The 56,903-nt window shown below is 76.0% G+C and carries 51 protein-coding genes and 1 pseudogene (1 of these 52 running past the window's edge); 27 read left to right on the forward strand and 25 right to left on the reverse strand.

Annotated features, from left to right (window positions below; all coding sequences use genetic code 11):
- Positions 1-415 (reverse strand): annotated as a pseudogene (locus GJV82_RS07675) (hypothetical protein); the annotation flags it as partial.
- A gap of 389 nt (positions 416-804) precedes the next feature.
- Here GJV82_RS07675 and GJV82_RS07680 point away from each other — a divergent pair.
- Positions 805-3,819, forward strand: coding sequence for an esterase-like activity of phytase family protein (locus GJV82_RS07680; RefSeq protein WP_155098827.1), 3,015 nt, complete (start codon positions 805-807; stop codon positions 3,817-3,819).
- Positions 3,820-3,868: 49 nt separating this feature from the next.
- On the opposite strand, the gene GJV82_RS07685 is transcribed toward GJV82_RS07680, so the two are convergent.
- The 3 genes from GJV82_RS07685 to GJV82_RS07695 all read right to left on the reverse strand — a co-directional run bounded on the left by GJV82_RS07685 (position 3,869) and on the right by GJV82_RS07695 (position 6,013).
- Complete coding sequence (locus tag GJV82_RS07685) at positions 3,869-4,087, reverse strand: PspC domain-containing protein (RefSeq protein WP_024841370.1); 219 nt, start codon at positions 4,085-4,087, stop codon at positions 3,869-3,871.
- Positions 4,088-4,187: 100 nt separating this feature from the next.
- Positions 4,188-4,700: an O-acetyl-ADP-ribose deacetylase gene (locus tag GJV82_RS07690; protein ID WP_155098828.1), complete on the reverse strand. Its 513-nt coding sequence runs from the start codon at positions 4,698-4,700 to the stop codon at positions 4,188-4,190.
- Positions 4,701-4,804: 104 nt separating this feature from the next.
- Entirely contained in the window at positions 4,805-6,013 is a 1,209-nt protein-coding gene (locus GJV82_RS07695) for a beta-ketoacyl-[acyl-carrier-protein] synthase family protein (RefSeq protein WP_115941421.1), read from the reverse strand.
- A 214-nt stretch (positions 6,014-6,227) separates the two neighbouring features.
- On the opposite strand from GJV82_RS07695, the gene GJV82_RS07700 reads away from it, so the two are divergent.
- A complete protein-coding gene (locus GJV82_RS07700; protein ID WP_115941420.1) occupies positions 6,228-7,139 on the forward strand; it encodes an endo alpha-1,4 polygalactosaminidase in 912 nt (303 codons plus the stop codon).
- Between the two features lie 76 nt (positions 7,140-7,215).
- Here GJV82_RS07700 and hrpA read toward each other — a convergent pair whose 3' ends face one another.
- The 4 genes from hrpA to GJV82_RS07720 all read right to left on the reverse strand — a co-directional run bounded on the left by hrpA (position 7,216) and on the right by GJV82_RS07720 (position 14,262).
- The gene (gene hrpA / locus GJV82_RS07705; RefSeq protein WP_404812943.1) at positions 7,216-12,051 is read right to left on the reverse strand and encodes an ATP-dependent RNA helicase HrpA; all 4,836 of its coding nucleotides are present in this window, start codon (positions 12,049-12,051) and stop codon (positions 7,216-7,218) included.
- Between the two features lie 238 nt (positions 12,052-12,289).
- The gene (locus GJV82_RS07710) at positions 12,290-12,436 is read right to left on the reverse strand and encodes a hypothetical protein (RefSeq protein WP_155098830.1); all 147 of its coding nucleotides are present in this window, start codon (positions 12,434-12,436) and stop codon (positions 12,290-12,292) included.
- 137 nt (positions 12,437-12,573) lie between these two features.
- A complete protein-coding gene (locus GJV82_RS07715) occupies positions 12,574-13,137 on the reverse strand; it encodes a GNAT family N-acetyltransferase (RefSeq protein ID WP_318657407.1) in 564 nt (187 codons plus the stop codon).
- 174 nt (positions 13,138-13,311) lie between these two features.
- Complete coding sequence (locus GJV82_RS07720; protein ID WP_115941418.1) at positions 13,312-14,262, reverse strand: helix-turn-helix transcriptional regulator; 951 nt, start codon at positions 14,260-14,262, stop codon at positions 13,312-13,314.
- Positions 14,263-14,549: 287 nt separating this feature from the next.
- On the opposite strand from GJV82_RS07720, the gene GJV82_RS07725 reads away from it, so the two are divergent.
- From GJV82_RS07725 to GJV82_RS07735, 3 genes are all read left to right on the forward strand, one after another.
- The gene (locus GJV82_RS07725) at positions 14,550-15,521 is read left to right on the forward strand and encodes an epoxide hydrolase family protein (RefSeq protein WP_318657408.1); all 972 of its coding nucleotides are present in this window, start codon (positions 14,550-14,552) and stop codon (positions 15,519-15,521) included.
- Positions 15,522-15,631: 110 nt separating this feature from the next.
- The gene (locus GJV82_RS07730) at positions 15,632-16,537 is read left to right on the forward strand and encodes a siderophore-interacting protein (RefSeq protein WP_196217205.1); all 906 of its coding nucleotides are present in this window, start codon (positions 15,632-15,634) and stop codon (positions 16,535-16,537) included.
- Between the two features lie 80 nt (positions 16,538-16,617).
- Positions 16,618-17,670, forward strand: a complete 1,053-nt coding sequence (locus GJV82_RS07735) for an NAD-dependent epimerase/dehydratase family protein (RefSeq protein ID WP_024841360.1) — start codon at positions 16,618-16,620, stop codon at positions 17,668-17,670.
- A 157-nt stretch (positions 17,671-17,827) separates the two neighbouring features.
- Here the strand turns inward: GJV82_RS07735 and GJV82_RS07740 are convergent, their stop codons facing one another.
- The 7 genes from GJV82_RS07740 to GJV82_RS07770 form a co-directional block, all read right to left on the reverse strand.
- Entirely contained in the window at positions 17,828-18,928 is a 1,101-nt protein-coding gene (locus GJV82_RS07740; RefSeq protein WP_115941415.1) for an LLM class flavin-dependent oxidoreductase, read from the reverse strand.
- Positions 18,929-19,170: 242 nt separating this feature from the next.
- A complete protein-coding gene (locus GJV82_RS07745) occupies positions 19,171-19,470 on the reverse strand; it encodes a hypothetical protein (RefSeq protein WP_024841358.1) in 300 nt (99 codons plus the stop codon).
- Between the two features lie 190 nt (positions 19,471-19,660).
- Positions 19,661-20,161, reverse strand: a complete 501-nt coding sequence (locus tag GJV82_RS07750; RefSeq protein WP_155098832.1) for a hypothetical protein — start codon at positions 20,159-20,161, stop codon at positions 19,661-19,663.
- 124 nt (positions 20,162-20,285) lie between these two features.
- On the reverse strand, positions 20,286-21,158 hold the full coding sequence (locus GJV82_RS07755) for a metal ABC transporter permease (protein ID WP_115941414.1): 873 nt from the start codon (positions 21,156-21,158) through the stop codon (positions 20,286-20,288).
- Entirely contained in the window at positions 21,155-21,919 is a 765-nt protein-coding gene (locus GJV82_RS07760; protein ID WP_115941413.1) for a metal ABC transporter ATP-binding protein, read from the reverse strand. The genes GJV82_RS07755 and GJV82_RS07760 overlap by 4 nt, the downstream gene beginning before the upstream one ends.
- On the reverse strand, positions 21,916-22,884 hold the full coding sequence (locus GJV82_RS07765) for a metal ABC transporter solute-binding protein, Zn/Mn family (RefSeq protein WP_024841354.1): 969 nt from the start codon (positions 22,882-22,884) through the stop codon (positions 21,916-21,918). The genes GJV82_RS07760 and GJV82_RS07765 overlap by 4 nt, the downstream gene beginning before the upstream one ends.
- A gap of 141 nt (positions 22,885-23,025) precedes the next feature.
- Positions 23,026-23,796 carry an IclR family transcriptional regulator gene (locus tag GJV82_RS07770; protein WP_034604818.1) on the reverse strand — a complete coding sequence of 257 codons (771 nt, stop codon included), beginning with the start codon at positions 23,794-23,796 and terminating at the stop codon, positions 23,026-23,028.
- Between GJV82_RS07770 and GJV82_RS07775 the strand changes: the two genes are divergently transcribed.
- The gene (locus tag GJV82_RS07775; protein ID WP_051471793.1) at positions 23,795-24,355 is read left to right on the forward strand and encodes a helix-turn-helix transcriptional regulator; all 561 of its coding nucleotides are present in this window, start codon (positions 23,795-23,797) and stop codon (positions 24,353-24,355) included. The genes GJV82_RS07770 and GJV82_RS07775 overlap by 2 nt on opposite strands.
- Positions 24,356-24,365: 10 nt before the next feature.
- Positions 24,366-24,776, forward strand: coding sequence for a VOC family protein (locus GJV82_RS07780; protein ID WP_024841351.1), 411 nt, complete (start codon positions 24,366-24,368; stop codon positions 24,774-24,776).
- 10 nt (positions 24,777-24,786) lie between these two features.
- Here the strand turns inward: GJV82_RS07780 and GJV82_RS07785 are convergent, their stop codons facing one another.
- The gene (locus GJV82_RS07785; protein ID WP_162290542.1) at positions 24,787-25,707 is read right to left on the reverse strand and encodes a LysR family transcriptional regulator; all 921 of its coding nucleotides are present in this window, start codon (positions 25,705-25,707) and stop codon (positions 24,787-24,789) included.
- 132 nt (positions 25,708-25,839) lie between these two features.
- Between GJV82_RS07785 and GJV82_RS07790 the strand changes: the two genes are divergently transcribed.
- From GJV82_RS07790 to GJV82_RS07815, 6 genes are all read left to right on the forward strand, one after another.
- Positions 25,840-26,130: a hypothetical protein gene (locus GJV82_RS07790; protein WP_115941410.1), complete on the forward strand. Its 291-nt coding sequence runs from the start codon at positions 25,840-25,842 to the stop codon at positions 26,128-26,130.
- Positions 26,131-26,241: 111 nt separating this feature from the next.
- A complete protein-coding gene (locus GJV82_RS07795) occupies positions 26,242-26,715 on the forward strand; it encodes a nitroreductase family deazaflavin-dependent oxidoreductase (protein ID WP_115941409.1) in 474 nt (157 codons plus the stop codon).
- 179 nt (positions 26,716-26,894) lie between these two features.
- Positions 26,895-29,279 carry an ATP-binding cassette domain-containing protein gene (locus GJV82_RS07800; protein ID WP_155098834.1) on the forward strand — a complete coding sequence of 795 codons (2,385 nt, stop codon included), beginning with the start codon at positions 26,895-26,897 and terminating at the stop codon, positions 29,277-29,279.
- A 146-nt stretch (positions 29,280-29,425) separates the two neighbouring features.
- A complete protein-coding gene (gene hutH, locus GJV82_RS07805) occupies positions 29,426-31,063 on the forward strand; it encodes a histidine ammonia-lyase (protein ID WP_155098835.1) in 1,638 nt (545 codons plus the stop codon).
- A gap of 35 nt (positions 31,064-31,098) precedes the next feature.
- Positions 31,099-32,799 (forward strand): urocanate hydratase, encoded by a 1,701-nt coding sequence (gene hutU / locus GJV82_RS07810; RefSeq protein WP_155098836.1) that lies wholly within the window; start codon positions 31,099-31,101, stop codon positions 32,797-32,799.
- 1 nt (position 32,800) lies between these two features.
- Positions 32,801-34,153: an amidohydrolase family protein gene (locus GJV82_RS07815; RefSeq protein ID WP_318657409.1), complete on the forward strand. Its 1,353-nt coding sequence runs from the start codon at positions 32,801-32,803 to the stop codon at positions 34,151-34,153.
- A gap of 80 nt (positions 34,154-34,233) precedes the next feature.
- Here GJV82_RS07815 and GJV82_RS07820 read toward each other — a convergent pair whose 3' ends face one another.
- The 3 genes from GJV82_RS07820 to GJV82_RS07830 are packed head-to-tail and all read right to left on the reverse strand — an operon-like array spanning position 34,234 to position 36,408.
- A complete protein-coding gene (locus tag GJV82_RS07820) occupies positions 34,234-35,319 on the reverse strand; it encodes an arginase family protein (protein WP_404812944.1) in 1,086 nt (361 codons plus the stop codon).
- Between the two features lie 37 nt (positions 35,320-35,356).
- Positions 35,357-35,734, reverse strand: coding sequence for a DUF1304 family protein (locus tag GJV82_RS07825; RefSeq protein ID WP_024841342.1), 378 nt, complete (start codon positions 35,732-35,734; stop codon positions 35,357-35,359).
- Positions 35,731-36,408 (reverse strand): maleylpyruvate isomerase family mycothiol-dependent enzyme, encoded by a 678-nt coding sequence (locus GJV82_RS07830; protein ID WP_225873194.1) that lies wholly within the window; start codon positions 36,406-36,408, stop codon positions 35,731-35,733. The genes GJV82_RS07825 and GJV82_RS07830 overlap by 4 nt, the downstream gene beginning before the upstream one ends.
- Before the next feature lie 92 nt (positions 36,409-36,500).
- On the opposite strand from GJV82_RS07830, the gene GJV82_RS07835 reads away from it, so the two are divergent.
- Positions 36,501-36,941, forward strand: coding sequence for a MarR family winged helix-turn-helix transcriptional regulator (locus GJV82_RS07835; RefSeq protein ID WP_024841340.1), 441 nt, complete (start codon positions 36,501-36,503; stop codon positions 36,939-36,941).
- A gap of 6 nt (positions 36,942-36,947) precedes the next feature.
- Here GJV82_RS07835 and GJV82_RS07840 read toward each other — a convergent pair whose 3' ends face one another.
- On the reverse strand, positions 36,948-37,847 hold the full coding sequence (locus tag GJV82_RS07840) for a universal stress protein (protein WP_143314308.1): 900 nt from the start codon (positions 37,845-37,847) through the stop codon (positions 36,948-36,950).
- Between the two features lie 211 nt (positions 37,848-38,058).
- On the opposite strand from GJV82_RS07840, the gene GJV82_RS07845 reads away from it, so the two are divergent.
- Together GJV82_RS07845 and GJV82_RS07850 are read left to right on the forward strand one after the other, a co-directional pair.
- On the forward strand, positions 38,059-38,796 hold the full coding sequence (locus tag GJV82_RS07845; RefSeq protein WP_024841338.1) for a response regulator: 738 nt from the start codon (positions 38,059-38,061) through the stop codon (positions 38,794-38,796).
- Between the two features lie 142 nt (positions 38,797-38,938).
- Entirely contained in the window at positions 38,939-39,412 is a 474-nt protein-coding gene (locus tag GJV82_RS07850) for a pyridoxamine 5'-phosphate oxidase family protein (protein WP_024841337.1), read from the forward strand.
- Between the two features lie 15 nt (positions 39,413-39,427).
- Here the strand turns inward: GJV82_RS07850 and GJV82_RS07855 are convergent, their stop codons facing one another.
- The gene (locus GJV82_RS07855; protein ID WP_318657410.1) at positions 39,428-40,603 is read right to left on the reverse strand and encodes a GAF domain-containing sensor histidine kinase; all 1,176 of its coding nucleotides are present in this window, start codon (positions 40,601-40,603) and stop codon (positions 39,428-39,430) included.
- Positions 40,604-40,803: 200 nt separating this feature from the next.
- Between GJV82_RS07855 and GJV82_RS07860 the strand changes: the two genes are divergently transcribed.
- On the forward strand, positions 40,804-41,673 hold the full coding sequence (locus GJV82_RS07860) for a tetratricopeptide repeat protein (protein WP_155098837.1): 870 nt from the start codon (positions 40,804-40,806) through the stop codon (positions 41,671-41,673).
- A 236-nt stretch (positions 41,674-41,909) separates the two neighbouring features.
- Here GJV82_RS07860 and GJV82_RS07865 read toward each other — a convergent pair whose 3' ends face one another.
- Both GJV82_RS07865 and GJV82_RS07870 read right to left on the reverse strand, forming a co-directional pair.
- Entirely contained in the window at positions 41,910-42,482 is a 573-nt protein-coding gene (locus GJV82_RS07865) for a hypothetical protein (protein ID WP_024841334.1), read from the reverse strand.
- Positions 42,483-42,613: 131 nt separating this feature from the next.
- Entirely contained in the window at positions 42,614-43,132 is a 519-nt protein-coding gene (locus tag GJV82_RS07870; RefSeq protein ID WP_155098838.1) for a hypothetical protein, read from the reverse strand.
- Positions 43,133-43,331: 199 nt separating this feature from the next.
- Here GJV82_RS07870 and GJV82_RS07875 point away from each other — a divergent pair, with 199 nt between their 5' ends.
- From GJV82_RS07875 to GJV82_RS07910, 8 genes are all read left to right on the forward strand, one after another.
- Positions 43,332-45,455, forward strand: coding sequence for a D-alanyl-D-alanine carboxypeptidase family protein (locus GJV82_RS07875; protein WP_155098839.1), 2,124 nt, complete (start codon positions 43,332-43,334; stop codon positions 45,453-45,455).
- Positions 45,456-45,643: 188 nt separating this feature from the next.
- Positions 45,644-47,377, forward strand: coding sequence for an ABC-F family ATP-binding cassette domain-containing protein (locus GJV82_RS07880; protein ID WP_318657411.1), 1,734 nt, complete (start codon positions 45,644-45,646; stop codon positions 47,375-47,377).
- Positions 47,378-47,469: 92 nt separating this feature from the next.
- Complete coding sequence (locus GJV82_RS20715; protein WP_312028503.1) at positions 47,470-47,997, forward strand: DUF2087 domain-containing protein; 528 nt, start codon at positions 47,470-47,472, stop codon at positions 47,995-47,997.
- 48 nt (positions 47,998-48,045) lie between these two features.
- The gene (locus tag GJV82_RS07890; RefSeq protein WP_155098841.1) at positions 48,046-48,567 is read left to right on the forward strand and encodes an aminoacyl-tRNA deacylase; all 522 of its coding nucleotides are present in this window, start codon (positions 48,046-48,048) and stop codon (positions 48,565-48,567) included.
- 274 nt (positions 48,568-48,841) lie between these two features.
- Positions 48,842-49,216: an STAS domain-containing protein gene (locus GJV82_RS07895; RefSeq protein ID WP_318657412.1), complete on the forward strand. Its 375-nt coding sequence runs from the start codon at positions 48,842-48,844 to the stop codon at positions 49,214-49,216.
- 63 nt (positions 49,217-49,279) lie between these two features.
- Positions 49,280-50,530: an exonuclease SbcCD subunit D gene (locus tag GJV82_RS07900; protein WP_155098842.1), complete on the forward strand. Its 1,251-nt coding sequence runs from the start codon at positions 49,280-49,282 to the stop codon at positions 50,528-50,530.
- A complete protein-coding gene (locus GJV82_RS07905; protein ID WP_155098843.1) occupies positions 50,530-53,748 on the forward strand; it encodes an AAA family ATPase in 3,219 nt (1,072 codons plus the stop codon). Before GJV82_RS07900 ends, GJV82_RS07905 begins: the two co-directional genes overlap by 1 nt.
- A gap of 74 nt (positions 53,749-53,822) precedes the next feature.
- Positions 53,823-54,491: a class I SAM-dependent methyltransferase gene (locus GJV82_RS07910; RefSeq protein ID WP_155098844.1), complete on the forward strand. Its 669-nt coding sequence runs from the start codon at positions 53,823-53,825 to the stop codon at positions 54,489-54,491.
- Here the strand turns inward: GJV82_RS07910 and GJV82_RS07915 are convergent.
- Complete coding sequence (locus GJV82_RS07915; protein WP_155098845.1) at positions 54,445-55,128, reverse strand: TetR family transcriptional regulator; 684 nt, start codon at positions 55,126-55,128, stop codon at positions 54,445-54,447. The two genes, GJV82_RS07910 and GJV82_RS07915, sit on opposite strands and share 47 nt — an antisense overlap.
- 83 nt (positions 55,129-55,211) lie before the next feature.
- Here GJV82_RS07915 and GJV82_RS07920 point away from each other — a divergent pair, with 83 nt between their 5' ends.
- A complete protein-coding gene (locus GJV82_RS07920) occupies positions 55,212-55,640 on the forward strand; it encodes a VOC family protein (protein ID WP_318657413.1) in 429 nt (142 codons plus the stop codon).
- 216 nt (positions 55,641-55,856) lie between these two features.
- Positions 55,857-56,030 carry a hypothetical protein gene (locus tag GJV82_RS07925; RefSeq protein ID WP_155098846.1) on the forward strand — a complete coding sequence of 58 codons (174 nt, stop codon included), beginning with the start codon at positions 55,857-55,859 and terminating at the stop codon, positions 56,028-56,030.
- A 36-nt stretch (positions 56,031-56,066) separates the two neighbouring features.
- Here the strand turns inward: GJV82_RS07925 and GJV82_RS07930 are convergent, their stop codons facing one another.
- Positions 56,067-56,903, reverse strand: partial view of a uracil-DNA glycosylase gene (locus GJV82_RS07930; RefSeq protein ID WP_318657414.1) — the 3' portion only. Its footprint extends 36 nt past the window's final position; the window shows 837 of its 873 coding nt (coding positions 37-873); the start codon falls outside the window, past its right edge — the gene reads right to left on this strand; its stop codon occupies positions 56,067-56,069.

Here is a 56,903-nt window from a genome sequence, read left to right on the forward strand (position 1 = left end):
CGCCCGTGCCGGCGGCGAGCCGGGCCGCTCCCGCGTTGAGCTCGTCCGCGCCGGCGGCGAGCTCGGTCGCCCCGTCGAGCGCGGTGGCGCCGCCGGTCGCGAGCTGTGCCGCGCCGTCGGACGCCTTCTGCGCCCCGGCGACGAGGTCGCCCGCGCCCGCCTCCAGGTCGCCGGCGCCGTCGGCGAGGCGCTGCGCCCCGGCCTGCGCCTCGGCGGTGCCGTCGGCGAGGGTCGCGGCGCCGTCGGAGAGCTGCGTCGCGCCGTCGTCGAGGCGGGTCGCGCCGTCGGCGACCTTGCCGTTGTACACGAGCAGGAACGCGACGAGGCCGGCGACCGCGAGGGCGAGCACGGCGAGCGCGACGGACGTGAGGACCGTGTGCGTGCGGGAGGGTCGGGGTGAGGCGTGCTGCGTCATCTGTCGTCCTTCCTCACGCCCCGCGTCGTCGCGGGACGTTCGGCACGAGGGGAGATCGGGAGAAGAGGCGTTCACCTGCCCGGCGCTGCGCCGGGCCGCGCCCGCCATCGTTGGTGGGACGTGGAGTAGCAGGTAAATCTCCGTCGACGCTAGCAACCGTCGCGGCGTCCAGGACACCGAGTACTAGGTAATTCCGTCGTCACAATTCGGTCACGGGGCCGAAGTATCAAGTACTCCGCGCGGCGAGCCGTCGCCCGGGGCAATCGGCAGGCCGTGACGGTGCCACGAGCTCCGAGAGTTCACCCGCCCGTCACGCGACGGCCGGGAGGACGTCGACCCGCCGCCACCGCGCCGCACGACTCTCTGCTCGACCCTGTCGAAGGAGAGCCATGTCATCGATCCCCGAGCGGACCCGGGGGAGCGTGCCGGAGCGCCCCGCCCGCCGCACGCGTCCCGTCGCGCTCGTCGCCGGCGCGACGCTCGCCCTGGGCCTGCCCGTCGCCGCGGCCGTCCCGCCGCCCGCAGGAGCCGCGCCCACGGCGCCCGCGGCGACCGCTCCGGTCGTCCTGACCGCCCCGGCACCGGACGAGACGTTCCACCGTCTCGCGACGTACCCGGTGTTCCACAACCGCCCCGACGGCGAGGACCCCGCCGCCGAGACGGTCGCCGAGATCTCCGCGGTGAGCGAGGACGGGCGGACCGTCGTCCACACCGACGCCCTCGCGCGCCGCATCGGCTTCCTCGACATCACCGACCCGAGCGCGCCGCGCGGCCTCGGCACGCTGAGCCTCGCCGAGCTCGGGTCCGACCACGACGAGCCGACGTCGGTCGCGGTCGTCGGCAGCCACGTGCTCGTCGTCGTGGACACGTCGGTGAGCCTCACCGCGCCGAGCGGCCGCCTCGACGTCGTCGACCTCGCGACGCGCGAGCGCGTGCGGTCGCTCGACCTCGGCGGCCAGCCCGACTCGATCGCCGTCACGCCCGACGGCGCGCACGCCGTCGTCGCGATCGAGAACCAGCGCGACGAGGACGCGACGCCCACGGGTGGCGACGAGGGCGACCTCCCCCAGCTCCCGGGCGGGTTCCTGCAGGTCCTCGACCTGCCGGGCGACGACCCGACCGCCTGGTCGACCCGCGCCGTCCCGTTCCTCGACGACGCCGGCTCGCCGCTCCCGGTCGTCGAGGCCGCCGGTCTCGACACCCCGCAGGACCCGGAGCCCGAGTACGTCGCGATCAACCCCGCGGGCACGAAGGTCGCGGTGACGCTCCAGGAGAACAACGGCGTCGCCGTCGTCGACATCGCGTCGGGCGAGGTCGAGACCGTCTTCTCCGCGGGCTCGGTCGCCGTCTCCGGGATCGACGTGGCGAAGGACGGCGTGATCGACCAGTCCGGCTCCATCCCCGCGACGCCGCGCGAGCCGGACGCGATCGCCTGGCTCGACGACGCGCACGTCGCGACCGCGAACGAGGGCGACTGGAAGGGCGGCACGCGCGGCTGGTCGGTGTTCGACGCCGCGTCGGGCGAGGTCGTGTGGGACGCGGGTGCCGAGCTCGAGCGCCTCGCCGTGCGCGTGGGCCTGCACACCGAGGACCGCGCGGGCAAGAAGGGTGTCGAGCCCGAGGGCCTGGCCGTCGCGACGCTCGGCGGGACGCGCTACGCGTTCGTCGGCTCGGAGCGCTCGAACTTCGTCGCGGTGTACGACGTGACCGACGTGACCGCCCCGCGGTTCGTCCAGGTGCTCGCGACGACCAACGGCCCCGAGGGGCTGCTCGTCGTGCCGGAGCGCGACCTGCTCGTCGTCTCCAGCGAGGAGGACGACGCCGCGGCGGGCGTGCGCTCGGCCGTCACCGTGTTCGGGCGCGGCGAGCGGTGGGCCGGCGGCGCGGGGACGCCCCGGTTCCCGAGCGTCGTCTCCGCGGACGCGATGCAGGGCCCCCGGGCCGGCGCCCCGATCGGGTGGGGCGCGCTCGGCGCGCTGAGCGCCGACCCGGCCGACCCCCGGCGCCTGTGGACGGCGACCGACTCGGCGTACGCCACGACGCAGCTCCTGTCGCTCGACGTGAGCGGCTACGGCGCGGGCTCCCCGGCCGTCATCGACAGGTCCGTCACCCTCACGCGCGACGGCGACCCCGTGGGCCTCGACGTCGAGGGCGTCGCCGCGCGACCGGAGGGCGGCTTCTGGCTCGGCGTCGAGGGCGCGAAGGGCGCGGACAACGCGGTCGTGCGCGTCGACGCCACGGGCGCCGTCGCCGAGTCCGTCGCCCTGCCCGAGGACGTCGCCGCGGGCCTCGGCAAGCAGGGCGTCGAGGGCGTCGCGGTCGCTCCGGCGGGCCCGACCGCCGACCAGGGCGCGGGCGAGCAGGTGTGGGTCGCGCTCCAACGCGGCCTGACCACGGACGAGGGCGGCACGGCGGGCACCGCGCGGCTCGGCCGCTACGACGTCGCCACGCGCACGTGGGACTGGTTCGCCTACCCGCTCGAGCGCACCACGACCGACGGTGACTGGATGGGCCTCAGCGAGGTGACCGTCGTCGACCACGACACGCTCGCCGTCGTCGAGCGCGACAAGCTCAACGGCCCCGCCGCCGCGGTGAAGCGCGTCTACGCCGTCGACGTGCCCGACGTCGCCGTCGGGGCCGCGTCCGTGACCCCGGTCGCGGTCACCAAGACGCTCGCGCACGACGTCCTGCCCGACCTGCGGGCGACGCACGGCTGGACGCAGGAGAAGCTCGAGGGCCTGACGGTGGGCGGCGACGGCACCGTGTGGGCGATCACCGACAACGACGGCCTCGACGACGCCACGGGCGAGACCGTGCTCCTGAGCCTCGGGGCGGCGTCCGACGTGTTCGACGGCCACCTCGACGGCGACAGCCCGGGCGGCCCCGGCGAGCCCGGCGAGACGCCCGGCGCGGGCGAGCAGCCGCCCTCGACCCCGCGGCACACGGTCGGCGCCGACGACCTCACCGACGCGAACCACGGCGGCGTCACGCTCACCCCGGCACGCGTCCGCGCGGGCGAGCGGGTCACCGCGACGGCCGAGGGCTTCGCCCCCGGCGAGTGGGTGACGGCGACGCTGTTCTCGACCCCGGCCGACCTCGGCACGCACCGCGCCGACGCGTCCGGCGTGCTCACCGCGACCGTGACCGTCCCCGCCGACGTCGCGGTGGGCGAGCACCGGTTCGCGCTCGTCGGCCAGGTGGACGGCCGCGTGCTGTGGACCGAGCTCGAGGTCCTCGCCCCGGACGGCGCGGTGCCCGGGGCCGACGGCGCGGCGCCCGGCCGACCGGGCGGACTCGCCACGACCGGCGCGCACGTCGGCGCGTTCGTCGGCCTCGCGGTCGTGCTCGTCGCCGGCGGCGTGACGATCGTCGTCGCGCGGCGGCGGATGCGCGCGTCGAGGTAGGTCCGCGGTCCGCGGCCTCGCGGGGCGCGCGGGCGGTCGCCCGGGCGGGTCAGTCGCGGTCGTTCGGCATGAGGGCCCACAGGACGAGGTAGGCGATGACCTGGGGGCCCGGGAGCAGGATCGAGACCGCGGCGACGACGCGCACGACGGTCGGGTCCCACCCGAAGCGGCGGGCGATCCCGGCGCACACGCCCGCGATCATCCGGCCGTGACGGGGCCGGGACAGGGTCGGCCGGAAGGAGGCTGCGGAGGCGTCTGAGGTGCTCATACCTCGACGGTACGAGCGGGTACGTCGCAGCGGTATCGGGTGGTCCCCCGAGCCGACCCTGATCCTGCGGCCCACCACCCTGAGCCGCCGGGTCCCCGCCTCAGCGGGCGAGCGCGGCCTCGAACGCGGCGAGCGCGCGCGGGGAGGCGAGGGCGAACGTCACGGACGTCGGACCGGTCGCCGTCGAGGTGCGGACCGCCTCGACGGCGACGCGCGCGACGTCGTCCACGTCCCAGCCGTAGACGCCCGCGCTGATCGCCGGGAAGGCGACGGTCAGCGCGCCGAGGCCGGCGGCGACGTCGAGCGAGCGCGCGAAGCAGGACGCGAGGAGTGCGGGGTCGGTCTGGCCGCGGTGGCGGTTCGGGCCGACGGTGTGGACCACCCAGCGGGCCGGGAGGTCGTACGCGCCGGTCGCGACGGCGTCGCCCACGGGCAGGCCGTCGGGGAGGGTCGTGCGCCGCAGCTCGCGGCACTCCTCCAGCAGCCGCGGCCCGGCCGCGGCGTGGATCGCCCCGTCCACGCCCCCGCCCCCGAGGAGGGCGGAGTTCGCGGCGTTGACGATCGCGTCCACGCGGAGCGTCGTGATGTCGGCGAGGCGTGCGTCGAGGTCCATGCCCCCATCGTCACGCGAGCACACGGTTGCTCGCCGCCGAGAACGGGCTTGCTGACGTTCTGACGCCGAGAACGACAGCAACCTCGTTCTCGGCGGAGGAGGGGTCAGTCGCGCGAGACGACGATGCTCGCGCTGTGGCCGCCGAACCCGAACGCGTTGACGAGCGCGTGCCGAGCGGTGGTCGGCTGCGCGGCGCCCCGGACGACGTCGAGGTCGACGGCCGGGTCGAGGGAGTCGAGGTTGAGCGTCGGCGGGACGCGGCCGTCGCGCACGGCGAGCAGCGCGACGAGCACGCCGAGCGACCCGGACGCGCCGAGCAGGTGGCCCGTCGCGCCCTTGGTGCTCGTCACGGGGGGCGGGATGGCGAGCGCGGCGCGCAGCGCGTCCGCCTCGTTGACGTCGCCGACGGGCGTCGACGTCGCGTGCGCGTGGACGAGCCCCACGTCGGCGGGGGACAGGCCCGCCGAGCGCAGCGCGAGCCCGATGGTGCGGGCCTGGTTCTCCGGGTCGCCGCCGACGATGTCGAACGCGTCCGACGTCAGCGCGGCGCCGGAGACGACGCCGTGCACGACCGCGCCGCGCGCCCGGGCGTGCTCCTCGCTCTCGAGCACGAGGAGCGCCGAGCCCTCGCCCATGACGAACCCGTCGCGGTGCACGTCGAACGGGCGCGACGCACGCTCGGGCTGGTCGTTGCGCGTCGACATCGCGCGGGCTGCGGCGAACGCGGCGAGGGAGAACGCGCGGACGCCCGCCTCGACGCCGCCGCACACCACCACGTCCGCCGTGCCGGCCAGGATCATCTCGCGACCCATCGCGATCGCCTCCGAGCCCGCGGCGCACGCGCTGATCGGGGCGCGCGCGCCCGCCTTCGCGCCGAGGTCGATCGACAGCCACGCGGCCGGGCCGTTGGCCATGAGCATCGTGACCGTGTGCGGGGAGACGCGCCGCGGTCCCTGCTCGTCGAGCACGCGCGACTGGTCGAGCGTCGTCGCGATGCCGCCGTTCGCCGAGCCCACCACGACGGCGAGACGCGTCGGGTCGACGTCGGGCGAGCCCGCCGAGGCCCACGCCTCGCGGCCCGCGACGAGCGTGAGCTGCTCCGCACGGTCCGTGCGGCGCACCTCGCGCACGGCGAGCCCCTCGGAGAAGGCGTCGTCGACGCGCGCCGCGATGCGGACGGGCAGGTCGGCCGCCCAGTCGTCCTTGATCGTCCGTACCCCGGACTCGCCGCGCAGCAGCGCGTCCCACGTGTCCGGGGCGGTGAGTCCGACAGGGGTCACCGCCCCGTAGCCGGTGACGACGGCTCGCGTCATGGTTTCCCCCTACCTCGGGCGTCGTCTCGTCGGACGACGGATGTGGTTGATGGGTCCCATTTCAAGACATCCGTACGAGGTTTGTCTTGTCCGACAGTGTGACAGTGCGCACGCTGTCACACCCTGACAGTGAAGGGTGAGTCCGGTCGTCCGACGACTGCTCCGCCCAGGACCGCGTACGGTCGCCGCACGGACCGACACGAGGGGGAGACGGATGGGACAGGCTGAGCGGACCTGGGGTGCGCTGACGGTCGCGGCGCTGACGCTCGCCGGGTGCGCGCCGGGCCCCGCGGTCCCCGCGACCGCGGACCCGTCGACCGCAGGCCCGTCGACCGCAGGCCCGTCGAGCACCGGCCCGTCAGCGGGCGCGACGCCGCGCCTCCCGCCCACCGAGGGCGTGCTCGACTACCAGCTCGGCGGCGCGTACGACGAGGTCGACCCCGGATCCGGGCCCGTGACGCCCGACGTCGTCGTCCGGGACGCGACCGCCGAGCCCCTGCCTGGCGCGTACTCGGTCTGCTACGTCAACGGGTTCCAGACCCAGCCCGGCGACGCCGACCGGTGGCGCGGCCACGAGGACCTCCTGCTGCACGACGCCGACGGGACGCCCGTCGTCGACCCCGACTGGCCTGACGAGCACGTGCTCGACCCGTCGACCGCAGAGCAGCGCGAGGGCATCCTCGCGATCCTCGGTCCCGTCGTGAGCGGTTGCGCCGAGGACGGGTTCGACGCCGTCGAGATCGACAACCTCGACACGTGGACCCGGTTCGACGCGATCGACGAGGACGGCGCGCACGCGCTCGCGCGCGCGTACGTCGACCTCGCGCACGACGCCGGGCTCGCCGTCGCGCAGAAGAACGCCGCGGAGGTCGCGCCCCTCGCCGCGCGCGACCTCGGGTTCGACCTCGCCGTCACCGAGGAGTGCGCCGTGTTCGACGAGTGCGCCGCGTACACCGCGGTCTACGGCGACCACGTGCTCCAGGTCGAGTACCCCGACGCGCTCGCCGACGCGGGCCTGACCTTCGACGACGTCTGCGCCCGCGACGCCCGCGCCCCGCTCGTCGTCCTGCGCGACCGCGACCTCGTCGCCCCCGACGAGCCGGGCTATCTCTACGAGACCTGTTGACGGCGACCCCGCGCCGGGCCGGCCTCGACGGTCGCGCGCGACCGGACGCCCGTGCCACCAGCCGTCGGGGCGTGCGTCACCAGCCGTCGGGCGTGAGCAGCTTGCGGATGCGCTTCTCGCTCACCGGGCCGTCGGTGCCGAGCTGCTGCGCGAACAGCGACACGCGCAGCTCCTCGAGCAGCCACCGGACCTCGGCCAGGTCGGCCGCGCGGAGGGGGTCGGCCGGGCCCTGGGCGTAGGCGGCGCGGGCGCGCTGGTACGCCTCCTCGACGTCGTGCACGCGCCACGCGAGCTCGGCGTCGCGGTTCGGGTTCGTCTGCGCCTTCTCCAGCCGGTACGACGCCGCCCGCAGGTAGCGCGTGAGGTGCGGCAGGCGTCGGGGCGGGGTCTGGGACACGAAGCCGTCGTGGATGAGGCCCGCGGCCTGCTCACGCAGGTCGGTGAGCGTGTTGAGCAGCGCGAGGCTGTTCGACGCGCGGATCTCCGCGTCGAGGTTCCGCGACGCCGTGAGCGCCGCGACCACGTGCCCGACGACCTGGTGCACCTGGTCCTCCAGGTGCGACCGGACGAACGCCCGTGCCGCCGCGTACCCCTCGGCGTCGCGGATCGCCGCCGCGTCGGGCTGCTTCCCGTACGGTCCGCTCCCACCGCTCGTCAGCGCGATCACCGCGGCGAGCTGGAGGTCCGCGACCAGCGCGTCCGTGTTCCGGTACGGGCTCGCCGCGAGCGTCAGCGACTGCGTCCCGTTCCACCGGCTCGTGATCCGCCCCGTCTGGAGCGCCGTCTCCGACAGCAGCAGACGCCGCACGCCCCGGGCGTGCTCGCGCGCCTGCGCGGTCGCGTCGGCCAGCACGCGCAGCGCGACGCTCGGCCTCCCCTTCGCGTCCTGCTCCTCGACGACCGCCGGGAACCCCCGCACCACGACCCCACCTCCGAGGTCGGTCGACACCGTCGCCGGGATCGCGCCCCCGGGCACGTCGGGCCACGTCGTCAGGTCGGTCTGCTCGGTCACCAGGGCGCCCGTGGTCGGGTCCGCGGGCGGTGCGCCGTCGGTGCTCGGGCCGGCCGCGCCGTCACCACGGTCGTTCGGCCGTCCGTTCGCGATCGCGGCCTTGACGCCCTTCGCATCCGACGGCGCTCCGCCCGCTCGTCCCGCACCGCGCCCTGGTGAGCCGGACGCCGCGGGTGACCCTGCGCCGTCGGACGCCGTGCCCTGGCCGCGACGTGTCGGCGAGCCGGACACCGAGGGGGAGGGGCGGCCGTCGGAGGCGAAGGACGTGGCGGGGCTGGCGGCTGGAGTCCGAGCACCGGCGGCCGCCCCTTCCCCGGACCGAGACTCCGCCTCACGCAGCGCGGCGCCGACCGCGCCCTTCACGGCGGCGCGTACCGCGGCCTGGTTCTGGGCGGCGAGGCGGCGCTGGAGGGCGAGGAGGTCCTTGGACTCGTCGAGCACGACGGACCCGCCGCGGCCGCGCGGGTCCTCGACGCGGAACGTCATGCGCAGGTGCGCGGGCAGGCGCGCCTCCTGCTCGGGACCCCACGCGTCGTCGGGGATGACGACGTCGCGCAGCGCCCGGACGGCGCGCGTGAACGCGACGTGGAACGGCTCGGCCATGTCGCCCGCGCGGGCCATGTCCTCCCAGGCGGGCGTGTGCTCGCGCAGCCAGGCGACGACGTCGCGCGCGACGTCGGGGGCGGGCACGAGCTGGACGCGGACCGGCTTGGGCAGGGAGCGGATCGTCGCGGTCGCGAGCTCGTCGAGCAGGCCGGGCACCATCCAGTCGAACCCGTCGGGGACGACGCGGTTGAGCACGGAGATCGGCACGTGCACGGTGACGCCGTCCGCCTCGGTCCCGGGCTGGAACTGGTAGGTGAGCGGGAGCGTGAGCTCGCCCTGCGGCCAGGTCTCGGGGAACTGCGACGTGTCGATCTGCTCGACGTCGGGCACGAGCTGCTCGAGCGTGAACGTGAGCAGGTCGGGGTCGCGGCGCCGTGCCGTCTTCCACCACCGGTCGAAGTGCGCGGCGGACACGACGTCGTCGGGCACGCGCTCGTCGTAGAAGTCGAACAGCACGTCGTCGTCAACGACGAGCCCGCGCTGGCGCGAGCGCGCCTCGAGCTCCTCCGCCTCCTCGAGGAGGCGGCGGTTCTCGTGGAAGAACCGGTGGTGCGTGGTCCACTCGCCCTGCACGAGCGCGTGCCGCACGAACATCTCGCGCGCGGCCTCGGGGTCGACCTTCGCGTACAGCACCTTGCGGTCGGCGACGATCGGCACGCCGTACAGCAGCACCTTCTCCGTCGCGATCGCCGCGCCGCGCTTCGTCGACCAGTGCGGCTCGGAGTACGTGCGCCGCGCGAGGTCGCCCGCGAGGTCCTCGGCCCACTCGGGCTGGATGCGCGCGACGTCCCGTGCCCACAGCCGCGACGTCTCGACGAGCTCGCCTGCCATGATCCACGCCGGCGGCTTCTTGCTGAGCGGCGAGCCGGGGAAGATCGCGAACCGCGCGCCGCGTGCACCGGTGTATTCGTTGCGGGCCTGCTTCTGCGCGCGCCGCAGCGCCTTGGCGCGGGCCTCGCCCTTGAGGTGCGCGACCGACGACGCCTTGACCTCGCCCGTGTCCTGCATCCCGATCTGCGACAGCAGGCCGGACAGGAGCGCCTTGTGGATCGTGTCCCCGTCCCAGGCGCGCTTGTAGGCCTGGCTGTCGGGGGCGGTGGTCGGGTCCGCGGCGGCTGCGCCCGAGGTGCTCGGGCTACCATCCGCGCCGCTCGTTCCTCGCGTCGCTCCCGCCAGGCCCGCCACGCCCTTCGCATCCTCGGGCGCAGCCGCCGCTCGTCCTGGACCTCGCCGCGCGTCGTCACCGGCCACGCCGCGGGTGCGCTGCTTGTACGACATGTCGATGCCGAGGGGCTTGGACATCTCGCGGAGCTGGGCGACGACGTCCTGCCACTCGCGGATGCGCAGGAAGTTGAGGTACTCGGCCTTGCACAGGCGGCGGAACGCCGACGACGAGAGCTCGTGCTGCTGCTCGCGGACGTACTCCCACACGTTGAGGTAGGTGAGGAAGTCGGAGTGCGGGTCGGTGAAGCGCGCGTGCGCCTGGTCGGCCTGCGCGCGGACCTCGGCGGGGCGCTCGCGCGGGTCCTGGATCGACATGACGGCGGCGATGATCGCGACCTCGCGCGCGACGCCGAGCCTCGAGCCCTCCCAGATCATGCGGGCGAGGCGCGGGTCCATGGGGAGCTGCGCGAGGACGCGCCCGACCTCGGTGAGGCGCGTGACGCCGTCGGACGTCGCCAGGGCGCCGAGCTCGGTGAGGAGCTGGACGCCGTCGCGCACGGCCCGGGTGTCCGGGGGCTCGACGAACGGGAAGCGCGCGACCTCGTCGGGGGCCTCGACGACGCCGACGGAGATCATCTGGAGCAGCACGGACGCGAGGGAGGTGCGCAGGATCTCCGGCTCGGTGAACTCGGGCCGGGAGAGGAAGTCGTCCTCGGAGTAGAGGCGCACCGCGATGCCGTCGGCGACGCGCCCGGAGCGGCCGGAGCGCTGGTTCGCGCTCGCCTGCGACACGGGCTCGATGGGCAGGCGCTGGACCTTGGTCGCCTTGGAGTAGCGCGAGATGCGGGCCGTGCCGGGGTCGACGACGTAGTGGATGCCCGGCACGGTGAGCGAGGTCTCGGCGACGTTCGTCGCGAGCACGATGCGCCGCGAGGAGTGCGCCTGGAACACGCGGTGCTGCTCGGCCGACGACAGCCGCGCGTACAGCGGCAGGATCTCGACGCGCTGCGGGTGCTTCGGGTCGGTGACGCGGTCCTTGAGGTGGCCGGTGAGCGCGTCGGCGGCGTCGTGGATCTCGCGCTCGCCGGAGAGGAACACGAGGATGTCGCCCGGTCCCTCGCGCATGAGCTCGTCGCACGCGTCGACGATGCCGGTCACGAGGTCCTTCTCCTCGGCGCCTGCGCGCCCCTTCGCCTTCCCGGAGCCCGGGTCGACGTCCGGGGACAGCGGCCGGTACCGGATCTCGACCGGGTAGGTGCGGCCGGACACCTCGACGACGGGCGCGGCGTCGGGCAGCGCGTCGACCACGTAGTCCGGTGCGCCGCCGAGCTGGGCGAGGTGCGCGGGGGAGAAGTGCTGCGCGAAGCGCTCGGAGTCGATCGTCGCCGACGTGATGATCAGCTTGAGGTCGGGGCGGCGCGGCAGGAGCCGCGCGAGGTAGCCGAGCAGGAAGTCGATGTTGAGGGACCGCTCGTGCGCCTCGTCGACGATGATCGTGTCGTACGCGAGCAGCTCCGGGTCGCGCTGGATCTGCGCGAGCAGGATGCCGTCCGTCATGACCTTGACGAGCGTGTCCTCGCTGGAGGTGTCGGTGAACCGCACCTGGTACCCGACGACGCCGCCCAGCTCCGTGCCGAGCTCCTCCGCGATGCGCTCGGCGACCGTGCGCGCGGCGATCCGGCGTGGCTGCGTGTGCCCGACCTGACCCGTGCGGCCACGGCCGAGCTCGAGCGCGATCTTGGGGAGCTGCGTCGTCTTCCCGGAGCCCGTCTCGCCCGCGACGATGACGACCTGGTGGTCGCGGATCGCGGCGGCGATGTCCGCGCGTCGGGCGCTGACCGGGAGCTGCTCGGGGTAGGTGATGGGCGGGACCGTCACGGTCTCGCGCGCCTGCGCGGCCCGCTCGAGCTGCGCTCGGCTCACCTGCCGCGGGCCCGACGCCGCCCGCTCGCCCCGCCCGCGCCGCGGCGCCGACGCGCCGCCCGCCGAGGTGCCCGACGCCGTCCGGTCGCCCCGTCCGCGGCCGCGGCGGTTCCCGCGGCGCCGGCCCTCGCGCGGGGTGCCCTCGGGCGCGCCGTCCCGCTGGGGAGGGCGCGCGTCAGGCTGGTTCGCTGCGGGCTCGGTACTCACGACGGTCCATTCTCTCAACCCGCTGCAACTTCATTGGTCTCGAGGGCGGCGCTGAGCCTGGTGGACGATGCTGGCATCTTGCCAGCCTGGCTGGCGGAGGTGGTCGCGACCGCGGACGTTGACGATCCGAGGGCTCGGCGACGACGTGCGCGAACGGCTTCGAGCGCGGGCCGCAGTGCACGTGACGGTCGTCGACCCGTGGGTCGACCCCGCACGATGAGCCCCGGCGGGGCGCGGTTCAGCGCGTCCCGTTCCAGACGGCGTCTGGCGCGCATCCCTCGGGGACGTGCAGGCCGTCCGGCGGCTCCCAGTCGGCGGGGACCGAGCCCACGAGCTCGCCGCCGCCGACACCGATCGCGTCGCCGTCGGCGAACGCGCCGGTCACGGCCCTGCCTCCCCATGGCACCGAGCGTACGGACCCGAGGCTCGCCGGCCTCGCGACGACGGCGATCGTGACCGACCTGAGACGCGCCGTCGCGCGTGCGCTGGTCGCCCGTGACACCGGGGTCGGGTGTCGCGTCGTCAGGCGAGCGCGCGGCGCATGACGACGCGCGGCACGCCGCCGCTGACGCCCGTCGTCGGGGCGGCGCGGACAAACCCGGCGCGCTCGAACAGCGCGACGGTGCCGACGTAGCCGGAGATCACGTCCACGCGCTCGCCGCCCGCGTCGACGGGGTAGCCCTCGACCGCTGGTGCACCGTGCGCGGCGGCGTGCTCGACGGCGCCCGCGAGCAGGTCGTGCATCAGCCCGCGGCGGCGGTACCCGGCCCGGACGACGAAGCACACCGCGCTCCACGCGTCGAGGTCGTCGACGAACGGGATCGTCCGGGCGTTCATGAGCCGCCGGTACGTGCTGCGCGGCGCGACGGAGCACCAGCCCGCGACCTCGCCGTCCACGTACGCGAGCACGCCCGGCCCGGGGTCGGTCTCGCACAGGCCGGCCATGAACGCCGGGCGGTCCTCCACGGCGACGCGGCTGTCCCGGTAGGACGTGCACCAGCACGCGCGCACGCCGGCCCGCCGCGGCCCGACCACGGTCGCGACGTCGTCGAAGCGCCCGACGGCGGAGCGCACCTCCACGTCCACGCCCCCACGCTAGGCGCGCCCACCCACGCGGGCGAGCACCGCCGTCGGGCACCGCTCCGGCCCGGCACCGGGCCCCGCCGAGAACGACCTTCCGCGCGGTCGAGCACGGGGTCGCTGCCCGAAAGACGGCGATGACGACAGCAACCCCGTGCTCGGCGGGAGAGGGGCCCGGCCTCAGCCCGGGACGGCCCGCGCATAGCGCTCGGACAGCAACCGCACGTGGTCCACGAGGCCGGGCGGGTCGGTGACGTGGAAGTCGAGGCCGAGCATGCCGACCCACACCGCCACGACCTCGACGCTGTCGCCGCCGGTGACGAGGACGCAGCGGCCGTCCGGCAGCGGCTCGACGGTGCCGACCGTCGGGTTGATGCGCCGCAGCACCTCCTCGGCGGGGGCGTCGACCTCGACGCGCGCGTGCACGGCCCAGCCGGTGCGCGCGACCTCGCGCACGACGAGCTCCGTCATGTCGCCCGGGAACTCGACGGGCGTGAACCGTCGCCCGCCCGGCACGCGCAGTACGAGCCAGTCGACGCGGTACGGCGCCCAGCGGCCGGTCGCGGGCTCGCGCGCGACGAGGAACCAGCGCCGTTGCCACGCGACGAGGCGGTACGGCTCGAGCTCGACCGGCTCGTCGCGGTAGTACGCGCGCAGGCCCTGGTGGTCGCGCACGGCGTCGGCCAGGGCGGTGAGCGTGTCCGGGTCGACGACCGGGTCCTCGACGTTCGAGTCGGTGTTCGCCGGGCCCGCGGCGCTCGCGGACCGCAGCGCGGCGACGCGGCGCCGCAGCCGGTCGGGCATGACCTGCTCGAGCTTGGCGAGCGCCGACGCCCCGGACTCCTCGAAGCCGGCGGTGCCGGTCGCGGCCCGCAGCCCGACGGCGACGGCCACGGCCTCGGCGTCGTCGAGCAGGAGCGGGGGGAGGCGCGCGCCCGCGCCCAGCCGGTACCGGCCGCCCGGCCCCCGCACCGCGTCGACGGGGTAGCCCAGCTCGCGCAGCCGGGCGACGTCGTTGCGCACGGTGCGGTCGCTCACGCCGAGCCGTGCGGCGAGCTCGGCGCCGGACCAGTCGGGGCGCGACTGCAGCAGGCCGAGCAGGGCGAGCATGCGGGCCGACGTCGAGGCCACGGGTACCTCCGGAGAAGAGGTCGGAAGTTCGTCGAACCCGCTCAGAATAAAGGAAAGAACCGTGCCGGAACCCTCCGTAGTGTCGTTCACGAGAGCAGGGCAGGACGCCCCGCACGACGAAGGAGGAACCATGAGCACGACGACCCTCGAGCACCGTCCGTTCTCCGTCGACGTCCCCCAGGCCGACCTCGACGACCTGCGCGAGCGGCTCGAGCGGACCCGCTTCGCGCCCGCCGCCCCCCGGCGACTCCTGGGAGTACGGCACCCCCGAGTCGTACCTGCGCGACATGGTCCGGCGCTGGACGACGTTCGACTGGCGCGCCGTCGAGGACCGCGTGAACGCGTACCCGGGGTTCCGCACCGAGATCGACGGCCAGCCGATCCACTACCTGCACGTGCGGTCGCAGCACGAGGACGCGACGCCGCTGCTGCTCGCCCACACCTACCCGGGCTCGATCCTCGACTTCCTCGACATGATCGACCCGCTCGTCGACCCCGTCGCGCACGGCGGCCGCCCCGAGGACGCGTTCCACCTCGTCATCCCGTCGATGCCGGGCTTCGGGTTCTCGACGCCCGTCGTCGGCGACACGGACTGGACCATGGCGCGCGTCGCCCGGGCCTACGACACCCTCATGCGCGACCTCGGCTACGACTCGTACGGCATCCACGGCAGCGACGGCGGCGCGATGGTCGGCCGCGAGCTCGCGATCCTCGACCCCGCGGGCTTCCTCGGCGCCCACGTGCTCCAGCTCTTCTCGTTCCCCTCGGGCGCGGAGGGGGAGATGGACGGCTTCGGGGAGAAGGAGTACGCGGCGCTCGGCCACATGCAGTGGTTCCAGTCCGTCGGCGCGTACAACACGATGAACGCGTCGCGGCCGCAGACCGTGGCCGCGGGCCTCGCCGACTCGCCGGTCGCCGTCCTCGCGTACCACGAGCTCTTCGAGAGCTTCGGCAACGGGACGAGCCTCGTGAGCGCCGACCAGGTGCTCGCGCAGGCGACGCTCTACTGGCTCACCAACTCCTACGCGACGGCGGCGCGCTACCACTACGCCGAGCAGCGGTCGGGCGCGGAGCCCGTCGTGAGCCAGGGGCGGATCGGCGTGGCCGTGTTCAAGGACGACTTCCAGACGCTGCGCGCCTTCGCCGAGCGGGACAACGCCCGGATCGAGCACTGGTCCGAGTTCCCGCGCGGCGGCCACTACGCGGCGCTCGAGGTCCCCGAGGACGTCGTCGCCGACCTGCGGGTGTTCTTCGCCTGACGAGCACGGCATCGCGCGCTCTCGACCACGGGGTTGCTGTCGTCATCCACCGGATGACGACAGCAACCCCGTTCTCGGCGCGGGCGGGCGGGTCGTGGTGCAATCTCCACGTGCCCGATCGACCCCGCACCCGCCTCGCCCCCGTCCCGCGCCGCGTCCGCGTCCACGCCGTCCGGCGCACGTCCGACGCGCTGCGACGCATCACGTTCCGCGACGCGGACCCCACGGCCGACGGCGCACCCCGCCCGGGCGACCACGGCACCAGCGGCGGGCACGGCCTCGCGACGCTCGCCGCGCCCGGCCCCGACGACCACGTGAAGGTCTTCCTGCCCGACCCGGCGACGGGCGTCCTGCACGCGCCCACGCTCACGGCCGACGGCGCGCTGCAGCGCCCGGCCGGCGTCGTCTCGATCTCGCGCGAGATGACCGTGCGCGCGACGCGCGTCGTCGACGGCGTGGCGGAGGTCGACGTGGACTGGGTCCTGCACGGCGACGACTTCCCCGGCGCCCCGCCCGGGGAGCCCGGCGGGCCGGCATCGGCCTGGGCGGCCCGCGCCGCGGCCGGCGACGAGGTCGTGCTCGCCGGGCCGTCGACGACACGCGGCGTGCCGGACGGCGTCGGGCGGCTCCTGCTCGTCGGGGACGAGACCGGGCTCCCGGCCCTCGCGCGGTGGGTCGACGCCGTCGGGCCGGACGTGCCCGTGACCGCGATCGTCGAGATCGGCGACGCCGTCGACGAGGCGTTCGTCGAGGCCGAGCTCGGGCGGGCGAGCGTCGAGATCCTCTACCGGACCGACGGGCCGGGCCAGCTCGCCGAGGCGGTCCGCGCGCTCGGCCCCCTCGACGCCGACGAGCACGTGGTCGGCGCGGGCGAGGCGACCGACCTCGCGGCGGTGCGCCGCGACCTGCGCCGCTCCGGGGTGCGCCCGGACCGGCTCGACGTCCGCGGCTACTGGCGGCGCGGCGTCGTCAACCTCGACCCCGAGGCGCCCCTCGACCCGACCGACCCCGACTGACCGCCCGGCGACGAGCGGCCGCCCCTCTGCCCGCGGCGTAACGGGCTGCAAGCGGGCCCGCGAGGCGCCAAGGTAGGCGCATGACTCGGCTCCTGGTCCTCGGCGGCTCCGACTTCGTGGGGCGCGCCGTCGTCGACGACGCGCTCGGGCGCGGCTGGGACGTCACCGTCCTCAACCGGGGCCGCGCGCCCGTGCCCGACGGCGTCCGGCAGCTCGTGGGCGACCGCACCCGGCCGGACGGCCTCGACGCGCTGCAGGACGACGACGTCCCGCAGAAGTGGGACGTCGTCGTCGACACGTGGTCGTGGGCGCCTGCGGCGGTGCGCGACGCCGCGCGCGTGCTCGCGGGCCGGCTCCCCGGCGACGACCGGTACGTCTACGTGTCGTCGCGCTCGGTGTACCCGCTGCCCACCGCGCGCGGCGCCGACGAGTCCGCGGACCTGGTCGACGGCGACCCCGACGACACCACCCACGACGACTACGCGCGCGCCAAGCGCGGTGCCGAGATCGCCGCGACCGACGCGCTCGGGGACCGCGCGATCCTGCTGCGCGCCGGGCTGATCCTGGGCCCGCGCGAGAACGTCGGCCGGCTGCCGTGGTGGCTGCGCCGGATCGCGCGCGGCGGGCCCGTGCTCGCGCCCGGGCCGGCCGACCTCCCGCTGCAGTACGTCGACGCACGCGACCTCGCCGCGTTCGCGCTCGACGCGGCGCTCGCGGGCGCGTCCGGGCCGGTCGACGTCGTCAGCGCACCGGGGCACACGACCATGGGCGACCTGCTCGCCGCGTGCGTCGCCGCGACGGCCGCCGACGCCGCGGCCGCCGGGAACCCGCCCGCCGAGCTCGTGTGGGTCGAGCCCGAGGCCGTGCTCGCCGCGGGGATCGAGCCGTGGAGCCAGCTCCCGGTGTGGCTCCCGCCGGGCGACCTGCACGACGCGCTGCACGGCTCGGACACGGCACGTGCGCACGCGCTCGGGCTCCGCACGCGCGACGTCCGCGAGACCGTCGAGGACACGTGGGCGTGGCTCCGCGCGCTCGACGCCGCGGGAGAGACGACGCCGCAGCGCACGGACCGCCCCGCCGTCGGCGTCCCGCCCGACCTCGAGGCGGCGGCCCTCCGCGCGGCCGGGCGCTGACGACCCGGCCAGCGGACCCGACCCGGACCCGACCAGCGGACCCGACCAGCGGACCCGACCCGCCGAGCACGGGCTTCCTCGCCGTCGAGCACGGGGTTGGTGCCGTCATAGGCCGGATAACAACAGCAACCCCGTGTTCGGCCGGGCGGGCGGGGGGTCAGCCCTCCGCGAGGAGCTCGCGCACGCGCGGGACGACCTGCGTGCCGTAGAGCTCAATGCTGCGCAGCATCGCCGCGTGCGGGAGCGTCCCGGCCGAGTACTTGAGGTCGAACCGGCCCGCGCCCAGGAGGCGGACGGTCCGGGCGATCTTGCGCGCGACCGTCTCGGGCGACCCCACGTAGAGCGACCCGTCGCGCACGTCGTGGGCGAACCGGCCGCGGTGGTAGGCCGGCCAGCCGCGCTCGCGGCCGATCCGGTTGTTCATCGCGGCGAAGTGCTCGTAGACCTCCTCCTGCGCCTGCTCGTCCGTCTCGGCGACGTGGCCGGGGGAGTGCACGCCGACGGGCAGCGCCGGGTTGCCGAACTCCTCGACGGCGCGGTGGTACAGGTCCACGTAGGGGCGGAACCGCTCGGGCTCGCCGCCGATGATCGCGAGCATGAGACCGAGGCCGTGCCGCGCGGTGCGCACGACCGACTCGGGCGAGCCGCCCACGCCGACCCACGTGCGCAGGCGCCCGCCCTCGGTCTTGGGCCACACCTCCTGGTCGGTCAGGCCCGGGCGCGTCGTGCCCGACCACGTGACCGGACCCTCGTCGAGGAGGCGGACGAAGAGGTCGAGCTTTTCCTCGAACAGCACCTCGTAGTCCGCCAGGTCGTAGCCGAACAGCGGGAACGACTCGATGAACGACCCGCGCCCGAGGATGACCTCCGCGCGCCCGCCGGACAGCGCGTCGAGCGTCGAGAAGCGCTCGAAGACGCGCACCGGGTCGTCGGAGCTGAGCACGGTCACCGCGGACCCGAGGCGGATGCGCGAGGTCCGCGTCGCGATGCCCGCGAGCACGACCTCGGGCGCGCTCACGGCGAAGTCGGCGCGGTGGTGCTCGCCGACGCCGAAGAAGTCGACCCCGACCTGGTCGGCGAGCTCGGCCTCCTCGACGACGTCGCGGATCGTGCGCGCGCCGCTGACGAGCGTGCCGTCGGGTCCGGCGGTCACGTCGCCGAACGTGTCGAGGCCCAGCTCGACCGCGGCGGGGCCGGGGGCGCCGGTCGGCGGCGTCCCGGACGGCGTCGGGTGCGGGGAAGTGGTGTCGTCGCTCATCGTCTGCTCCTGCGGTCGGGCGGCCGTCGGCGGGCCGGTGGTCCACCGGCGGCGCGGTCGTGCGCCGTCTCAACCGTGCCGGGACCGCGGATCTTCCGCGACCCGTCCGACGGCGGGCGGACCGCACGACGGCGGGCGGACCGCACGACGGCNGCGTCGGGCGGTCCGGGCACGCGGAACCGCCCGGGGACGACGACGGCCGCCGCCCCGTGCGGGACGGCGGCCGCCGGGAGCGCGCGGGGTCAGTACGTGGTGACCTCGCCGTTCGCGACGAGCGCCGCGATCGCCACGATGTAGAGGATGAAGCCGATCGCGCCGAGCACCGTGAAGACGATGCTGAGGATGAGGCCCCACTTGGCGAGCTGGTTGTCGAAGCCCGCCTCCTTGCTCTTCTTGCGGGCGATCGCGCTGACGACGATGCCGGCGATCGCGAAGACAAACGCGAGGACGAAGCCGACGATGCCCAGGGTCTTGCCCGGGTCCTCGATCGGGGCGGCGTAGCCGGCGGGGGCCTGGGGAGCGGTGGGGTACTGCTGGGCCATGGGTCTCTTCTGCTTTCTGATGGGGCCGACGTGGTCGAGTCCGGCGCGGACGGGTCGGTCCGCGCGACTGCGGCCCTCATTGTGGGGCATTGCGTATGTGTCTGAACAGGGGGAGTTCTCCCCGTTGTCCGTGAAAAACGGACAAGCGGAATCATTCGGACTAACTGCCACACCCGGGGGCGGGGAAGGCTCAGGCCCCCGCGCGGCTCGTCTCGCCGCGCAGCGCGTCGATGTGCGCCTGGAGCCGCTCCAGCGTCACGGCGACGCCCTCGCCCGCGTCGTGCGCGAGCGAGGTCACGTGGCGCAGCTGCGCGGCCGCCGCGTCGAGGGCGACCTGGGCGTCGGCGAGGGCGACGGCGGCCCGGCCGTCCGCGGCCTCGTCGCCGTCGGTCGCGCGGTCGAGCGCGGAGCGCGCCTCGTCCGTCGCGGCCTCGACCGACTCGACGGCGTCGAGGACGTCGTTGCGGAGCACGGGGTGGAGGGCGGGGAGCTGGGCGTGCACGCGGTCGAGGTCGTCGCCGATCGACTCTGTCTGGACCTGCGCGTCCGCGATGAGCTGCTGGACCTCGGCGGCGGTCGCCGTGGAGCACATCGGGAGCATCATGGCCAGCGCGAGCAGGCTCGCCGCGGCGAACCGGGCGGACGGACGCGTGCGCTGCGGCGTCGTGGGTTCGCTCGTCCTCGCTGACATGCCGACCAGTCTCCCGGTCGAACCTGAGAAGCACCAGGGAATCGGGGGCGATTTCCTGGAGATTTCGCACACAGCGCACGGGGGCGACGCGTCCGGCAACGCCGGGCGGGCCGCGCCGCGCGGGTCAGGCGCGGACGCGCCGACGCCGCCGGGCCGCTGCGAGCCGCGCGCCCACGAGGCCGTGCCGCGGGCTGAACAGGTACGCGAGCGCGAACACCACGCCGAGCGCGACCACGACCGTCCCGCCGGACGCGGTGTCCAGGTAGTAGCTGACGAAGATGCCCACGACCCCGCACACCGCCGCGACGAGCGGCGAGATCCACAGCATGCGGGAGAAGCGGTCCGTGAGCAGGTAGGCCGTCGCGCCGGGCGTGATGAGCAGCGCGACCACGAGCACGACGCCCACGGCCTGGAGCGCGACGACGACCGTGAGCGCGAGCAGTCCGAGCAGCAGCGCCCCGAGCCGGCGCGGTGAGAGGCCGATCGCGTGGGCGTGCGTCGGGTCGAACGCGTAGAGCGTGAGGTCGCGCCGCTTGAGCACGACGGCGGCGAGCGTCACGGCGCCGAGCACGAGCACCTGCAGGAGATCGGCGCGCGACACCCCGAGCAGGTTGCCGAACAGGATGTGGTTGAGGTCCGTCTGGCTCGGCGTCACGGAGATGAGCACGAGGCCCAGCGCGAACAGCGTCGTGAACACGACGCCGATCGCGGCGTCCTCCTTGACGCGCGACGTGTCGCGCACCGCGCCGATGAGCAGCACCGCGAGCAGCCCGAACACGAGCGCGCCGAGCGCGAACGGCGCCCCCACCACGTACGCGAGCGCGACGCCGGGCAGCACGGCGTGCGAGACGGCGTCGCCCATGAGCGACCACCCGACGAGCACGAGCCAGCACGACAGCACGCCGCACACGATCCCGGCGGTGACCGTGACGGCGAGCGCGGTGCGCAGGAACTCGAACGACAGCGGTTCGAGGAGTGCGGCGGCGAGGTCGCTCACGGGGCCACCTCCACGCCGAACGCGAGCGCGAGGTTCTCGGGCCGCAGCACCTCCGCGGGCGTCGAGTGCAGCAGGACGCGCCGCTGGAGCAGCACGGCCTCGTCGGCGAGCTCGGGCAGCGCGTGCAGGTCGTGCGTCGAGACGAGCACGGTCGCGCCGCCGGCCGCGAGCTCGCGCAGGAGCGCGGTGATCGTCGCCTCGGTGCGCTTGTCGACGCCCGCGAACGGCTCGTCGAGCAGGAGGAGCGTCGCCCCTTGCGCGAGCCCGCGCGCGACGAACGCGCGCTTGCGCTGCCCGCCCGAGAGCGCGCCGATCTGCCGGTCGGCGAGGTCGGCGAGATCCACGCGCTCCAGCGCGTGCTCGACCGCCTCCCGGTCGGCCGGCCGGGTGCGCCGCGTGAACCCCTGGTAGCCGTACCGCCCCGTCATGACGACGTCGCGCACGCTGAGCGGGAACGCCCAGTCCACGTCCTCGCTCTGCGGCACGTAGCCCACCGCCTGGGCGCGGCGGGCGCGTGCGGGCGGTGCGCCGTCGAGCAGCACGGTGCCGCGGTCGGGGCGCACCATGCCCATGACGGCCTTGAACAGCGTCGACTTGCCCGAGCCGTTCATGCCCACGAGCCCGCACACCGTGCCCGGCCCGTGCGACGAGCCGAGCGCGAGCGTCGCGCCGTCGAGCGCGAGCACGTCGCCGTAGTGCACGGTGAGGTCGCGCACGTCGATCGCGGGCGTGCCCGACGCCGCCCGTCCGCCCGCGCTCACGCGTCGCCGCCCGCGCCGGTCAGGGCCGCGACGATCGTCTCCGCGTCGTGGCGCAGGAGGTCGAGGTACGTCGGGACGGGGCCGTCGGGCGCGGACAGCGAGTCGACGTAGAGCGTCCCGCCGAACGCGGCGCCCGACTCGAGCGCGACCTGGCGCATCGCCTTGTCGGAGACGGTGGACTCGCAGAACACGGCCGGCACGTCGTTCTCCTCGACGAACTCGATGGCGGCGACGACGGAGCGCGGTGTGGCCTGCTGCTCGGCGTTCACCGCCCACAGGTACTGCTCGGTCAGCCCCGCGTCGCGCGCGAGGTAGGGGAACGCGCCCTCGCACGTCACCAGCGCGCGATGGGTCGCGGGCAGCGCGTCGAGCGCGGCGGTCAGCTCGTCGTGCACCGCGGCGAGCTCGGCGGAGTACGCGGCGGCGTTGGCGGCGTAGTCGTCGGCGTGCGCCGGGTCGAGCTCCGCGAACGCGTCCGCCATGTTCCGGACGTAGTGCTGGGCCTGGACGGGCGACATCCACGCGTGCGGGTTGTCCTTGCCGCGGTACTCCTCGGCGGTGTCGTCGCCGAGGGGGATCGGGTCCACGCCCTCGCTCACGACGACGTGCGGCACGTCGAGGTCCGCGACGAAGCGCGCGAACCACGCCTCCAGTCCCATGCCGTTGTCGAGGACCAGGTCGGCCTCGGTCGCCCGGCGGACGTCGCCGGGCGTGGGCTCGTAGCCGTGGATCTCGGCGCCGACCTTGGTGATCGACTCGACGCGCAGGTGCTCGCCCGCCACGTTCTCGGCCATGTCCGCGAGCACGGTGAACGTCGTGAGCACGACGGGCCGTCCGTCGTCGGGCGGGGGCGTCCCGGCGTCCGTCCCGGCCGAGCACGCCCCGAGCGCGAGCGCGCCCGCGCACGCGGCGGCTGCCGCGCGCCGGAGGCAGGTTCCGGCTATCCGGGAAGCAAAGTTCGGCACACCGAAAAAAGTAGTCCGGTTCGTCGAGGGTCGCAATGCCCACTGTCCTCCTCGCCCCCGATCCCCGCATCCCACGAGCCGACCATGCGGTTGTGGCGCGTCGCGACGACCGGACGAGCCACGACCGCATGCTCGGCGGCGCTACTGCGGCCGACGTACGCCGAGCCGGCGGCTCACCTCTGCGGCGGCGTGCCCGACGGCGGCGGCGAGCTCGGCGCGCCGGGCCGGCGGGGCGTCGTCGGACCAGAAGGTGAGGGCGATGCCCGCGACGGGCAGGCCGGTGTGGTCGACGGCGGCCTGCGCGACCGACGCGAGGCCCGGCGTCACCTCGCCGTCCTCCTCGGCCCAGCCGCGCCGGCGCACGCCGCGCAGGACGTCGCGCAGCGCGCTCAGCGACTGCGGCCCGACGCCCGTGCGGTCGGCGAACGCGGCGGCGCTCGGGAAGAGCGCGCGGACCTGCGCGGCGGGCAGACCCGCGAGGACCGCACGCCCGCTCGCGGTGAGGTGCGCGGGGAGCCGGACGTCGACGTCGGTCACGAGCGTGGGGCGGCGCGGCGCGCGCTGCTCGACGAGGTAGAGCACCTCGCGACCGTTGAGGACGGCGAGGTGCGCGCTCTCGCCCGTCGTCTCGACGAGGCGCGCGACGACGGGCCGCGCGAGCCGGGCGAGCGGCGCCTGCCGCGCGTACGCGGACCCGAGGGCGAGCGAGGCCGTCCCGAGCCCGTACCGGTGCTCCTCCGGGAGGTGGGTCACGAACCCCTCGTCCACGAGCACGGACAGCAGGTGGTAGACGGTCGAGCGGGGGAGCCCGAGGCCCTGCGCGACGGCCGCCGCGGGCGAGGGGCCGGCCTGCGCGGCGAGGTACGCCAGGACCCGCACGGCCTGGCGCGCGGCGGGGACGTCGCTCGGCATGAGGACCACGGTAGGGCCGTGGCACGATCGAGGCGTGGCCACCCTCCCCGACGACCAGCGCCTGCGCGACCTCGCGCGGCTGCGGCGCGTCCGGGACCGGATCGACCGCGAGTACGCGCAGCCGCTCGACGTGGCGGCGCTCGCGGCCGGCGTGCACGTGTCCGCCGGCCACCTGAGCCGCGAGTTCCGCGCCGCGTACGGCGAGACGGTCTACGCGTACCTCATGACGCGGCGGATCGAGCGCGCGAAGGCGCTCCTGCGGCGCGGCGACCTGAGCGTCACGGACGTGTGCTTCGCGGTGGGGTTCTCGTCGCTCGGGACGTTCAGCACGCGCTTCACCGAGCTCGTGGGGACGCCCCCGAGCGTGTACCGGCGGCGGGCGGCCGAGGCCGCGGACGACGGCGTCGTGCCGGGCGGCGCGCGGGTCGCGCCCGGGACGGCGGCCACCACCCGCGCGGAGGCCCCCGCCGAGCGGCTGGACGGCATGCCGGCGTGCGTCGCGCGCCGCGTGACGCGACCGGTCAGGAATCGAGAAGCGCGGGCCTCGCGCCGGTCCTAGCGTCGAGGGCATGGAACTCACCATCAACTCCAGCTTCCTGCCCCAGACGGACCCCGACGCGTCGCTCGCGTTCTACCGCGACGTGCTCGGCTTCGAGATCCGCAACGACGTCGGCTACGAGGGGATGCGGTGGATCACCGTCGGCCCGGCCGACCAGCCGGACACGTCGATCGTGCTCCACCCGCCGGCCGCGACGCCGGGTCTGACCGACGACGACAAGCGCGCGCTCCTGGAGATCGTCGCCAAGGGTGCCTACTTCGGCGTCAACCTCGCGACGCCGGACGTCGACGAGACGTTCGCCCGGATCGAGGCCGCGGGCGCCGAGGTGGTGCAGGAGCCGGTCGACCAGCCGTACGGCGTGCGGGACTGCGCGTTCCGCGACCCCGCGGGCAACGAGATCCGCATCCAGCAGCGCGCCTGACGCGCGCGGCTCAGGGCCGGCCGGTCGACCCGGCCGGCTCGAGGTCGAGCGCGAGCGTGAGCGGCCCGAGCTCCGCGGCGATCTGCGAGAACTCCGCGACGAGCGGCGGGATCGGCCCGGTGCGGCGCACGAGGCCCCAGCGCAGGACGGGAGCCTCGTCGATCGGCACGTACGCGACGTCGGAGCGCTCGAGGTACCGGATGCCCTGCGCGCACGCGAACGCGACGCCGTCGCCGGACATGACGCGCCACAGCACCTCCTCGCGCGTCGGCGTCGCGCCGCCGCGGTCGGCGTCGCTGCGCGGCACGGGGCTCACGGCGTCCTCCCAGTAGTCGGGCACGGGCAGGCCCGACGGGAGCACGGTGTGCTCCGCGAGCTCGGCGACGGGCACGGACGAGCGCGTCGCGAGCGGGTGCGTGCGGCCCACGGCGAGCACGATCGGCTCCGCGAACGTCACCGGCCCGACGGCGAGGTCCTTCTCCTCGACGGGCAGCCACAGGAGCGCGACGTCGACCTCGCCGTCGCGCAGGAGGCGGAACGGCTCGTCGAGCCGGACCTCGCGCATGCGCAGGTCGACGTCGGGGTTGCGCCGGCGGAACAGCGCGGTGACGGGCGCGATCTCCTGCCACATCGGCCCCATGACGCCGAACGTCAGGGTCTCGCGCGCGCCGCGTGCGGCGTTCGTCGCGGACTCGACGCCGTCGAGGATCCGGCGGTACCCGGCCTCGAGGTCCGCGCGCAGCTGCTCGCCGAGCGGCGTGAGGGTCACGCGGCGGCTCGTGCGCTCGAACAGGGGAGCGCCGATCCGGCGCTCCTGCTTCGCGATCGCCTGGCTCACGCGCGGCGCGGACACGTGCAGGCGCTCCGCGGTGCGCCCGAAGTGCAGCTCCTCGGCGAGCGTCAGGAAGATCTCGATGTCGCGCAGCTCCACCCGACGATCGTCGCGGTCGTTAACCCCGGGCGCAACCACCGTTACGGGATCGGCCGTTGTTCGCGCGGCCGCCCGGCACGAGCCTGGAAGTGCCCGGCGAGAGGCGCCGGGCGGGATCGGGAGGAGACGACCATGGCCGTCGTCAGGACGCACCGGTACACGGTGGAGACGGGCCGGCTGGCCCAGATGCTCGAGCAGCGCAGCACGCTGATCCAGGGGCTGCGCGCGGCGCACCCCGCGTTCTCCGCGGCGACGCTCGTCCGGCTCGAGGACGGGTCGTACCTCGACATCTGGCGCTGGGAGTCGGCCGACGCGATGCAGGTCGCGGCGCAGGCGGCGCGGGACGTCCCGCTCGTGGGCGCCACCCTCGGCCTCACGACCGAGCACGAGGCGCTCGACGGCGAGGTGCTCGACGAGCGGTGAGGGACGCCGTCGTCCCCGGCCACCCGGGCGAGGCACGACGGCGCGGACGGGCGGGTCGCGACGGGCGCGGCCGCGCAGGCACTTTCGGACCGACGCAGGAGGAGCACGACGATGAGCACCGGACGACGGACGACGGACGGCACGGCACGGGTCCCGGGCACACCAGGACGGTTCTCGCGCTGGATGCAACGCCGCTCGAACGAGCGGCTCGTGCGCAAGGTCCGCGGCGGCAAGGCCACGTTCCTGGGGATGGACGTCCTCGTGCTGCACACGGTCGGCCGCCGCAGCGGCGTGCCGCGCGAGACGCCGCTCATGTGGCTCCCGGACGACGGCGACGCCGTCCTCGTGGTCGCGTCCGGGGGTGGCAGCCGCAACCCGGACTGGCACGCCAACCTCACGGCGCACCCCGACGACGTCGCGGTCGAGCTGCCCGGCCGCGCGCCGGTCCCCGTGACGGCCCGGGTGCTCGACGGCGCGGACCGGGAGCGCGCGTGGCAGCGCGTCGCGACGGCGCAACCGCGCATCGCGAGGTACCAGGCCAAGGCCGACCGGCAGTACCCGCTCGTGCGGCTCGCGCCGCGATGAGTTCCGCCCGCGCGACCGGTCCTGTGACCAGGTCGGTCGCGCGGGCCCAGCACGAACCCTGCGCCGGACCGACCGGCTCTCGGGCAGACTCTTCACCGGGGTGCCGAGGGTCGGGCGGTCCGTGGTGACGGCGGCCCGGCGGTGGCCGCGCGACGAGCTCGACGACGAGGAGACACGAGATGAGCACGGCAACGACGACGGACCCGCAGACCTCGGTGCCGAGGGACGCGGACGGTCACGACGTCATCCGGGTCCAGGGGGCCCGGTCGAACAACCTGCAGGACGTGAGCGTCGAGATCCCCAAGCGGCGCCTCACGGTGTTCACGGGGGTCTCGGGCTCGGGCAAGAGCTCGCTCGTGTTCGACACGGTCGCGGCGGAGTCGCAGCGCCTCATCAACGAGACGTACCCGGCGTTCCTCCAGGGCTTCATGCCGACGCTCGACCGCCCGGACGTCGACGTGCTCGAGGGCCTGACGACGGCGATCGTCGTGGACCAGGAGCGCCTCGGCGCCAACCCGCGCTCGACGGTCGGCACGGTGACGGACGCGAACGCGATCCTGCGCGTGCTGTTCAGCCGGTTCGGCGATCCGCAGGTCGGCCCGCCCACCGCGTTCTCGTTCAACGTCCCCGCGCGCAAGGCGAGCGGCATCATGACGTCGGCCACGGGCGAGAAGACGATCGTGCGCAACGCGATCTACCACGGCGGCATGTGCCCGCGGTGCGAGGGCCGCGGGTCCGTCTCCGACCTCGACCTCACGGAGATCTTCGACGACTCGAAGTCGCTCCTCGACGGCGCGATCAAGGTCCCGGGGTACACGGCCGACGGCTGGATGGTGCGCGGTTTCGTCGAGTCCGGGTTCTTCCCGGGCGACCGCCCGATCCGCGAGTTCACCGAGCAGCAGCGGCAGGACTTCCTCTACAAGGAGCCGACGAAGATCAAGGCGGCGGGCATGAACCTCACCTACGAGGGCCTCATCCCCAAGCTCCAGAAGGCGATGTTCTCCAAGGACGTCGACTCGCTCCAGCCGCACGTGCGCGCGTTCGTCGAGCGCGTGGCCACGTTCGCGCCGTGCCCCGACTGCGGCGGCACGCGGCTGTCGGAGTCGGCGCGGTCGTCGAAGATCCGCGGCGTCAACATCGCCGACCTGTGCGCCATGCAGATCACCGACCTCGCGGCGTGGATCCGCGAGCTCGACGACCCGAACATGGCCCCCGTCGTCACGGCGCTCGGCGACAACCTCGCGTCGTTCGTCGAGCTCGGGCTCGGGTACCTCAGCCTCGACCGGCCGTCCGGCACGCTGTCCGGGGGCGAGTCGCAGCGGATCAAGATGCTGCGCCACCTCGGGTCGTCGCTCACCGACGTCACGTACGTGTTCGACGAGCCGACGGTCGGGCTGCACCCGCACGACATCGACCGCATGAACCGCCTCCTGCTCCAGCTGCGCGACAAGGGCAACACGGTGCTCGTCGTCGAGCACAAGCCGGAGACGATCCGGGTCGCCGACCACGTCGTCGACCTCGGCCCCGGCGCGGGCACGGACGGCGGGCGCGTCATGTTCGAGGGCACGGTCGAGGGCCTGCGCGCGAGCGACACCGTCACGGGCCGCCACCTCGACGACCGCGTGTCCGTCAAGGACGACGTGCGCACCGCGACCGGCGCGCTGGAGATCCGCGGCGCGGACGCGCACAACCTGCAGGACGTGGACGTCGACGTCCCGCTCGGCGTGCTCGTCGTCGTCACGGGCGTCGCCGGCTCCGGCAAGAGCTCGCTCGTCGAGGGCTCGATCTCGCCGCGCGAGGGCGTCGTGACGATCGACCAGAGCGCGGTCAAGGGGTCGCGCCGCTCCAACCCCGCCACGTACACGGGCCTCCTGGAGCCGGTCCGCAAGGCCTTCGCGAAGGCGAACGGGGTCAAGCCCGCGCTGTTCAGCGCCAACTCCGAGGGCGCGTGCCCCGAGTGCAAGGGCGCGGGCGTCATCTACACCGAGCTCGGCTTCATGGAGACGGTGTCCACGCCGTGCGAGGACTGCGGCGGGCGCCGGTTCCAGCCCGCGGTGCTCGACTACACGCTCGGCGGCCTGAGCATCGCCGACGTGCTCGACCTCCCGGTCGCGAAGGCCCGCGAGTTCTTCTCGTCCGGCGACGCGAAGGTCCCGGCGGCGAAGGCGATCCTCGAGCGGCTCGACGACGTGGGCCTCGGGTACGTGAGCCTCGGCCAGCCCCTCACGACGCTCTCGGGCGGCGAGCGCCAGCGCCTCAAGCTCGCGACGCACCTCGGCGAGAAGGGCGGCGTCATCGTGCTCGACGAGCCGACGACGGGCCTGCACCTCGCCGACGTGCGCAACCTCCTCGGCCTGCTCGACCGGATCGTGGACTCGGGCAAGTCCGTGATCGTCATCGAGCACCACCAGGCCGTCATGGCGCACGCCGACTGGATCGTCGACCTCGGCCCCGGTGCCGGGCACGACGGCGGTCGCGTCGTCTTCGAGGGCACGCCGGCCGACCTCGTGGCCGCGCGGTCCACGCTCACGGGCGAGCACCTCGCGGCGTACGTCGGCGCCTGACCCGACGCCGACCATGCGGTTGTGGCGCGTCCTGGAGGGCTGACGCGCCACAACCGCATGCTCGGCGCCGGGGTGTGTCTGGGATCCCAGACTGAACCTCGCGCCTCGGGCTCCCGGTGCGGCAGGGCGCGGTGTGTCCTGAGGGCATGGCAGCGACGACGCACTCCTCGGCCGTCCCCGGCACGACGACGACCCTCGCCCCCGACCCGGCCCGCGCCGCGCGCGTCGTCGTCGTGGGTGACGGCCCGCTGACGATCGACGACGTCGTCGACGTCGCGCGGCACGGCGCACGCGTCCGGCTCGCGGACGCGGCGGTCGAGTCGATGGCGGCGAGCCGGGCCGTCGTCGAGGGCCTCGCGGACGACGACCGCCCGCACTACGGCGTCTCCACCGGGTTCGGTGCGCTCGCGCGGCGGCACATCCCCGTCGAGCGGCGCGCGCAGCTGCAGCTCAGCCTCGTGCGGTCGCACGCGGCGGGGTCGGGGCCGGAGGTCGAGCGGGAGGTCGTGCGCGCGCTGCAGCTCCTGCGGCTCGCGACCCTGGCGACCGGGCGGACCGGGGCGCGCCCCGTCGTCGCGCAGACGTACGCGGCGATGCTCGACGCCGGGATCACACCCGTGGTGCGCGAGTTCGGGTCGCTCGGCTGCTCGGGCGACCTCGCGCCGCTCGCGCACGTGGCGCTCGCGGCGCTCGGCGAGGGCGAGGTCCGCGACGCGACGGGGGCCCTCGTGCCCGCCGCTGACGCGCTCGCCACGGCCGGGATCGCGCCGCTCGCGCTGCGCGAGAAGGAGGGCCTCGCGCTCATCAACGGCACGGACGGCATGCTCGGCATGCTGTGCCTCGCGCTGCACGACCTGCGGTCCCTGCTCACGACGGCCGACGTCGCGGCGGCGGCGAGCGTCGAGGCGCTGCTCGGCTCGGACGCGCCGTTCGCCGAAGACCTCGTCGCGATGCGGCCGCACCCCGGGCAGGCGGCGTCGGCCGCGAACCTGCGCGCGCTGCTCGACGGCTCGCCCGTCGTCGCGAGCCATCGCACGCTCGACGCCGAGGGTCGCCCCGAGTGCACCCGGGTGCAGGACGCGTACTCGCTGCGGTGCGCACCGCAGGTGCACGGTGCCGCGCGCGACACGCTCGACCACGCGGCCACCGTCGCGGGGCGCGAGCTCGCGTCGGCGATCGACAACCCGGTCGTCACGGTGGACGGGCGCGTCGAGTCGAACGGCAACTTCCACGGCGCCCCGGTCGCGTACGTGCTCGACTTCCTCGCGATCGCCGCGGCCGACGTCGCGAGCATGAGCGAGCGCCGCACGGACCGGTTCCTCGACAAGGCCCGCAACGAGGGCCTGCCGCCGTTCCTCGCGGACGACCCGGGCGTCGACTCCGGGCTGATGATCGCGCAGTACACGGCGGCGGGGATCGTCTCGGAGCTCAAGCGGATCGCGGCCCCGGCGAGCGTCGACTCGATCCCGTCGTCGGCGATGCAGGAGGACCACGTGTCCATGGGCTGGGCGGGAGCACGGAAGCTCCGCCGCGCGGTCGACGGGCTGGGCCGCGTCCTCGCGATCGAGCTCCTCACGGCGACGCGCGCCCTCGACCTGCGCTGCGACGGCGGGCCCCTGCACCCGGCGCGGGGGACGGGCGCCGTGCGCGACCTCGTGAGCACGGCCGCCGCGGGCCCCGGACCGGACCGCCACCTCGCGCCCGAGATCGAGGCCGTGACCCACCTCGTCACGACGGGTGCCGTGACCGCGGCGGCGAGCGCCGCCGTCGGGCACCTGGCCTGACCCCCTTGAGCCGTCCCCGAAGGAGCGAGCCGACCATGACCCACGAGCCGACCCACCGCCTCGGCACGCCCGTCCCCGTCCGTGCGCCGCGCGGCACGACCCTCACCGCGCGGTCCTGGCAGACCGAGGCGCCGCTGCGGATGCTCATGAACAACCTCGACCCCGAGGTCGCGGAGCGACCCGACGACCTCGTCGTCTACGGCGGCACGGGCCGGGCGGCGCGCGACTGGCCGAGCTACCACGCGATCATCCGCACGCTCACGACGCTCGCGGACGACGAGACGCTCCTCGTGCAGTCGGGCAAGCCGGTCGGGGTGCTGCGGACGCACGAGTGGGCGCCGCGCGTGCTGCTCGCGAACAGCAACCTCGTGGGGGACTGGGCGACGTGGCCCGAGTTCCGCCGGCTCGAGGCGATGGGCCTGACGATGTACGGGCAGATGACGGCCGGGTCGTGGATCTACATCGGCGCGCAGGGCATCCTCCAGGGCACGTACGAGACGCTCGCCGCGGTCGCCGCCCAGCGGTTCGGCGGGACGCTCGCCGGGACGCTGACCCTCACCGGCGGGTGCGGCGGCATGGGCGGCGCGCAGCCGCTCGCGGTGACGCTCAACGGGGGCGCGTGCCTCGTCGTCGACGTCGACCGGTCGCGCCTCGACCGGCGCGTGCGCGAGCGGTACCTCGACGTGGTCGCCGACGACCTCGACGCCGCGGTCCGGCACGTCGAGGACGCCCGGCGCGAGCGCCGGGCGCTGTCGGTGGGCGTCGAGGGGAACAGCGCGGTCGTGGTCCCCGAGCTCCTGCGGCGCGGGGTCGAGGTCGACGTCGTCACGGACCAGACGTCGGCGCACGACCCGCTGTCGTACCTGCCGGTCGGGGTGTCGGTCGACGAGTGGGCGGACTACGCCGCGGCGAAGCCCGACGAGTTCACCGACCGCGCGCGCGAGTCCATGGCCCGGCACGTCGAGGGCATGGTCGGGTTCCTCGACGCGGGTGCCGAGGTGTTCGACTACGGCAACTCGATCCGCGACGAGGCGCGCCGTGGCGGGTACGACCGGGCGTTCGCCTTCCCGGGGTTCGTGCCCGCGTACATCCGGCCCCTGTTCGCGCAGGGCAAGGGGCCGTTCCGGTGGGCCGCGCTGTCCGGCGACCCGCGCGACATCGCCGCGACCGACGCCGCCGTGCTCGACCTGTTCGACGACGACCACCTCCACCGCTGGATCCGCGCCGCCCAGGAGCGGGTCGCGTTCCAGGGTCTGCCCGCGCGCATCTGCTGGCTCGGGCACGGCGAGCGCGACCACGCGGGCCTCGCGTTCAACGACCTCGTGGCGTCGGGCGCGGTGCGCGCGCCGGTCGTCATCGGCCGCGACCACCTCGACGCCGGGTCGGTCGCGTCCCCGTACCGCGAGACGGAGGCGATGGCCGACGGCTCCGACGCGATCGCGGACTGGCCGCTGCTCAACGCGCTCACGGCCGCGTCGTCGGGCGCGACGTGGGTCTCGATCCACCACGGCGGCGGCGTCGGCATGGGCCGCTCGATCCACGCGGGCCAGGTGTCCGTCGCGGACGGCACGCCCCTCGCCGCGGCCAAGCTCGCGCGCGTGCTCTCGAACGACCCCGGCCTCGGTGTGCTGCGCCACGTCGACGCCGGGTACGACGACGCCGTCGCGGCCGCCGCGCGGGGCGGGCTGCGCGTGCCCGCGCTGGAGAGCGACGCCGTCGCGGTCCAGGAGGTGTGACGTGCGCGAGGTGGAGCACCCGGGCGGCGTGCACCCGGCCACGCTGGTCCTGGGGATCGGCGAGCTGACGACCAACGCCCCCGAGGCGGTCGGCGTCGACCCCGTGGACGACCCGACGGGCGTCGTGCGCGACGCCGCGCTGCTGCTCGACGGCGGTCGGGTCGCCTGGGCCGGCCCGGAGCGCGCGTGCGCGGCCGGCGTGGAGGAGGTGCTCGGTCGCGCGCCCGACCGCGTCGTCGAGGCGGAGGGGCGTGCCGTCGTGCCCGGGTTCGTGGACGCGCACACCCACCTCGTGTTCGCGGGCGACCGCGCCGCCGAGTTCGAGGCGCGCATGGCCGGCCGCCCGTACGAGGCGGGCGGCATCCGCTCCACCGTCGCCGCGACGCGCGCCGCGTCCGACGACGTCCTGCGGGCCGGGCTCGCGCGACACCTCGACGAGGCGGCGCGGCAGGGCACGACCACCGTCGAGGTGAAGAGCGGGTACGGGCTGACCGTCGCGGTCGAGGAGCGGTCCGTGCGGCTCGCGCGCGAGGTGACGCCCGAGGTGACGTTCCTCGGGGCGCACGTCGTGCCCGCCGAGTACGCGGGGCGCGCGGACGAGTACGTCGACCTCGTCTGCGGCGACATGCTCGCGGCGTGCGCGCCGCACTCCCGGTGGGTCGACGTGTTCTGCGAGACGGGCGCGTTCACGCCCGAGCAGTCCCGCCGCGTCCTCGAGGCCGGGGCCGCCGCCGGGCTCGGCGTCCGCGTGCACGCCGGCCAGCTCGGGCCGGGGGAGGGCGTGCGGCTCGCGGTCGAGCTCGGCGCCGCCGCGGTCGACCACTGCACCTACCTCACCGACGACGACGTCGCGGCGCTCGCGGGCTCGTGGACCGACGCCGGGCCGGCGACAGGAGGCACGTCGCCTGGCGCGACGTCGCGCGGCGGGACGCGGCCGGACCGGACGCGTCCGGACGGCACGCGCCCGGACGGGACGACGGGCACCGTCGCGACCCTGCTGCCCGGGGTCGAGTTCTCCACGCGCCAGCCGTACCCCGACGCGCGCCGCCTGCTCGACGCGGGGGCCGTCGTCGCGCTCGCGAGCGACTGCAACCCCGGGTCGAGCTACACGTCGTCGATGCCGCTGTGCGTCGCGCTCGCGGTCCGCGAGATGCGGATGACCGTCGCCGAGGCGGTCTGGGCCGCGACCGCGGGCGGCGCGCTCGCGCTGCGGCGGGACGACGTCGGGCACCTCGCTCCCGGCGCCCGGGCCGACGTCGTGCTGCTCGACGCCCCGAGCCGCACCCACCTCGCCTACCGGCCGGGCGTCCCGCTCGTCGCGGCGGTCTGGCAGGACGGCGTCCGCGTCCCCTGAGACACCCCCGACCCGCCGAGCATGCGGTTCTGGCCCGTCCCGGGCGCCTGACTCTCCAGGACCGCATGTTCGGCGGAGGGCTACGCGCGGAGGGCGAGGCCCGCCGCGAGCTCGAGGACGCAGAGCGCGGCGAGGCGGACCGTGCGCCCGTCGGGGGCGTCGGCGGTCGCGTCGACCTCGACGACGTCCGCGGAGCGCAGGCGGCCGTCGCGAGCCGCGGCGCGCACGAGCGCGCGCAGCTCCCACGCGGCGATCCCGCCCGGCACGCTCGCGGGGCATCCGGGCGCGACGGAGCGGTCGCACACGTCCACGTCGACGTCGAGGTGCACCGGGCCGCCCCCCGCGCCCGCGACCTCCAGCGCCGCGCGCATCACGTCCTCGGGGCCGCGGCGGCGCAGCTCGTCGACGTGCACGACCGTGATCCCGAGGTCGAGCGCGCGCCGCGCGTACTCGGCGGAGTTCGCGAAGTCCGCGATGCCGACCTGTACGACCCGCCGCGGGTCGAGCCCGGCCTCGACGAGCCGACGCACGGGCGACCCGTTCGAGACGCCGTCGCGCAGGTCGTGGTGGGCGTCGAGCGTGACGAGACCCGCGGTCGCGAGGTCGTCGCCCCACGCGCCGAGCGCGGTCGCGACGGTCACGGAGTTGTCTCCGCCGAGCGCGACGAGCAGCCGTGCCCGGTCCAGCGCCGCGCGGACCGCCGCGCGCGTCCGCCCCTCGCCCTCCTCGCCGTCCGGTTCCTCGACGTCGCCGAGGTCGGCGAACCTGAGCCGGTCCAGGTCGACCGGCCCCTCACGACCCGACGGCGCTCCGCACCGACGGCCCGCACCCGCAGGCGCGGCGGGACCGGGCGCAGCGGGAGCAGGCGCAACGGGACCAGGTGCACCGGGGCCGGGTGCACCGGGACCGGGAGCGACGGCGGGTCGCACGCGGGCGGAGGGGCCGGCGTCGGGCAGGGCGCGGTCCGGGACGAGGGCGGGGCTGAACCGGCGCAGCGCGTCGCGCACGGCCGCGGGCGTCGCGCGCGCGCCGGTGGGGGACAGCGACGTGCGCCAGGCCGGGACGCCGAGGACGGCGAGGTCGACGCCGTCCGGGCCGGGCGCGGGCCAGTCGCCGGCCCGCGGCCAGGACGGGTCGTGGGGCAGGGGCTGCGCGGCGCTGCTCACGTCCCGACCGTAGCAACGGCCCGGGCGGCGGGAAGGGTCAGGACGCGAGGGTCGCGAGGAGGGTCGCGAGCCCGAACCCGGACTGGCCGAGCGTCCCGGTCCAGAGCCGGTGGTCGGAGATCCACAGGACGATCCCGCCGAGCGTCATGAACCCCGCGGTGTAGAGCACGAGGGTGCGGCCCTCGTCCACGAGGCCTCGCGCGACGAGCACGACGCCGAGGACCGTGCCCAGCCCGAGGAAGACGTTGTAGAACGCGACGTTGAACGCCCACAGGTCCACCTCGCGCGGCGACGAGCGCTTGCGCAGCAGGAACTGCTGGGCCCACGGGCGCTGGAAGAAGAAGGCCTCGACGACCCCGACGCCGACGTGCAGGACGCCGGCCGTGACGGCGAGGACCTGGGCGAGCGTGCTCATGGGAGCTCCTCCCGGTCGTGCGGCGCGAGCGAGCGGGCGAGGACGTGCGCGCCGTCCCCGTCGAGGTGGGCGAGGGCCGCGGGTCGCCCGGTGAGCAGCAGGAGCAGGGCGGTCATGGAGCCCGTGACCTGCTGGCCGTCGCCGCGGTGCCAGGGCACGTCGTCGGCGACGAGGCGGAACCCGGCGAGGCGGCGCCGTGCGCGGAACGGGAAGGACACGGCCCACACGCGCTCGGCCGCCTCGCGTGCCGCGACGGGCGGGGCGTGGACGGGGACGCCGAGCGCGACGGCCACGTCCTGGGTGTGGACGAGCGCGTCGACGAGCGCGACGCGCGGCACCGTGCCGGGCGCGAGGTGGCGCGAGGTGACGGTCGCGCGCAGCGCCGCGACGACGTCCTCGCGCGGGCGCGTCCCCGCCTCGCGCGTGAGGAGGTCCATCGTCCGGTCGAAGCTCCCGCGACCCCGCACGAGGCCGCGCACGAGCGCACCGTAGGTGGCGGTGGGGGCGAGGGTGAGGTGCGCCGCGACGTCGTGGACGCGCCACCCGGCGCACAGGCTCGGGCGTTCCCAGGCGGCCGGGTCGAGCCCGGCGACGAGGTCGACGAAGGTGGCCCGGGCACGGGCGACGGCCGCCCACACCTCGTCCTGGGTCATCCAGTAGTCGGGTGCACTCATGGGAGCGCCTCCAGAACTGATACGATGATCTGACGAGTTTAGTCAGTCCATCTGACCATGACAACCCCTGACGGCCCCGGGAGGCGACGCGCGTGAGCGAGCAGGACGAGCTCAACACCGGGCTGCTCCTGTTCATCCCCTACCGCGCGCTCGAGCTGCGCGTGTACGCGGCGGTCCGCGAGGCCGGGTTCGACGACGCGACGCCCGCCCAGCTCCGCGTGTTCCAGCGCGTCGGGCCGCACGGCACACGGCTCACCGAGCTCGCCGAGGCGGCCGAGATCACCAAGCAGACGGCCGGGTTCCTCGTGGACCAGCTCGAGGCCGCGGGCTACGTCGAGCGCGTCCCCGACCCGGCCGACGGCCGCGCCCGGCTCGTGCGCGTCACCGCGCGCGGCGAGGAGGCCTCGCGCATCGCGGCCGCGGAGGTCGCGCGCGTCGAGGCCGAGTGGACCGCGCACCTCGGGGCGCGCGGGATGGCGTCGCTGCGACGCCAGCTCGCGCGCCTGCGCGAGATCACCGACCCCTGGGCCTGAGCGGCCTCAGGGCTTGCCGGCGTGCACGACGGCGACGGCGTGCGTCGCGTGGTGCAGCACCTGCTGGCTCACCGAGCCCAGCAGCATCCCGCGCAGCTCGCCCCGGCCGCGCGAGCCGACGACGGTCAGCGCCGCCCCCGCGGCCGCCTCGCGGATCGCGACGGACGGCTCGCGGTCGACGACGAACGTCTCGACGAGGACGTCGGCGTGCTCGGCGGACCGCACGCGCGCGAGCGCCGCCTCGACGGTGCGCGACGCCTCGGCCCGCGCGTCGCGCTCGACCGCCGTGTAGAACGCGGGGTTCTCCTCCCACAGGGGCCCCACGGGCAGGCGCCACGCGCACACCGCGACGACGCGACCACCCGTGCGGGCGGCCTCGTCGAGCGCGAACCGCAGCGCCGCGTCGCCGTGCACGGACCCGTCGACGCCGACCACGACGTCCGTCGTCCGCTCGCCGGCGTCCGCGACCGGCGGCACGACGACGACCGGCACCGGCGAGCGCGCGGCCAGACGCGCCCCGACCGAGCCGAAGAACATCGAGCCCACGGACCCCAGCCCGCGCGAGCCCACCACGACGAGGTCGGCGTCCTTCGCCTCGTCGAGCAGCGCCTCCGCGGGCGGCCCGGACCGCAGCGCGGTCCGCACGGGCACGGACGGGTCCACGTGCGCGGCGCGCTCGGCGGCCGCCGAGAGGATGGGCCCGGCGATCTCGCCGAGCTCCTCGACCGTCGGGTAGTACGCGCCGCCGACGAACGGCGTCGCGATCACGGGCACGTAGGCGACGTGCAGCACGCGCAGGTCCGCGTCGCGTCGCGCCGCCTCCTTCACGGCCCAGTCCAGGGCCTTGCCGCTCGTCGTGCTGCCGTCCACGCCGACCAGCACGACCTGCCTCGTCGAGTCGCTCACCGTGACCACCTCGGTCCCTCGTGCCCTCCGCGGCGGGAGACACCGCCGCCCGTACTCCTCCTGGATACGCCCCCGCCTGCGCGGCCCGCACCGAGCGTCGGCCCCCGGTCGTGGGGACCCACGGCTCCAGGTCGTGGGACGAAGGTCCCCACCTGCGGCGCGACGCCCTCCCGCGCGCGAGGAACGCGCGGCGACGGGCTACGTTGAGGGCATGGGCTCTCCCCACCCGATCCGCGTGTTCCTGCTCGACGACCACGAGGTGGTCCGCCGCGGCGTCGCCGCGCTGCTCGAGGCGGCCGGCGACATCACCGTCGTCGGCGAGGCCGGCACCGCCGCGTCCGCCCTCGCGCGCATCAAGGCGACGCGACCCGACGTCGCGATCCTCGACGTGCGCCTGCCCGACGGCTCGGGCGTCGAGGTGTGCCGCGAGGTGCGCTCCGAGCTGCCCGAGGTCGGCTGCCTCATGCTCACGTCGTTCGCCGACGACGAGGCGCTGTTCCAGGCCGTGCTCGCGGGCGCTTCGGGGTACGTGCTCAAGCAGATCCACGGGTCCGACCTCGTCGGCGCCGTGCGCACGGTCGCCGCGGGCGGTTCGCTGCTCGACCCGGCCAGCACCGCGCGCGTGCTCGAGCGTCTGCGCCACGCCGCGGACGAGACGCCGGACCGGCTCGAGGGCCTGTCCCAGCAGGAGCGCCAGATCGTCGCGCTCATCGGCGAGGGCCTGACCAACCGCGAGATCGGCAAGCGCCTCTACCTCGCGGAGAAGACCGTCAAGAACTACGTGTCGCACGTCCTCGCGACGCTCGGGCTCCAGCGCCGCACCCAGGTCGCGGTGCTCGCGACCGAGCTGCGCCAGGAGGAGGCGTCGCGCCAGGGCACGGCCGGCGCTGCCGGGGCGAACGGGCCGGTGGGGGACCGGCGGCACGGTGGCGAGCCGCGACGCGCCTGACGGCGCGCGGGGCGACCGGGCGTCGGGGTCCGAGGGCACGCCGTCGCACGGACCCGGGGCCGACGACGGCGGACCGGGCGGCCACGCGGCGTCGGGACCTTCGGCACTCCCGGATCTGACACCGCGGCGCGACGATGGCGGCATGGACACAGTCGAGCGGGCCGGCACCGGGGCACCGGCGGGGGGCGCGGCGGCAGCGACGGTCGAGCGCCCGCGCGCGTCGGCGGGGCTCGCCGAGCTCACGCCCGAGGAGAGCTACGCGCTCGTCGCGACCGTGCCGGTGGGCCGCATCGTCTACACCGACCACGCGCTGCCGGCGATCCAGCCCGTGAACTTCGTGCTCGACGGCCCGGACGTCGTGTTCCGCACCGCCGAGGGGTCGAAGCTCGCGGTCGCCGCGAGCCGGGCGGTCGTCGCGTTCGAGGTCGACCAGTTCGACGCCGACGCGCGCTCGGGATGGTCCGTCGTGCTCGTGGGCCGCACGTTCGAGGTGACCGACCCGGTCGAGCGGGAGCGGCTGCTCGCGCTGCCCCTCGAGACGTTCGTGCCGGGCGTGCGCGACCGCGTGATCAAGGTCGTGCCGCGCATCGTCACGGGGCGCCGCATCGTCCGCTGACGGCGCGGCGTCGCGTCAGACGAGCGGGACCCACCACTCCAGGCGCGTACCGCCCTCCGGGAGCGCGGTCGCCGTGCTCGACCCGCCCAGCGCCGCGGCGCGCGCCTGCATGTTCCGCAGGCCCGAACGGCGCCCGCCGGGCTGGATCCCCACGCCGTCGTCCGTGACCGTCAGGCGCGCCTCGTGCGCCGTGACGGCCAGGTGCACGACGACGGTGCTCGCCTGCGCGTGCCGGGCCACGTTCGTCAGGGACTCGCCGAGCACCACGACGAGCTGGTCCGCGACCTCCGCGGGCAGGCTCGGGCCGCCGTCGGACACGCCCGCGCCCGAGCCCTCCGACGAGACCTCGACGCTCACCTCCGGCGCGAACCCGAGGACCGTCGTCGCCGCCTCCGCCTGCGCGCGGAACCGGTCCTCGATCGACGGCGCGTCCGGGTCGGTCGCGGTGTGCAGCGCGAAGATCGTCGAGCGGATCTGCCGGATCGTCTCGTCGAGGTCCGAGACGGTCTCCTCGATCCGGGTCCGGGCGTTCGGGTCCGTGACGAGCGGCTGCACGCTCATGAGCGTCATGGCGGACGCGAACAGGCGTTGGATGACGACGTCGTGCAGGTCGCGGGCGATCCGGTCGCGGTCCTCCAGGACGCCGACCTGCTTCGCGCGCCCGTAGAGCCGCGCGTTCTCGATCGCGACGCCCGCCGCGGCCGCGAGCGCCACGACCGCCGCCTCGTCCTCCGCGGAGAACTCCTCGCGCGCGCCGCCCGGGCCCTGCTTGTCGGTGAGGTACAGGTTGCCGAACACCGTCTCGCGCACCCGCACCGGGACGCCGAGGAACGTGTGCATCGGCGGGTGGCCGTCGGGGAAGCCCGCCGAGCGCACGTCGTCCGCGATCTCCGGGACGCGGATCGGCGCCGGGTGGTCGATGAGCTCGCCGAGGAGACCCTCGCCGTGCGGCCAGTGGTCGATCGCGGCGACCTCGTCGTCCGACAGGCCCAGGGGGATGAACTGCGCGAGGCGCTCGCGCCCCGACGCGTCCAGCACGCCCAGCGCGCCGTACCGCGCGCCCGTGAGCTCCATCGCCGCCTCGACGATGCGCCGCAGGACCAGCGGGAGGTCGAGGTCGCTCGTCACCGCCACGACGGCGTCCAGCACACGCTGCCCGGCAGCGCTCGGCAGGTCGGTCGTTCCGCTCACCGCTGCAGTCTCCCAGACCCGGGGCGTCCCGCGGCAGCCGGGCACCACCGGGTGTGACGTGGACGACACCCCGTGCGCTATCGTGCGTCCACATCTCGGGACGTCCGTCGCCGTCCTGCCGTCGGTCGGCACACCGCACCGCCGGCCCGGCGCCCGGACCCCGGGCCGTCGACGCAGGGGCCGAAGGGACGCGGTGCCGCATGCCGACCACCGACCGCAGCACGGAACCCACCACCGGGGCCGGACCGGCCTGGAGCAGCCCGCCCGACGCCGGCCCCGCGCCGCACGAGAGCGACCCCGGGGCGCCCGGCCCGGCCGCTGCCGCGACCGCGCTCGCCGACCTGCGCGCCGCCGTCGGGCACCTGCACCCCGACGACCCGACCGAGCTCGTCGCCATCGCCGACGACCTGTGCGCCCTCGGCAGCCCCGCCGCCGCCGTCCCGTTCTACGAGTCGGCCGTCGAGCACGGCGTGCCCGGCGCGGTGTACCGGCTGGGCGTCGCGCACCACGAGGCGGGCGACTCCGCCGAGGCGTTCCGGTGCTTCGAGCTCGCCGGCCTCGCGGGCGACGCGCTGGGGGCGTTCATGGCCGCGCAGGTCGCGAGCGAGCGCGGCGACCTGCACGCCGCGCGCCGGTGGTTCGAGCAGGCCCAGGACGTCGAGGGCGCCCCCGTGCGGCTCGCGCAGGTCCTCGCCGAGCTCGGCGAGCAGGACGCCGCCGACGACGTCCTCGCCGCGTCGTCCGGGCAGAGCTGGGAGTCCGCCGTCGAGCTCGTGCGCAGCGGTGCGCTCACGACCGAGGACGCCGTGGCGCTCCTGGAGGGCTGGGCGAGCGCCGGCGAGGTCCGCGTCGCGGCCGCGCTCGCGGACGTCTACGTGCGCGCCGGGCGCGGTCTCGACGCCGAGGACCTGCTCGAGCAGGCCGCGCTCGCGGGCGAGCCGACGGCGCGCACGAGCCTCGGCGTCCTGCGCCTGCGGGCCGGGCGCGTCGCCGAGGCGATGACGCTGTGGCACGACGCCGCCGCGCAGGGCGACCCGCAGGCGGCGGAGCTCCTGGCGCGCTTCGGCTGAGCGGAAGCCGCTCGTCCTGCGCGCCCTCCACGCAGAAGGGCGCCCGGCGGGCGACCGGCTCCGTCGAGCCGTGGTCGCCCTGCCGGGCGCAGAGGGCGGGACGTGCGGGTGGTCTCCCCACCGCCCGCACGTCCCTCTTCCCCCGGGGAGCGACTCCCTGCTGCGACGGCCTCAGAATCGTCGCGCGGTACCGGTCGCTCCGGTGGGCCCGCCGCACACGGCGGGCGGTCCTGCGGTCAGACCAGCCAGGCGTTGTGCTGGACCAGCGGGAGCCGCTGCCAGGTCTTGCCCAGGCCGAGGACGCTGCCCGCACCGAGGAGGGTGAGGGCGATGATCGTCAGCGCCATCGTGATGTGGTCGTCGATGATCGGGTTGGTCACGAGCGGCAGCTCCGCGAGGTACATCAGCAGGAGCAGGGCGGTCGCGCTGACCGCCGCGACCCGCATGCCGATGCCGAGGATCAGCGCGAGCCCGATGCCGAGCAGGCCGACCATGAACAGCACGTCGACGAACGCGTTGCCGGCGAGGTTCGCGAAGACGCCCGAGAACGTGCCCTCGAGGTTCGACAGGAACCCGGTGGTCGGGCTTCCTCCGTTGACCCAGGCCCGCTCCGCGGGGGTCGCGAACCCGAGCCCGAACGTCTTGTCGAGGAAGGCCCAGAGGAAGTAGAACCCGATCAGGATGCGCAGGACCCCGAGCACCACCTGCGTGGGCCGCGTGGCACGCTCCGCGAGGTTGACGGTCTCCGGCTCGGTGCCCTCGACCGTGGGGAGCGGCGCGTTGGCGTTCCGCTCGATCGTCCCCTTCATCACTGTCCCCTCTCATCGACCCGGCCGGTGCGGCCGGGCTTCTTGAGACCAAGCAAACTCCTGTGGAGGAAGGGTGGACGTCGGGCGAAGGTCGCCGCCCGCGGGGACCTAGGTCCCCGGTGCGGTGGCGGTCAGGAGCCGGTGGAACCGTCGAGCTCGGCGCGCAGCTCGTCGACGCGGGTGCGCAGCCGCTCGAGCGCGTCGCGGACCGCGGCGTCGGCGCCGGTGAGCGAGTCCGCGACCTCGCCGAGGCGGTCCGACGCGTCGTCGAGGGCGGCCTCCGCGTCCGCGAGGCGCTGCTGCGCCTCGGCGCGGGTGTCCTCGGTCGCCGTCGCGGCGTCGTCGGCGGCCGCACGCGCCTCCTCGGCCGCGTCCTGCGCCGCCGCGACGGCCTCCTCGGCGCGGGGGCGCGCGTCCTCGGACAGCGAGCCGATCTCGTCGGCGAGGGACCGCACGTCGTCCCCGATCGTCTCGGCCTGGGAGCGCGCGTCGTGGAGGAACTGCTGGACCTGGTCGCCCGTGAGGGTGAACTCCGGCACGCTCACCGAGCCGTCCTCGGCGCAGCCCGCGAGCGCGACGACGGCGGCGAGGGCCGCGCCGAGCGCGAGCGTGCGGGACGGTGACCTGCGGCGACGCGTCGGGGTGCTCATGCAGGGATTGTCCCGCGCGAACATGAGACAGGGGTGAGAGCCCGGTGGAGGCGGTGTACGGTAAGCGGACGAGGGCACTGTGGCGTGCGGCACACCAGGAGGTGTGGTGCACGCCCGTGACGTCGGTGCGCGACGACGCGCAGAACCGGCGCGCGGGGGCCGCAGGCCCGTGGTCGGGCACGAGGCACGGGAGCGAGCGGTGAGCACCACGGACGACGAGGGCGGCGCAGCGGTCGGCGCGCCCGAGACGCCCGCGCCCGAGACACCTGCGCCCGAGGCGCCCGCGGCCGAGACGCCGAGCCCGCTCGGGCGCCGGGCCCGCGCCGTCTCGCACGTCCTCATCTCCTCCGCCCTCGCGATCACCCTCGCGGCCGCGCTCGCGGGCAGCGCCCAGCCGCGGCCCGGTGCGTCGTTCTTCGCCGAGGAGGCCGCCGGCGCGACGCAGGTCGCCGCCGTCTCGAGCACCCTCGGCGCCGGGCTCGACGAGGACCAGCAGCTCGACAGCGCGATCGAGGTCCTCGCGACGGCGAACGCGCTCGAGCAGAGCCAGGTCACCGCCCCCGTCGAGCAGGCGCGCGCCGAGCTCGGCATGCTCCTCGCGACGTACCTCGCGCAGCGCGACGCCGCGCGCCGCGTCCCGGTCCAGGTCGTCCCCGACGGCGGCCTCGACCTCGACGACCCGCTGGACGGCGGCGGCGTGCCCGAGCTCCCCGAGCCGCTCGACCCGGACGCCGACGGCGACGCCACCGACACCGGCTCCGACGCCGGTTCCGGGAGCCGCGCCCGGACGACGGACCCCCAGGACGAGACCCGCTCGCCGACGCAGCAGCCCGCGACCGTGGACGCCGCGGGCGACGCGGACGCGGTCCGCACGTCCGCGCTGCGCGCCGCCCCGTCCCCGAGCCCGACGGGCGACCCGTCGCCCGACCCGTCCCCGAGCGGCTCCCCGTCGCCGGGCGTCTCGCCGTCCCCGGGCTCGACGCCCACGGACGAGGCGACGGACCCGGGCTCGGGAGCCACGACGCCGGGCGGCTCGCAGGTCCCGCCCGAGCGCGCGCTGCCCGAGGACGCGGTGCCCGCTCCCGACGGCGTCTCGCCGCAGGAGCTCGACGGCACGTCCGTCGAGCCGGAGCGGTCGGATGACAGCGGTGACGGCGACCACGCCGAGGACGACCACGCGCACGGCACCGTGACGCTCGAGGACGTCGTGACGTCGGCGACGCACCTCGCGAACCTGCTCGGCACGGACCTCGTGCCGGTCGGCGTGATCCCGGCCGTGGGTCGTGGCGCGCCGCCCGCAGGGTCGACGCTCGCGGAGCGGCTCGCGGAGGTCGTCGAGCGGTACGCCGGCTCGACGGCGGAGTACCAGAACGGGCGCATCCCGCCCGAGGCGCTGTGCGAGCTCGACTTCGCGCCCGGCAAGACCCTGCGGTGCGACGCCGCGGTGCAGCTCGAGGCGCTCGCGGCCGAGTTCCACAAGGAGTTCGGCTACGCGCTGAAGATCACGGACGCCTACCGACCCTACGAGGACCAGGTGCGGCTCAAGGCCATCAAGCCGTACCTCGCCGCCGTGCCCGGCACGTCGCAGCACGGGTGGGGCCTCGCGATCGACGTCGGCGGCAGCGTCCCGTCCGGCACGTCGCGCGAGTACGTGTGGATGCGCATGCACGCGCCGGACTACGGGTGGGACAACCCCGCCTGGGCGCGCCCGAACGGCTCGAAGCCCGAGCCGTGGCACTTCGAGTTCTTCGCCGCCGGCAAGATGCCGACGCGCTACACGCCGTCCGAGAGCACGGCGCCGTCGACGCCGCAGCGGCCGTCGTCGCCGAGCACGCCGGCCCCCGCGCCCAAGCCGTCGCCGACCCAGCCGGCGAAGCCGACCGAACCGGCGAAGCCGACCACGCCCACGAACCCGACCACGCCCACGAACCCGACCACGCCCCCCGAGCCGACGCCGACGCCCCCTGCGACGGTCGCCGTGCCGGCCGGGCTCGTCGGGGGGACGCGGGCCGCGGCCGAGGCCGCGATCGCGAAGGCGGGACTCACGGTCAGCGTGACGACGAAGGCGGACGCCGCGAAGGCGGGCACCGTGCTCGCGGTGACGCCGGGCGCGGGTGCGCAGGTCGCGAAGGGCAGCACCGTGACGATCGTCGTCTCGACCGGCCCGGCGCCCGACCCGGAGCCCGAGCCCGAGCCGACGCCCGACCCGGAGCCCACGCCGGAGCCCGAGCCGACGCCGGACCCGACCGAGCCCGCCCCGGAGCCCACGGTCGCGCCGACGCAGGAGCCGACCGCCGACCCGACGGAGACGCCCGCCTCCTGACGCGGCCCGGCGGACGTCGCGCGCGCCCGCCGAAAAAGCCGTGCGCGCGACCGACCACGGGCGTAGCGTCGTCGGCGATGTGATCCTCACCTGCCCCGACCGCTCCGTCCCGTCGAGCCCGTCGTCGTGGCCCCGCGCCGTCCCCGGCGCGCGCGTGCCGCCCGGGCGCCCTGGTAGGTGATCACCCCGTGCCTCGTCCCACCCCTGTCCTGCGCGCGACCGACGTCCGCGTCTCCTTCGCCGGCCGCCCCGTGCTGCGGGGCGTCGACCTCGCCGTCGACCCCGGCCACCGCACCGGCCTCGTCGGCGAGAACGGCGTCGGCAAGTCGACGCTCCTGCGCGTGCTCGCCGGCGTGCTCGCGCCCGACGCCGGCATCGTGTCCTGTCCCGCCGACCTCGGGTACCTGCACCAGGAGTTCCCGTACCCGCCGTCGACGACGGTCCGCGCCGTCGTGGACGACGCGCTCGCGCGCGTCCGCGCGATCGAGCGCGAGCTCGAGGAGGCGGCGCTCGCGCTCGCGGCCGGAGCGGGCACCGGGCCCGGCGCCGACGAGGCGTACGCGCGCGCCCTCGCCCGGGCCGAGCTCGCCGACGTGTGGGACGCGGACGCGCGCGCGGCTCGCACGCTCGCGGGCCTCGGGCTCGACGTCGAGGGCGTCGCGGAGCGCGCGGTCGGCTCGCTCTCGGGCGGGCAGCGCACGCGGCTCGGCCTCGCCGCCCTCCTCGTGCGGCAGCCCGGCGCGATGCTGCTCGACGAGCCGACGAACCACCTCGACGACGACGCCGCCGAGTTCCTCGCGGCCGCGCTGCGAGCCCTCCCGGGCGCCGTCGTGCTCGCGAGCCACGACCGCGTGTTCCTCGACGAGGTGTGCACCGAGATCCTCGACCTCGACCCGGTCGCCGAGCCGCTGCGGGGGTCCGCGGCGCGCGCCGGCGCGGGGCGGCCCGGGGGAGCGGCGACCCTGTACGGCGGCTCCTACAGCGACTACCTGGAGGCGAAGCGGGTCGAGCGTGAGCGCTGGGAGCAGCGGTTCGAGACCGAGCAGGCGGAGCTCGCGGCGCTGCGGCGCTCGGTCGCCGTGACCGCGCGCGACGTCGCGAAGAACCGCGAGCGCGGCAACCAGGCGAAGATCCTCTACGACTTCAAGGGCGAGCGCGTCCAGAGCCAGGTCTCGCGGCGCGTGCGCAACGCCCAGCAGCGGCTCGACGCCCTCGAGCGCGACCAGGTGCGCAAGCCGCCGCCGCCCCTGCGCTTCGCGCCGCCCGCGGGTGCGACGGGACCCGCGGGCGGGGGCGACGTCGTCGCGTGGGCGCGGGACGTCGTCGTGCGCCGCCCGGCGGCGACCGAGGTCCCGGCCGCGCCCGGTGAGCGGCCCCACCGGCTCGACATGACGGCGTCGGGCGTGCCGTCGGTCGAGGTCGCGCGCGGCACGCGCCTGCTCGTGACCGGGGCCAACGGCGCCGGGAAGTCGACGCTGCTGCACGTGCTCGCGGGCGACCTGGACCCGGACGCGGGCACCGTGGGGCGGGTGCGGGGCGCGCGGGTCGGCCTGCTGGAGCAGGACGTCCACCTGCACGACGACGACCGCACCCCGCGCGAGGTCCTCGCCCTCGCGCGCGGCGTCGACCCCGCGGACGCGCGCGAGGCGGCCGTCGACGCGCACGGCCTCCTCGCGCCGCGCGACCTCGACCGCCCGCTCGCCGTGCTGTCGGTCGGACAGCGGCGCCGGGTCGTGCTCGCGATGCTCGTGACGCAGGCGCCGGACGTGCTGCTGCTCGACGAGCCGACGAACCACGTCTCGCTGACCCTCGCCGACGAGCTCATGGAGGCGGTGGACGCGTGGCCGGGCGCGGTGGTCGTGGCGTCGCACGACCGCTGGCTGCGCCGGCGGTGGACCGGGGACGTCGTGCACCTGTCGTGACCGGCGCGCCCGGCGCCGGGTCCCCCGCGTCGCCGGGTCCACCGCGGGAACGCGCTGGCCGCGCCCCACCCGGCGCGCCTAGGGTCGGGAGCGTGGACGAGGGACGGACCGGTGGGTCGGACAACGCGTGGAAGCAGGTCGTGGCGTCGCTCGCGGACGAGGGCCGGCTGCGGGTGCTCGCGCGCGTGGTGACGGAGGGTCCCGCGGAGGCGGCGCTGACGACGGACGAGCGGCGGCGGCTCGCCCCGCTCCTCGCCGCAGGGGTCGTCGTGCGGGGCGAGGACGGGCTCCTGCGGGCCGCGCCCGAGCGGTTCGCGGCCCTGCTCGCGACGTCGCCCGCCCCGCGGCCGACGGGACCCGAGCGGTTCCTCACGGACGGTCGCCTGCTCCGCACGCCCAAGCGCCTGCGCGACCGCGAGCTCGTCGTCCGGTTCCTCGCGTCGCAGGTCCTCCCGCTCGAGGAGCCCGTCACCGAGCTGACCCTGACGAAGCGGCTCGCGGCGCGCGCCGCCGACCCGGTGTCGCTGCGGCGCGCGATGGTCGACGCCGGCCTCGTGCACCGCACGCGCGACGGCGCGGAGTACTGGCGCACCGTGGTCACGGAGTTCGACGACGTCTGACCCCCCGTGCCGGTCGCGCGGGGGACCGGGTGGGTAGGGTCGGTTCCCATGAGCAGCGAGCGCGCCCTCGCGGCGCTGGATGCGTCGGGCATCGACTTCACGATCACGCGCCACGGGCGCGTGGGGTCGCTCGAGGAGGCCGCCGCCGCGCGCGGCGTGCACCCCTCGCGCGTGCTCAAGACGATCGTCGTGCGGCGGGCGGAGGACGACTACCTGTTCGTCCTCGTCCCCGGCGACCGTCAGATCTCGTGGCCCAAGCTGCGCGCGCTCCTCGGCGTCTCGCGCCTGTCCCTCCCGGACAAGGAGGTCGCGCGCGACGTCACGGGCTACGAGCGCGGCACGATCACGCCGTTCGGCGCGACGCACGCGTGGCCCGTGGTCGCGGACGTCCGCGTCGTCGCGGACGCGGGCGCCGACGAGGTGGACGTCGCGGGCGACGCGACGGGCGACGGCGAGCAGCACCTCGTGTCGATCGGCGCCGGCGCGCACGGCGTCGCCGCGACGGTCGACGGGCGCGCGCTCGTCGGCGCGCTCGGCGCGCAGGTCGCCGACGTCACCGACCCCGCCTAGCGGGTCCTCGCGCGCACGGCGCGCGCGGTTGTGAGGGTTCGGGGGAAGGTGGCGTGCCGTCGGGTCCCCGGGCTGGTGCGCGCCGCGCGCGCGGTGCACACTCATGGTGCTCCGGTCACGGTCGCCCGGCGCGACGGTCGCCGGGGACGGCGACCGTGAGCGACCGCACGGAGCCTCGCGGGGACGCACGGGAACAGACCCGTCACCGCCGGACGTTGTTCGGAGGGACGGCCGACAGCACGCACGACGACTCGAGAGACGGTGAGCAAGACCCGTGGACACAGGCAGCGCGATCGACCGGGCGAGCGGGATCGTCTACGCCCCCGCGGACGGCGGCGTGGTCGTGAGGATGTGGGGCGAGATCGACGCGGCCCTGCGTGACCGCGCGAGCGAGGCGATGTCCTACGTCCTCGACACGCGGGGCCCCGTCGCGGTCGACGTGGCGGACGTCACCTTCATCGACTCGTCGGGCATCGCGTTCATCATCCAGCTCTACATGCTCGGCGAGGAGGACGGTCGCGAGGTCGTGCTGCGCGACCCGTCGCCCAGCATCGTCGAGCTCCTGGACATGATCGGCATGGGCGGGCGCATCCCGGTCGAGCGGAGCGGCGCCGCGACCGGCCCGATCGAGGCCGTCGGCGCCGTCTGACCCGCCCGCGCGCCCCGCTCCCGCGTCCCGGGGGCTGTGGGACCCGGCCGGTACGGTGCGGGCATGCGCATCCTGCACACGTCCGACTGGCACCTCGGGCGGACGCTGCACGGGGTCGACCTGCTGGAGCACCAGGCCGCGCACCTCGACCACCTCGTCGAGCTGACCCGCACCGAGGGCGTCGACGCCGTCGTCGTCGCGGGTGACGTGTACGACCGCGCGATCCCGCCCGTGGACGCGGTCGCCCTCCTGTCCGACGCGCTCGCGCGGCTCGCGGAGCACGCGCACGTCGTCGTCACGCCGGGCAACCACGACTCCGCCGTGCGGCTCGGGTTCGGCGACCGCGTCATGCGCCCGGGCGTCCACCTGCGGGCGCGCCTGGCCGACGTCGGGTCGCCCGTCGTCCTTCCGCCCCGGACCGGGGACGCGGGAGCGCCCCTGCTGGTCTACGCGCTGCCGTACCTCGACCCCGACGCCGCGCGCCACGCGCTCGCCGAGACCCCCGAGGGCGAGGGGGAGGGCGACGCCGCGCCGCGGCCGCTCGCCCGGTCCCACGAGGCCGTCATGGGCGCCGCGATGCGCCGCGTCGGCGCGGACCTCGCCCGGCGGCGCGCGGCGGACCCGGGCGTGCGGGCCGTCGTGTCGGGCCACGCGTTCGTCGTGGGCGGTCTCGCGTCGGAGTCGGAGCGCGACATCCGCGTCGGCGGGGTCGACGCCGTGCCGGCGGCCACGTTCGGCGGGTGGGGCGTCGACTACGTCGCGCTCGGGCACCTGCACGGACCGCAGCGCGTCACCGTGCCGCACGTCGAGCGCGCGGGCACGGTGCGCGGGACGGTCGCCCGCTACTCCGGCTCGCCGCTCGCCTTCTCGTTCTCGGAGCAGCACCAGCGCAAGTCCACGGCGCTCGTGGACCTCGCGCGGCTCGCCGCGGACCCGGACGCGGCGGTCGAGCTCGTCCCCGCACCCGTGCCGCGCCGGCTCGCCGACGTCACGGGCACGCTCGACGAGCTGCTCGGCGCCGCGGGCGAGCCCCACGTCGACGACTGGTTGCGCGTCGTCGTGACCGATGCCGTCCGCCCCGCCGAGCTCTACGCGCGGGTCCGGGCGCGCTTCCCGCACGCGCTCCAGGTGACCCACCGCCCGCCGCGGCCCGCCGAGCGGGAGGTCGTGACCGCCGTCGGGCCCGGGCGCGACCCGCTCGACGTGGCGCGCGACTTCGTCGAGCACGTCTCGGGCCACGCCCCGAGCGACGCCGAGGTCGCGGTGCTGCGGGAGGCGTTCGAGCTCGCGCTCGCCGAGGAGCGCAGCGCCTGATGCACCTGCACTCGCTCACGTTCCAGGCGATCGGCCCCTTCGCGGGCCGCCACCACGTGGACCTCGCGTCGCTCGGCGCGTCGGGCATCTTCCTGCTCGACGGCCCCACGGGGGCCGGGAAGTCGACCGTCATCGACGCGATCGTGTTCGCGCTCTACGGCAAGGTCGCGTCGGAGTCCGCGAGCGACGACCGCCTCCGCTCCGCCTTCGCCGGGCCGGACGTCGAGTCGTTCGTCGACCTCGTGCTCGAGGTCCCGTCGGGCGTCTACCGCGTACGGCGCACGCCCGAGTACCGCCGCCCCAAGAAGCGCGGCACGGGCACGACCGTCCAGCAGGCGTCGGTGCGCCTGTGGCGCCTGGCCGCGGTCCCCGAGCCCGGGGACGACGGGGACGACCCGCCCGGGGAGCTCCTGTCGTCGCGCCTGGACGAGGCGGGCGACGAGATCCGTCGCATCGTCGGGCTCGACCGCCGACAGCTCGTGCAGACGGTCGTGCTGCCGCAGGGCGAGTTCGCGACCTTCCTGCGCGCGAAGCCCGAGGACCGCGCCGTGCTGCTGCAGAAGGTCTTCGGCACCGAGCTCTACCACCGTGCCGCGGCGCGCCTCGCCGAGCTCGCGCGCGGGGCCCGCGCCGGGATCGACGCCGCCCGCCAGAACGTCACCGGCGCGGTCGAGCGGTTCGCGGGCGCGAGCGGGCTCACGCCCGACGACGCGCGGCGGCTGCGCGAGGCGGCGCAGGACGACCCGCTGCGCCGGCAGGCCGACGACGCGGACGTCGCGCGCGCCGCCGCGGTCGTGGCAGCCGGGACTCGTACCGCCGGGACGGGCGGGGCCGGGACCGACGCGAGCGCGGCCGGGACGGACGCGGGCGCGACGGACGCGGCCGAGGAGCGGCCCGGCGTCCACGCGATCGCGCTCGCCCACGTGGCGCGGTTGGAGGAGGAGGCGGACCGCCTCGCCGAGCGCGAGGTCGCGGCGAACGCGGCCCTCGTCGCGGCGCGCGACCGCCTCGAGGCCGAGCGCGCCCTCGCGGAGGGCGTCGAGCGGCGGGCACGGCTGCGCGCCGAGCAGGAGCGTCTCGACCGTGCGGCGGACGAGGTGGCGCAGGACCGTCGGCGCGTCGACGCCGCGGCCCGGGCGGCCGTCGTCGCGCCCGCCGCCCAGGGTCTCGCGCGCGCCGACCAGGCCCTGCACGCCGCGCACGAGCGGCTCGCGCTCGCCCGGACCGGGCTCCCGTCCGACCTCGCCGACGCGGACGCCACGACGCTCGAGGCGCTGCGGGCCGACGTCGCGACGGCGGCCGTGCGCGCCGCGCGCCTCGTGCCCGTCGGGGCCTCGCTCCCGGTGCGCGAGCGCGAGCTCGCCGACGCCCGGAAGGACCTCGCGCACGCGACCGAGGAGCGCGAGCGCGTCCTGGCCGAGCTCGCCGACCGTCCGACGCTGCGCGACGCGCTGCGGACCCGCGTCGCCGCGCTCGCCGAGGCGGCCGGGGACCTCGGGGTCCTGCAGGAGCGGCTGCTCCGGGCGCGCGCGGTCGAGGTCGCGGCGACGCAGGCGGCAGCCCTCGCGGACGACGTCGAGGCGGCCGAGGCGGAGCGGGCCGGTGCCGCCGCCGCGGCCCGTGCCGCCGTCGAGCACGAGGCGCGGGTCCGCTCCGCGCGCATCGCGGGCCTCGCGGGCGAGCTCGCCGCCGGGCTCGACGCCGGGGAGCCGTGCCCGGTGTGCGGGGGCACGGAGCACCCGGAGCCCGCGCCGCTGGCGCCTGACCACCCCGCGGCCGAGGACGTCGAGCGCGCCGAGCGCGCCCGGGCCGAGGCGGAGCGGTCCCTGCACGACGCGTCCGCACGGGTCCAGGTGCTCGCCGAGCGCCTCGCGTCCGGCCGTCGTGACGCCGAGGGCCTCACGCCCGAGGAGGCGGCGGCACGCGTCGTGGAGGTCGACGTGTCGCTCGCGACCGCCCGCGACGCGGCCCGCGAGCGCGCGGAGGCCGAGCGCGAGCTCGAGGCCCTCGACGCCGGGACGGTCGCCCTCCAGGAGCGCGCGGGCGAGCTCGCCGCGTCGATCGCGGCCGGTGCCGCGCGCCTCGACGAGCTCGAGACCGCGCTGGCCGCGGACCGCGCCGAGGTGCGGGCCGAGCTCGAGACGGCCGGACGCCACGTCGGCCTCGAGGGGCTGCCCGACCCCCTCGCGGAGCCGGGGGCGCGGAACCCCGTCGCCGTCCTCGCGGCGGCGCTCGAGGACCGCGTCCGGACGCTCGACGTGCTCGCCGACGCGACGAGCGCCGTCGCCGCCGCGCACCGGACCCGGGCCGACCGCGCCGTCGAGCTCGACGCGCTGCTCGACGGGTCCGGGTTCGCCGACGTCGCCGAGGCGCTCGCCGCCGTGCTCGACGACGCCGACCGCCGGGCGCTCGCGCGCCGGGTCGCGGAGCACGACGCCACGCGCGCGGCGACCGCCGCCGGGCTCGCCGACCCGGCCCTGGCCGCGCTCCCCGAGGACGCGCACCCGGACGTCGCCGCGGCGCGCGCCGCGGTCGCGGAGGCCGAGGTGACCGTGGGTGCCGCCGCCCGCAGCCACGAGCTCGTCGCGCGCCGGGCGCAGGCGGCGCGCGAGGGGGCCGACGGGATCGGCGCCGCCGTCGAGGCGTGGCTCCGCGCCCGGGAGGACGCGGGGCCGGTCACGCGCATGGCGGCCCTCGCGGGCGGCGCCGGGGACAACGCCCAGGCGCTGTCGCTCGCGACGTTCGTGCTCGTGCAGCGGTTCGAGGACGTCGTCGCGGCCGCGAACGAGCGCCTCGCCGAGATGTCGTCCGGCCGGTACGAGCTCGTGCGCAGCGCGACGCGCGAGGACGTGCGCGCGCACAAGCGCGGCCTCGCCATGAAGGTGCTCGACCACGTGACCGAGCGTGAACGGGACCCGCGCACGCTCTCCGGCGGCGAGACGTTCTACGTGTCGCTGTGCCTGGCCCTCGGGCTCGCGGACGTCGTCACGGCAGAGGCGGGCGGGATCGAGCTCGGGACGCTGTTCGTCGACGAGGGCTTCGGGAGCCTCGACCCCGAGACGCTGGACGCCGTGCTGTCCGCGCTCGGCCGGCTGCGGGCGGGCGGGCGCGTCGTCGGCGTGGTCTCCCACGTGGAGGCGCTCAAGCAGTCCGTCGCCGAGCGGATCGAGGTCCGGCGCGTGCCCGGAGGCGGGAGCACCCTCACCGTGCGAGCGTGACCGGGAGGCGGTGGCGCGTGGTGAGCGGGTAGCCGCCGCGCAGCGCGGGCACCGGTGCGTCGGAGGGAGCACGCATGGCTGGTCGGACCCACGGGGGGCGGGCAGCGACGCGCGCGGCGCGGCTGCGACGGCGCTGGGACCGCGAGGCGGGCGCCTACGACCGCGGCATGGCGGCGGCCGAGCGGCGGATGTTCCCGGACGTGCGTCCTCGCGTGTGCGGCCTCGCGTCGGGCGACACGCTCGAGGTCGCGATCGGCACGGGCCTCAACCTCGCGCACTACCCCTCCGCCGTGCTCGACGGCCGTCTCACGGGCGTCGAGTGGAGCCCCGGCATGCTCGCGGTCGCGCGGCGCCGGGCCGCGGAGCGGGGGGTCGACGTCGACCTGCGCCTCGGGGACGCGCAACGTCTCGACCTGCCCGACGACGCCTACGACACCGCGGTCTGCACGTTCTCCCTGTGCGCGGTGCCGGACCACCGTGCGGCGCTCGCCGAGATGGTCCGCGTGCTGCGGCCGGGCGGTCTGCTCGTGCTCGCCGACCACGTGTCGTCGACGGCGTGGCCGGTGCGCGCCCTGCAGGCCGCGGCCGAGGTCGTGAGCGTGCCGCTCGCGGGCGAGCACTTCCGACGCCGGCCGTTGCGCTGGGTGCTGGAGGCGGGGCTCGCGGTCGAGCAGCACGAGCGCACGCGCGCGGGCGTCATCGAGTGGCTGGCGGCGCGCACACCCGGTCCACGAGCTCGGTGACGGCCGCGCGCACGGGCCGCGGCGGGGTGCCCGCGTCGATCGCGAGCGCCGCCCGGTCGAACGCGGCGGAGAGCAGGAGCGTGAGCGCGTCGAGCCGGTCGTCGTGGGTGAGGTCGCCGCCGACCGCCGCGTCGCCCCCGCCCGCGGGGGCCGGCTCGGCCTCCGCACGGGCGGCCGGTGCGTCGAGCGCTGCCGCGAGACCGGCGCGGAGCGTGCGGCGCGCGAACCGGGCGTCGAGCACGTCCGCCTCGGCGGTCCCCAGCACGGCCGGGGCGTCGACGAGCAGCAGGCGGGTGCGGCCCGGGACGGCCATCGCGTCGAGGTAGGCCCGCGCGCCCTCGACGAGCATCGCGCGGGCGTCCGGCGCGGACGCGCCGGGGCGGTCCGTCGCCCGGGCCCGGTCCTCGATCTCGCGCGCGACGGCCTCGGCCTCGGCCTCGACGACGGCGCGGAACAGGTCCCGCTTGTCGGCGTAGTGGTGGTAGAGCGCGCCACGGGTGACGCGCGCGGCGGTCGCGATCTGCGGCGTCGACGTCGCGGCGTACCCGGCCTCGACGAACAGCCGGCGGGCGGCGTGGACGAGCGCGGTGCGGGTGGCGAGCGTCCGCTCGGCGTTGGTGCGGCGACCCTCTTGCATACCGACAGACTGTACGTCATGCTGAACCGACAGACAGCCTGTTTGTTTTCGACCTGATCGCACCCACCGACGAGGAGAGAACCGTGCACATCACGAGCTGGTATCCGGTGATCATGACCGGGGACGTCGCGGCGACCGTCGCGTTCTACGCCGAGCACCTCGACTTCCGGCCGCTCTTCACGAGCGACTGGTACGTCCACCTCCAGTCCGCGCACGACGAGGCGGTGAACCTCGGCGTGCTCGACGGCGACCACGAGACGATCCCCGAGAGGGGCCGGGGGCGGGCGGGCGGCATGCTGCTCACCCTCGAGGTGGACGACGTCGACGCCGTCCATGCCCGCCTCGTCGCCGCCGGCCTGCCGATCCTGCACTCGCTGCGCGACGAGGCGTTCGGGCAGCGGCACTTCATCACGGCCGACCCGAACGGCGTGCTCGTCGACGTCGTCACGCCGATCCCGCCGACGGGAGAGTTCGTCGACCAGTACGACGAGTCCGCGCTGCCGACGACCTAGCACTGCGCGGGCAGGCCGCTCGGCACGCGTGGGCGTGCCGCCCGCCCGGGCACGCGCGTGCGACGGCCCGGCTCTCGTCCGACGGCGGATGTCACGAAACGGCCGCGTGCCGGTCTCTCCGTACGGGGGAGCGGCGACCGGAGTCGTGGTCGCCGCGCGTCACCACCGGGGCGGAGCCGGAAGGACCGCCGCCGGAGCCGTCGAAGGAGAGCAGCAATGTCAGCAGCATCATCCCCGCTCGAGCGTGAGCTGCGGCGCATGGAGGTCATCGTGCGTCGCGAGCAGCTCCGGCTGATCGGCCGCGTCGCGCCGCGCGTCGCCGAGCGTCGCCGCTGGGCGGACGAGCCGCGTCGGCAGTCGCCGGCGACCGCGGCCCGGCAGGGCGGCTAGGCGCCGCCGGCCGGGCGTCGCCGGCCGGGAGGTCGGTCACGGCCGGCGGTCGCGGGGCAGCCGGGGCGCGCCGAGCCCGGCGAGGTCGCGCGCCCGGAGCAGCACGTCGTCGAGCATCTGCGGCGTGAGCCGCCCGGTGAACGTGTTCTGCTGGCTCACGTGGAAGCACCCGAGCAGGGTGAGGGTCTGCGCCGGGCCGCCGGGACCGCCGTCGTGCACCGCGCCGGGACCGTCGTGTGGTGATGCGCCAGGGTCGTCGCCGGCCGTGCCGCGGTCGTCGCCCGCCGCGCCGGGGGCTCGGCGGAGCGTCACCTCCGCGCCGTGCGCGAACCGGGGGCGTGGCCGCGGGACGTCCCAGCCCTGCTCGGCGAGCGTCGACAGCAGCGCCTGCCAGCCGAAGCCGCCGAGCACGACCGCGACGCGCACCGTCGCCCCGAGCAGCTCGACCTCCCGCGCGAGGTACGGCCCGCAGCGGCCACGCTCCTCGGGGGTGGGCTTGTTGTCCGGAGGGGCGCACCGCACGGGCGCGGTGACGCGGATCCCGGTGAGGCGCAGGCCGTCGTCGGCCGAGACCGACGTCGGCTGGTTGGCCAGGCCCGTGCGGTGCATCGCCGCGAAGAGGAAGTCCCCGCTGCGGTCGCCGGTGAACATGCGCCCGGTGCGGTTCGCGCCGTGCGCCGCGGGTGCGAGCCCCACGACGAGGATGCCCGCGCGCTCGTCGCCGAACCCGGGCACGGGCCGGGCCCAGTAGTCGTCGTCGCGGAACGACGCCCGCTTGACCTCGGCCACGTGCTCGCGCCACGCGACGAGCCGCGGGCACGCGCGGCAGTCGACGAGGTGCGCGTCGAGCGCGGCGAGGGTCGGCGCGCTGCG

It is taken from the genome of Cellulosimicrobium composti, assembly GCF_009711085.1.
In the GTDB taxonomy this organism is placed as follows: domain Bacteria; phylum Actinomycetota; class Actinomycetes; order Actinomycetales; family Cellulomonadaceae; genus Cellulosimicrobium; species Cellulosimicrobium composti.

What these genes read in the sequence shown, in the direction of transcription:
- GJV82_RS07910 (WP_155098844.1), top strand. Translation starts at nt 53,823, where the DNA reads ATGGCTGGTCGGACCCACGGGGGGCGGGCAGCGACGCGCGCGGCGCGG.
- GJV82_RS07735 (WP_024841360.1), top strand. Translation starts at nt 16,618, where the DNA reads ATGACTCGGCTCCTGGTCCTCGGCGGCTCCGACTTCGTGGGGCGCGCC.
- GJV82_RS07790 (WP_115941410.1), top strand. Translation starts at nt 25,840, where the DNA reads ATGGCCGTCGTCAGGACGCACCGGTACACGGTGGAGACGGGCCGGCTG.
- GJV82_RS07860 (WP_155098837.1), top strand. Translation starts at nt 40,804, where the DNA reads ATGCCGACCACCGACCGCAGCACGGAACCCACCACCGGGGCCGGACCG.
- GJV82_RS07775 (WP_051471793.1), top strand. Translation starts at nt 23,795, where the DNA reads ATGAGGACCACGGTAGGGCCGTGGCACGATCGAGGCGTGGCCACCCTC.
- GJV82_RS07780 (WP_024841351.1), top strand. Translation starts at nt 24,366, where the DNA reads ATGGAACTCACCATCAACTCCAGCTTCCTGCCCCAGACGGACCCCGAC.
- GJV82_RS07900 (WP_155098842.1), top strand. Translation starts at nt 49,280, where the DNA reads ATGCGCATCCTGCACACGTCCGACTGGCACCTCGGGCGGACGCTGCAC.
- GJV82_RS07795 (WP_115941409.1), top strand. Translation starts at nt 26,242, where the DNA reads ATGAGCACCGGACGACGGACGACGGACGGCACGGCACGGGTCCCGGGC.
- GJV82_RS07725 (WP_318657408.1), top strand. Translation starts at nt 14,550, where the DNA reads ATGGTCCGGCGCTGGACGACGTTCGACTGGCGCGCCGTCGAGGACCGC.
- GJV82_RS07700 (WP_115941420.1), top strand. Translation starts at nt 6,228, where the DNA reads ATGGGACAGGCTGAGCGGACCTGGGGTGCGCTGACGGTCGCGGCGCTG.
- GJV82_RS07915 (WP_155098845.1), bottom strand. Translation starts at nt 55,128, where the DNA reads ATGCAAGAGGGTCGCCGCACCAACGCCGAGCGGACGCTCGCCACCCGC.
- GJV82_RS07750 (WP_155098832.1), bottom strand. Translation starts at nt 20,161, where the DNA reads ATGTCAGCGAGGACGAGCGAACCCACGACGCCGCAGCGCACGCGTCCG.
- GJV82_RS07865 (WP_024841334.1), bottom strand. Translation starts at nt 42,482, where the DNA reads ATGAAGGGGACGATCGAGCGGAACGCCAACGCGCCGCTCCCCACGGTC.
- GJV82_RS07825 (WP_024841342.1), bottom strand. Translation starts at nt 35,734, where the DNA reads ATGAGCACGCTCGCCCAGGTCCTCGCCGTCACGGCCGGCGTCCTGCAC.
- GJV82_RS07770 (WP_034604818.1), bottom strand. Translation starts at nt 23,796, where the DNA reads ATGCCGAGCGACGTCCCCGCCGCGCGCCAGGCCGTGCGGGTCCTGGCG.
- GJV82_RS07690 (WP_155098828.1), bottom strand. Translation starts at nt 4,700, where the DNA reads ATGGACCTCGACGCACGCCTCGCCGACATCACGACGCTCCGCGTGGAC.
- GJV82_RS07905 (WP_155098843.1), top strand. Translation starts at nt 50,530, where the DNA reads ATGCACCTGCACTCGCTCACGTTCCAGGCGATCGGCCCCTTCGCGGGC.
- GJV82_RS07845 (WP_024841338.1), top strand. Translation starts at nt 38,059, where the DNA reads ATGGGCTCTCCCCACCCGATCCGCGTGTTCCTGCTCGACGACCACGAG.
- GJV82_RS07680 (WP_155098827.1), top strand. Translation starts at nt 805, where the DNA reads ATGTCATCGATCCCCGAGCGGACCCGGGGGAGCGTGCCGGAGCGCCCC.
- GJV82_RS07695 (WP_115941421.1), bottom strand. Translation starts at nt 6,013, where the DNA reads ATGACGCGAGCCGTCGTCACCGGCTACGGGGCGGTGACCCCTGTCGGA.
- GJV82_RS07830 (WP_225873194.1), bottom strand. Translation starts at nt 36,408, where the DNA reads ATGAGTGCACCCGACTACTGGATGACCCAGGACGAGGTGTGGGCGGCC.
- GJV82_RS07870 (WP_155098838.1), bottom strand. Translation starts at nt 43,132, where the DNA reads ATGAGCACCCCGACGCGTCGCCGCAGGTCACCGTCCCGCACGCTCGCG.
- GJV82_RS07740 (WP_115941415.1), bottom strand. Translation starts at nt 18,928, where the DNA reads ATGAGCGACGACACCACTTCCCCGCACCCGACGCCGTCCGGGACGCCG.
- GJV82_RS07745 (WP_024841358.1), bottom strand. Translation starts at nt 19,470, where the DNA reads ATGGCCCAGCAGTACCCCACCGCTCCCCAGGCCCCCGCCGGCTACGCC.
- hutH (WP_155098835.1), top strand. Translation starts at nt 29,426, where the DNA reads ATGGCAGCGACGACGCACTCCTCGGCCGTCCCCGGCACGACGACGACC.
- GJV82_RS07800 (WP_155098834.1), top strand. Translation starts at nt 26,895, where the DNA reads ATGAGCACGGCAACGACGACGGACCCGCAGACCTCGGTGCCGAGGGAC.
- hutU (WP_155098836.1), top strand. Translation starts at nt 31,099, where the DNA reads ATGACCCACGAGCCGACCCACCGCCTCGGCACGCCCGTCCCCGTCCGT.
- GJV82_RS07850 (WP_024841337.1), top strand. Translation starts at nt 38,939, where the DNA reads ATGGACACAGTCGAGCGGGCCGGCACCGGGGCACCGGCGGGGGGCGCG.
- GJV82_RS07685 (WP_024841370.1), bottom strand. Translation starts at nt 4,087, where the DNA reads ATGAGCACCTCAGACGCCTCCGCAGCCTCCTTCCGGCCGACCCTGTCC.
- GJV82_RS07890 (WP_155098841.1), top strand. Translation starts at nt 48,046, where the DNA reads ATGAGCAGCGAGCGCGCCCTCGCGGCGCTGGATGCGTCGGGCATCGAC.
- GJV82_RS07925 (WP_155098846.1), top strand. Translation starts at nt 55,857, where the DNA reads ATGTCAGCAGCATCATCCCCGCTCGAGCGTGAGCTGCGGCGCATGGAG.